Consider the following 57,671-nt stretch of genomic DNA (forward strand, 5'->3'; position numbering starts at 1 on the left):
GCGAGCGCCAGAAGGCCGCGTCCTGGAACGCCTGCGTGTAGTTCGCGACGCCCGCCAGGCTGACCTTGCCGAGCAGCGGCCAGTTCGAGAACGACATCCCGACGAGCAGCACCATCGGCACGACGAAGAACACGAGCGCGAGGACGAGGGCGGGGGCGACCAGCACCCACGCCAGCGTCTGTCGGCGACGGCTCCCGGCACGCGGCCGGGACCGCGTGGTCCCGGCCGCGGCCCCGGCGAGCGCCGTGGACGTGACGGCTGTCACTGTCCGACCTGGCTGTACGCCTGCTCGATGAGCGAGTTCGCCTGCTTCTCGGCGCTCGCCAGGGCGGTGGACGCGTCGGCCCCCTGGAAGATCACCTTCTGGGACTGCTGCGCCCATGGGCCGTTCGGGTCGTTGATGACCGCGTTGTACGCGATGCTCTTCGGCAGCTTGCCGATCGCCAGCGTGTCGACGATGTCCTTCGACCAGTCGTCCGTCGCCAGGGTCTTCGCCACGGTCAGGTCGGGTGCGATCCAGCCCTGCGACAGGTCGATCTGCGCCGCCTGCTTCGAGCTGACGAGCCACTTCATGAGCGCCCACGCACCGTCGGCGTTCTTCGCCCCCGCGGTCATGCCGATCTCGTCACCGCCGAGGAACGAGCCCGAGCCGCCGTCCACGCCGGGGATGCCGACCGCGCTGCCGAAGTCGGCCTTCTTCGCGGTGAGCGTGTTCGCCCCGCCGAACACGATGCCGACCTTGCCGTTCAGCGCGTTCTCCTGCCCGACGTTGCCCGGGTCCTGGTTCGGCTGGTCGGTCTTCTGCATCAGGCCGGACTTCCACATGTCCTGGTACCAGTCGACCATGCCGACGAGCGCGTCGCTCGTGAACTCCGCCTTCTGGTTCTTGCCCGCGGCGGTGAGCACGGTGCCGCTCTTCGCCCACGAGCTCGGGAACCCGGTCCACGCCTGCCCGACGCCGCCCAGGGTCGAGAACCCGGAGACCCCGCCGCCGAGCGCCTGGATCTTCTCGGCCGCGGCCTTGACCTCGGCGAGGGACGTCGGCGGCTTCGTCGGGTCGAGCCCCGCCTTGGTGAACAGCGACTTGTTCCAGAACATCTGCGACCCGGTGAGCGCGACCGGCAGGGCGTAGTTCTTGCCGTCGAGCGTGCCGATCTCGACACCGGCCGGGGCGAGGTCGTCCGTGTTCGACAGCTTCGCCACCCGGTCCGTGACGTCGGCGAGCAGGCCCTGGGTCGCGAGCAGCGGCGTGTTGACGATGTCGTAGCTGACCAGGTCGGGCACCGACCCGGCCCGGGCCGAGTTCGCCAGCTTCGTGAGGTACTGGTCGGCCTGGATCGTGGAGATCTTCACCGTGACGTCGGGGTGCGCCTTCTCGTACGCCTTGACCTGGTCGGACAGGTCGACGCCCCCGTCGCGCTGCCACAGCGTGACGGTGCCCTTCGCGGCACCACCGCCGTCGGCTGTGCCGCTCGAGGAACACCCTGCCAAGCCGAGTGCGGCGACCGTGAGGGCGGCCACCAGGGTCGCGCTCCGCCGGATCGTGGATGTCTTCATCGTCATCTCCAAGTCGCTCCTTGCCGCAGCGTTGCGGCAAGCTTTGCTGTGTTTGCCGACGCTAGAGCGCCGCGAAACGCGTGTCAATGCTTGACGACCGAATCGTGATGCGGCAAGGTTTGCCGAGTGCCGTCCGACCGGACGGAGCGCGGACCGCATCACGAGGAGGACAGCGTGGTCAACCGTCGAGAGGTGACCCTCGCCGACGTCGCCGCCCAGACCGGGGTCTCGGTCGGCACGGTGTCCAAGGTCCTGAACGGGCGGGGGCAGATCGCCGAGGCGACCCGTCAGCGTGTGGCAGCGGTGGCGACCGCCCTGGGACTGACCGTGCGCGCCGAGACGCGGGTCGATCCTCCCGGCCGGTCCTTCCTGGTCGGCGTGCTGTCGACGGACGCGTACGGACGGTTCACCATCCCGATCCTGACGGGCGCCGAGGACACCTTCGGGCCCGGCGAGGTCTCGATGCTGCTCGCCGAGAGTCGCGGCGACCCGATCCGCGAAGCCCACTACGTGCAGACGTTCCTCAAGCAACGCGTCGACGGGATCGTCGTGACCGGGCGCTCGAGCGACCCGCGCCCGTCGATCACCGAACTGCTGGGCGTGCCCGCCGTGTACGCACTCGCGCCGTCCCTCGACCCCCGGGACGTCTCGATCGTGCCGGATGACGAAGCCGGTGCCGCTCGGGCGATCGACCACATGCTCGGGTCCGGACGCCGCTCCATCGCGGTGGTCTCCGGTGCCCGGCGCCACACCGCCAGCTCGCACCGTGTCGACAGCGCCAAGCGGGCGATCGCCGCCGCGGGTGCCACGCTCGCCGGCGGGGACGCGCTCTACGGCGAGTGGAGCGAACGCTGGGGCTACGAGGCGGCGACACGGCTGCTCGCGACGGACTTCGACGGTGTGTTCTGCACGAGTGACCAGATCGCCCGCGGCGTGGTCGACTGCCTGCGTGACGCCGGCGTGTCCGTCCCCACCCAGGTCGGCGTCGTCGGCGTCGACAACTGGAGCGTCATCACCGACGCGGCACGGCCGAGCATCACGTCGGTGGACCTCAACCTGCGCGAGGTCGGGCGCCAGGCCGCGGCCCTGCTCATGCAGATGATCCAGGACCAGGCGGTCCCGGGCGGGGTCCGCACCGCCGAGTGCTTCCTGGTGCCGAGGCAGTCGACGTGAGCGAGCCGGACCGGGCTCCCGCCAGGAGCGAGCCGGACCGGATACTCGCCGCGGCCGGTCTTCCGTCGGACGGCCCCTGGGCGCGGAAGAGCGGATGGGTCAGCCGCGCCTGGATCGGAGACCGGGTCGTGGTCCGCGTCGGCGGCGCACAGGCGGCCGACGCCTACCGACACGAGGCCGCCGTGGTCCCCCTGCTGCCGCCGGACGTGCCACACGCGCCGTACCTGGGCAGCGGGGACGGACCAGACGGCGCCTGGTACGTCTCCGGTCGACTCCCCGGCCAGTTGCTGCACGATGCGTGGCCGTCGGCGTCCGTCGGCCAGCGTCGTGCGCTCGTGCACGACCTGGGCACGGCACTCCGGGCGCTCCACCGTGTGCCGGCACCGGCAGGACTCCAGCCGCCCTGGTTGGCCGACGCGCTCGACGGCCCGCACGACGTCTGGCCCGCCTACCACCCGCCCGTCGTGGCGGTGGCACCGACCCTCGTCGACGACGCGCGACGGGTGCCCGGTCACGACGCGCGGCTGCTCGACGCCGTCGGACGGTGGATCGGGGAACGCTTGCCCCTGTTCGCCGACGACGAGCTGGTCCTGGTGCACGGGGACCTGCACGGCTCGAACCTCGTCGTCGAGGACGACCCGGTGTCCGGGCCGGCCGTGTCGGGGCTGATCGACTTCGCCGAGACGATCGCCGCGCCCGCCGACGTCGAGCTCGACACGATCCTGCGCTGGTGCGCCCGTCCGTCGGAGTTCCCGCCGACGCCGGACGCGCAGGGCCTCGACCCGGCAACGCTCGCGGCGGTGCCGGAGTGGTTGCGCGAGGCCTACCCGGAGCTGTTCGCGCGGGCGGACCTCCGGGCGCGGCTCGAGTTCTGCGACATGTGGGTGGAGCTGGCGATCGCGGCGCACCACCCGGAGAGCGCGGTGCGGGACCTCGCCGCGGGACGGATGACCGGCCTGCTCGAGGGCCGGAGCCACCTCCATGCGTTCCCGGTGCTGGAGCGCGATCGACGGTGATCGAGATCCGCGCGCGTCGGGTCGCACCGTGCAGACCGAGCCGCGCGACTGGTTCCTCGCCCGCGACAAACGCGGGAACACCGCGACGGACGTCCGTGCCGGCAGGGACGACGGCCTGGCTTGACGCCTCCGTGGCACGACCACGTTCTGATCCGGCTCGCCTGCACCGGGAGGCCCGTTCTGCGGTCTGAGCGCACCCCGGCGCTGACCGCGGGGGTCCACGCAACGAGCACGCTCGGTGACGAATCCGGTCGGCAGATCCCGCGGTTCGCGCACCTCATTCGTCATCCCCCAGAACGAAGTCGTCCGCCCGGCCGCGGGGTTGTTGCGCGGGCCGCCGACATCGCCGCGTCGGGGCCGCAACCGCGCACGTTTCCGCCGGAAAGTGGGCGAATTGCGTCGCCGCTTGCTCATTAGGATTCCGTCAGGACCAGCCACCGGGCCCGGTCCTCCTGCTTCCGCAGCAGCCCAACGACGGGAGGTTCGACATGTCGCAGTTCGTCCACGCCCACACGCAGGACGCCATCGTCGGTGAACCCGAGGTCGTCGAGGACCGCGCGACGGAGCAGGACCGCACCGTCCGTCAGGTCGCCACGCATCCCGGCTGGCTCCGTCTGAAGGACGCCGTCGTGGCGTTCCGTGCGCTGCAGGCGCAGGACGGCTCAGTACCGGACCAGGCGGACCACCGGGCGGCCGCGGAACACGTGGCCACGATCCTCCCGGCGATCGCCGAACTGGCCCCGCACTTCCCGCACGACGCGGCGTACCTCGCCGCCCTGCAGCGCGACTTCGCGCGATGGGAACAGCAGGGGTTCGGTGTCCCGGACTTCCTCGACGCGCTGAACGCCTTCCAGCCGCAGCAGCACCGCGTCGACGGCCTCGGCCACCTGGTCGTCTTCCCGATGGTCACGCAGAACGGCAGCTCGAGTCGGCTGCTCGAGGCGGTCCTGGTGGAGACGATCTGGCCCGAGTTCATCGCCGAGCTCGAGGCCGGCGACCACGGCAACGCGCTGTTCGTCGCGCTGCGCTTCGTCGACTTCACCCCCGGCTACGACACCAACTCCGCGGTGCTGTTCCCCGAGACGGTCGCGATGCGCGAGGTCCCGGCGTTCACCTGGGGCGCGATCTTCCAGGACCGCGAGGCCGCCCGCTACCGCCGGGTGGTCCGTGCGGCAGCGGCGATCACCAAGCTCGACCTGCCCGACGACGCCGCCGCGATGCTCGACGACCAGGAGCTGACCGAGCGGGTGTTCATGATGTGGGACATCATCCACGACCGCTCGCACATGCGCGGTGACCTGCCGTTCGACCCGTTCATGATCAAGCAGCGGATGCCCTTCTTCCTGTACTCGCTCGAGGAGCTGCGCTGCGACCTGACGGCGTTCCGCGAGTCGGTGCGCCTGGACCGGACCCTGTCGGCGATGCCGGACAACGAGCTGTCGGCGGCGCAGCGGGAGATCCGCGACCACGCGCGGCTGGTGCAGTACGCGGTGGTCTTCGACCGCATCTTCCGCTTCGCGATCACCGGCAGCCGCGTCCGCAACTACGACGGGCTCGGCGGCCAGCTGCTGTTCGCGTGGATGCACCAGCACGGTGTCCTGCACTGGACGGACACGCAGCTCACGATCGACTGGGACGCGGTGCCGGACGTCATCATCGCGCTCAGCGACCAGATCAACGAGCTGTACTGGCGGTCGATCGACCGGCCGAAGTCGGCGCACTGGCTCGCCGCGTACGCGATGGTGAGCCAGACGCTCACGCCGCACCCGGCCTCCCGGTGGGCCGCCGGCCTGCCGAGCGAGACGCTCGCCGGACCGCCGAAGGGCTACACCGACGCGGTGCTGGACGACGAGTTCCCGCTGTCGATGTTCTACGAGGCGCTCAACAAGAAGATGGCCGCGGTGATCGCGTCGACGGCCGGGATCACCGGCGCGTCACCCGACGCCGCCGCTTCCGCTCGCGTCGCGGACGCCGCGTGAGCGGTCGTTCCGTCGCCGGTCGGCTGGTGCTGATCGCGGGAGCGACCAGTGCCAGCGGCGCGGCCGTCGCGCGGGCGCTCACCGCCGCCGGTGCGACGGTCGTCGCCGTCGGCACCCGACACGACGCCCTGGAGGCCCTGGCTGCGTCCGTCCCGGGCGTCACCACCCACGCGTGCGACCTCGCCGACCTCGGTGCGGTCACCGCGTTGGCGGCGACGGTCCACGACGCCCACGGCCCGGTCGACGGGCTGGTCCACCTGGTCGGTGGGTGGCGCGGTGGCGGTGGGCTCGCCGGACAGTCCGACGAGGACTGGGACTTCTTCGACCGCGGCTTCCGCACCCTGCGCAACACGACCCGGGTGTTCAACCCCGACCTCGTCGCTTCGCCAGCGGGACGACTCGTGACCGTGTCGTCCACGGCGGTCGACTCCCCCACCGTCGGGGGCGCGAACTACGCCGCCGCGAAGGCCGCTGCCGACACCTGGGTCCGTGCCGTGGCCCAGGGCTTCCGGAAGGACGCACCGGCCTCGGCAGCAGCCGCGATCGTCGTCGTCCGCGCGCTCGACGGACTCGAGGACCAGCTCGGCGACGAGGTCGTCCGGCTCTGGGACGCCCCACCAGACACGCTCAACGGCACCCGCATCCCCCTTCCCCACGTCTCCCGAGGATGATGAACCCGTGACTCTCCAACTCCACGACCTCGACCTGCGGGGCTTCGCCTCGGACAACTACGCCGGGGTCCACCCCGAGGTCCTCGAGGCGATCGCCGCCGCGAACCAGGGACACCAGATCGCCTACGGCGAGGACGTCTACACGGCACGCCTGCAGGACGTCATCACGGCGCACTTCGGGTCGCATGCCCAGGCCTTCCCGGTCTTCAACGGCACCGGCGCGAACGTCGTCGGCCTGCAGTCGATGCTGCCGCGATGGGGCGCGGTCGTGTGCACCTCGACCGCGCACATCCACACCGACGAGGCCGGAGCACCCGAGCGGGTCGCCGGCATCAAGCTGCTCACCGTCGACGCCCCGGACGGCAAGCTCACCCCGGACCTGATCGACAAAGAGGCGTGGGGCTGGGGCGACGAGCACCGCCCCCAGCCGCTCGTGGTGTCGATCACCCAGACCACCGAGCTCGGCACGGCCTACTCCGTCGACGAGATCCGGGCGATCGCGGACCACATCCACCCGCTCGGCATGACCCTGCACATGGACGGCGCCCGCATCTCGAACGCCGCCGCCAGCCTCGGACTGCCGCTCCGCGACTTCACCACGGACGCCGGCGTCGACGTGCTGAGCTTCGGTGGGACGAAGAACGGGATGCTCTACGGCGAGGCGATCGTCGTGCTGAACCCCGATGCATCCGAGGGACTGCACTACCTGCGGAAGATGAACATGCAGCTGTCGTCGAAGATGCGGTTCGTGTCGGCGCAGCTCATCGCCCTGCTGACCGACGACCTGTACCTGCGGTCGGCCTCGCACGCGAACGCCATGGCCGCCCGACTGCGCGGTGCGCTCGAGGCGGGGCTCGCCGACGGCAGCATCGAGGGCGTCGGCTTCAGCCAGGAGACCCAGGCGAACGGGGTGTTCGCGACGCTGCCCGCCGGCGTGGCCGATCGGCTGCGCGAGCACTTCCGGTTCTACGACTGGGACGCCTCGCGGAACGAGGTGCGGTGGATGTGCTCGTTCGACACCTCCGAACAGGACATCGACGCGTTCGTGGCGGCGTTGGCGCGGGAGGTCGCGGCGGTCTGACCAGCGTGTGATCTCGTGGAGAGGCCGGACCGGTCACCACGCGCTGGGCGCGTAGTCCTTCAGGAAGACGCCGAACAGGTCCTCGCCGGCCTCGCCCCGGACGATCGGGTCGTAGACCCGGGCGGCGCCGTCGACCAGGTCGAGCGGGGCGTGGAAGCCCTCCTCGGCGAGTCGGAGCTTGGTTGCGTGCGGCCGCTCGTCGGTGATCCAGCCCGTGTCGACACTGGTCATCAGGATGCCGTCGGTCTCGAACACCTCGTGCGCGCTCGTCCGCGTGAGCATGTTGACCGCGGCCTTCGCCATGTTCGTGTGCGGGTGTCCCGGGCCCTTGTACGCGCGGCCGAAGACCCCTTCCATGGCGCTGACGTTCACCACGTACGTCCGCCGCGCAGCACTCGCCGCCATCGCCCGTCGCAGCTTCGAGATCAGGATGAACGGCGCGGTCGTGTTCGCCAGCTGGACCTCGAGCATCTCGAGCGGATCGACCTCGTCCACGCGCTGGGTCCACGAGTTGTCGTCGTGCAGATCGGGCACCAGACCGCCGGCATCGATGGCGGTCCCGGCAGCGTGTCGTTCGAGCGAGCTCGACCCCGGGGCCAGCGCCTGCTCGGTGAGCTCGTCCGCTCGGGCCGCGGCCGCCGCCAGGATGGGGTGCGCGGAGACCGATCGCTCGAGCGCCAGGGGGTGCCGGTCGCTCGTGTGCCCGAACGTCACCAGCTCGGGCAGTGGTCCGTCCGGCAACGGCGCGAGCTCGGCGTCGACCAGAGGCTGGTACGCCCCGGTCGAGCGCCGGACGGTCTGTGTCGCGTTGTTGATCAGGATGTCGAGGGCACCGGCAGCCGCCACGTCCTCGGCGAGACCGATCACCTGGGCGGGGTCGCGGAGGTCGATGCCCACGACCTTGAGCCGCGGCATCCACTCCGCGGCGTCGGGCAGGCTCGCGAACCGGCGCACGGCGTCGCGCGGGAAGCGCGTCGTGATCGTCGTGTGTGCGCCGTCACGGAGCAGCCGGAGCGCGATGTACATGCCGATCTTCGCGCGGCCGCCGGTGAGCAGCGCCCGCTTGCCCGTCAGGTCCGTCCGGGCATCGCGCTTGGCGTGGCTCAGCGCAGCGCACCGGGGACACAGCTGGTGGTAGAACGCGTCGACCAGCGTGTAGTGCTGCTTGCACATGTAGCACGGGCGGGACTTCAGCAGCGTGCCCGCGGTGGCGCTCTGGGTCGATGCGCTGATCGGGACGCCGCGGGTCTCGTCGTCGATGCGATCGGCGGCGCCGGTCGCGGTGGCGGCGATCACGCGACGGTCTGCCTCGGCGATGACCGCCCGCTTCTCGAGCCGGTGCGCCCGCTTGACGGCCTTGAACATCTTCGCCGTCGCCTGCCGGATGCTGACGAAGTCCGGGTGCGTCTCGTCGATCGACGGCAGCTGCTCGAGGACCCGGAGCGCGACGCGGAGGTCGTCGGGGTCGATGCCGCTGGGATCAGAACGCTCGGAGGTCACACGGGATTCTACGCGCGGTCACCGGCGTGGACAGGACCTCGTCGAACCATGTCACCCCATCCTGCCGCACGGGCAACACCCGTCACCAGCGGTGGCTACCCGTCGTGCGCCGCCAGCGTCGACAGCACGAGCTTCGCGATCCGCTGCTGCCCCTTGTCGTTCGGGTGGATGCCGTCCGTCGAGTAGATCCCCTTGCCGGAGTACGTGGCCTTCGGGAGGGTGTCGTCCATGCTCACGTACACGGCCCCGGCCTTCGTGGCCGCCTGCTTCGTCGCAGCGAGGTAGCTCGACCAGGGACTCGACATGTTGCTCGTCATCGAGGACGCCGGCGTGAACTCCCCGATCACCAGCAAGGACGGCTTCGACGGCAGTGCGGCGAGCGCCTCCAGGAACGCCCGGTACTGCGTGCCGAGCTCGGCCGGCGTCACGTGCTGCGCGTCGTTGCCGCCCAGCGTGATCGTGACCAGGTCCGGTGCGGCCCGGCGCATGGCCGTCAGGAACCCGGCCTGGTCCCGGGTGAAGGTCGAGATCGTCGCACCGGACTGCGCGGAGTCGTACCGCTGGATGCCCTTGTCCCGGTCGCCGTCGTAGATCGTGAAGCCCTGCAACGAGAACGGCGCGACTGCGGTGACGGTGACGGTGTGCTTGCCGCGCCGCAGGTCGTCCACCTTGGTGACGGTCCCCGTGCTGGCCTTCCCCGTCGTGGACACCGTCCGCGGTGCGCCGCCGTCGATGCTGTAGGTGAAGTCGCCCGACCCCTCGTAGCGCGTCCACCAGATGTCGAGCCCGGTCCCCGTGAACGGGTACGTCCGTGACGCGCCCGCCTGCATGGCGACGGACCGGTAGCCCAGGTCGGGCACGGTCTTGTCGAACTGGCTCGATCCGGAGCGCGCGGTCGCCCAGTCGGCCCACGTCGAGTCCGGCTCGTAGACGGCGAACTGCGCGGGGAGGTACCCGGCACCGCCACGGGCGCCGGAGGTCGGGTGCTCCTTCCGGAGCTGGTCGAGCGTCAGGTCCATCCAGCGGGTGGAACGGGTCGAGGCGCCCTGCCCCTCGGTGATCGAGTCGCCCAGCGCGACCCACCGCGCGGGAGCATCGGACCGGTCCGCCACGGCGGTGTTCCACGCGGCGAGGGGTTCGTCTGTGCCTGACCCGGTCGAGGCGCACCCCGTCGCGAGTCCTGCGACGAGGGCGACGAGCAGCCCGGCGACCATGCGGGATGCCCTGCGGGATGCCATGCGGCCAGGGTAGATGCTGCCATCTGGCAGGAACCGGACGGGAGGCGCGTGGCGGGCCCGCCACGCGCCTCCCGTCTGGTGTGCGGTCCGCTCTCACCCCAGCGGCTCCACGCCGTAGCTGGTGACCACCGCCCGCAGCTCGTCCAGGTAGGTCTGCGCCTGCACCGTCAGGGGCACGGAGGAGTGTGCGATCCACCCGATCTCGATGCGCTCGTCGACGTCGAGGGGGATGGCGACGATCTCCGGGTCCAGGTCGTCGCTGATCAGCCCGGTCGAGATCGTGTACCCGCCGAGCCCGATCATCAGGTTGAAGATCGTCGCCCGGTCCGACACCCGGATCTCCCGCTTGCTGGACATCGTCGACAGGATCTCCTCGGCCAGGTAGAAGGAGTTGTTCGCGCCCTGGTCGAACGTCAGCCGAGGCAGGTCCGCCAGGTCGGCCAGGGTCGCGCGTTTCCGGGTCGCGATCGGGCTCCGCCGGGCCACGAAGATGTGCGGCTGGGCGACGAACAGCGGCGTGAACACGACCCCGGCGTCCCGCAGCAGCTTGCCGAGGACCTGCCGGTTGAAGTCGTTGCGGTACAGGATGCCGACTTCGCTGCGCAGGGTGCGGACGTCCTCGATGATGTCCCACGTCCGTGTCTCACGCAGGGAGAACTCGTACTCGTCCGCAGCCGCCGCCTCGACCATGCGGACGAAGGCCTCCACCGCGAACGAGTAGTGCTGGGCCGACACCCCGAGCAGCCGGCGTGACGGCTGCCCGCCGACGTACCGCTGCTCGAGCAGCGAGACCTGCTCGACGACCTGGCGGGCGTATCCGAGGAACTCGACCCCGTCCACGGTGAGGACGACACCACGCGCCGAACGCACGAAGAGCGCCCGGCCGATCCGGGCCTCCAGGTCCTTCATCGCGGCCGACAGCGTCGGCTGCGCGACGTAGAGCAGGTCGGCGGCTGCGCTGATCGAGCCCTCGGTCGCGACCTCGATGAAGTACCGGAGCTGCTGCAGGGTGATGTCGTTCTGGACACGGGCCATAGGCGGAGGCTATACGACCGCATAGCGACTCGGTATTACCTGATGACCCGCGCCTCCCGTCATGATCGAGGAATGGCGAATGACCTGACCTTCAGCATCACGCGGACGCGGTTCGACGAGGACTACTCCCCCGCCGACAGCTCCCGGCTGACCACGAACTTCGCCAACCTGGCGCGCGGCGAGCACCGGCAGCAGAACCTGCGCAACGCCCTCGCCATGATCGACCGCCGCTGCAACGACCTGGCTGCCGGGGGTCCGGCCGCCGACCGGTACCGGGTGGAGCTCGACATCGTCTCCGTCACGGCGCACTTCGTCGACGACGGCGCCGACGGTGCGTTCCCGCTGCTCGAGATGCTCGACGTCACGATCCTCGACCAGCACACCGGCGAGCGCCACCAGGGCATCCTCGGCAACAACTTCTCGTCGTACCTGCGGGACTACGACTTCGCGGTGCTGCTGCCGTCGGCTCCATCGCTGCCGGCCGACTTCGGACACCTGCACGGGCAGCTGTTCCAGCGCTTCCTGGAGTCCTCGGCGTTCCGCGCGGAGTTCGACCTCGAGCCGGTCGTCTGCATCAGCGTCTCGACCAGCCAGACCTACCGACAGAACGGCTTCGTGCACCCAGTCCTCGGCGCCGAGTACGAGCACGAGCACTCCTCGCTCACCGATGACTACTTCGGTCGGATGGGCATGCAGGTCCGGTACTTCATGCCCCCGGGCGGCAGGGCCCCGCTCGCGTTCTACTCCCGCGGCGACCTGCTCAGCGACTACTCGGACCTGCAGCTCATCGGCACGATCAGCACGATGGAGACGTTCCAACAGATCTACCGCCCGGAGATCTACAACGCGAACACCCCGGCGCCGAGCACCTACCGCCCGAGCCTCGCGCACGAGGACTACACGGTGCCGCCCGTCTCCTACGACCGCGAGGAGCGGAGCCGCCTCGCCATCACCCAGGGCCGGTACACCGAGGAGCACCTCGTCACGCCGCACCGGGCGCTCCTCGAGCAGTGGGCATCCCGTCCCACAGCCGTGGCCGTCTGACCCATTTCCCGCTTCCTCGACCGTCTGGATCTCCTCCGCCCATGAGCACCCTCCTGCCCACCGCCATCGTCGGCAGCCTGCCGAAACCGTCCTGGCTCGCCGAGCCCGAGCAGCTGTGGTCCCCCTGGCGGCTCGACGGCGCCGCCCTCGCCGAGGGCAAGCAGGACGCACTCCGCGCCGCCGTGCACGAGCAGGAGCGCGCCGGCCTCGACATCGTCAGCGACGGCGAGCAGACCCGCCAGCACTTCGTCACGACGTTCATCGAGCACCTGGATGGTGTCGACCTCGAGCGCAAGGAGACCGTCCGGATCCGCGACCGGTATGACGCGGCCGTCCCGACCGTCGTCGGTGCCGTCAGCCGCCGGGCGCCCGTGTTCGTGGACGACGCGCGCTTCCTGCGCGCCCAGACCGATCGCCCGATCAAGTGGGCACTGCCCGGCCCGATGACGATGATCGACACGCTCTCCGACCAGCACTACAAGAGCCGCGAGAAGCTGGCGTGGGAGTTCGCCACGATCCTCAACCAAGAGGCCCGCGAGCTCGAAGCCGCCGGCGTCGACATCATCCAGTTCGACGAGCCCGCCTTCACCGTCTTCCACGACGAGGTGCAGGACTGGGGCGTCGCCGCGCTCGAACGCGCCACCGAGGGCCTGCGCGCCGAGACGGTCGTGCACATCTGTTACGGCTACGGGATCGAGGCGAACAACCGGTGGAAGGAGACGCTCGGGGCCGAGTGGCGCCAGTACGAGCAGTCGTTCCCGCTCCTGCAGCAGTCGTCGATCGACATCGTCTCGCTCGAGTGCATCCACTCCCACGTGCCGCTGGAGCTCGTCGAGCTCATCCGCGGGAAGAAGGTCATGCTCGGCGCGATCGACGTCGCGACCGAGACTGTGGAGACGCCGGAAGAGGTCGCGGAGGTGCTCCGTCGGGCACTCCAGTTCGTCGATGCGGACAAGCTCATCCCGAGTTCGAACTGCGGGATGGCGCCGCTCGCGCGGGGCGCAGCGCTCGAGAAGCTCGGCGCGCTGTCCGCCGGCGCGGACGTCGTCCGAGCGGAGCTCGTCGGTGCTGCAGTGCCGGCAGCGAGCTAGCGGCTCGGCTCCGGCCAGCAGCTCACGTTGGCCGGGCGCTCCGTTCTCCGCGCCTGACTGTCGGTCAGCTCGAGGTCGTCACTCCTGACCCTCGAGGCTCATCGTGTCGAAGTCACCCGCAATGCACTGCGAGCTGCCGTCGATCGTGTACCCCCGAGGATCTGCGCGGAAGTCCGAAGAACTCACCGGACCGCCCCTGCCCCGCACCCCGAGGATGGGGTCCTCACCCCCGGTCTGGTACCGCTCGGTCGTGACGCCGAGGTCCTTCCAGTGGCGCTCCACTGCTACGACATCGGCCTTCGGATCGACGCTCGCAGAACGGACCATCGCGTAGACGTACTGAACGCCGCCTTGCTCCAGACCGAGACCGCACTTCCCGAGCCCGGGACCATCACTGACTCCCCACCCGTCGCCCACGATCGTGGTCGATTCCTCGACGAACGTGACGATGGACTGTTTCGCTTCTTTCGCGTTCATGCCAGATCCTTCGCTGCAACCAGTGAGAAGGGCGACGGTGAGCAGGCCTGCTCCTGTCGCCCAGAGGACGGTGACGACTCCTCGCCGAGGTGGTTTAATCTGGCGGTTCCTTCCAGATCGGCTCGCTTCAGCGAGATCGGCGTGATCACTTCGTCAACAGTTCTGGCTGGCCGGTCGTGGCGTACGCGACGTTCTGCAGCGACTGCGTGTTCTCGTCGAGGTACCCGCCGCCGTACCAGGTGTGCACCCCGTGGTAGCGGACGGGTTCGAGGCCTGGATCTCCATCGGCGCCGAAGCTCGTGGCACCGAATTCCGGCGCGGTCGGATCCTGGTGGTGATCAGTACTGAAGTCGCGTCCGACTGCCGCCCATTCGTCGCCGCTCCAGTGCTCGATGATCGGCTTCACCACTTCTGCCTGCCCCGCGTAGACCGCATCCGCATGGATCTCGTCCGCCCCGTGGATGCTGTCCGGGATGCCCGCTGATGCGATGGCGGTGAACGAATCGACGTGCACGCCCTCGGTCGTGAGCGCGTAGGACGCAGTCGTCGTGCCGTAGGAGTGCCCGAGGACATTGACCGTGGGCATGGTGACGGCCCTCGTCGCGTCCAGGCCCATGATCGACGCGGCCAGCTTCTCCCCACCGGCTTTCGCGAAGTCACTGCCGAACACGGCGGCACTCGCCGGCGGGACCGGCGGCGCCTCGTACCCCATCCACGCGACGGCAGCGTTCGTGGAGCCGCGACCCAGGGGGACCGCCTTGGCTTGCTCGCTATAGACGTTCTGAGCCGCATCCGTCCAATCGGTCATGCTGCACGTGTTCGCCCCCATCCCCGGCACCGCCCAGGTGACGTTGGTCGCTTCATCCAGATCTCCGATGGAGACGGCGGCCAGAGGGGGATGGTCTGCGCTGAGCACCGTGAGCGTGCGAGGGCCTTTGCGGCCGTTGGGATTGAGAGAAGCCTTGATCGATTCGAGTGCGGAAAGGTCCGCCGCGTCCTTGCGTGCTGCAGCGCTGTAGACGCGGTCCGGACGATCGAGGTCGTCCAGGAAGTGTTGCGCGGACGCGATCCGACGATCGAGCACGGCGACGTTCGCAGCGCTGCGCGCCCAGTACGGTGCCCCTTCGAGGTTGCCCAACACGGTCAACACCGAGGTCGGAAGCAGTGCGAGGTCCGGAGCGTCTTCCTTCGTGAGACCGAGGTCCGTCCACATCGCGGCGACCTCGGTCGGGGTCAGTCCCGTCGCGAAGAGCCGTTGGACGTCTCGGACGAGCTCGTCGTCGGTCACCCCGCCGATCGCGGCATTCGTCAGCGATCCGACGCCTCCTGCCTGCTCGAACGCGTCGGCGATGCGGTCGATCCACGCAGCATCGGCTCGGTTCTCCTCGAGGAACCGTTCGAACCCCGTCAGGAAGGTGCATCCGTCGATCGTCACCCAGGAGCACGACGCGGTGAAGGCTCTCCACGAGCTCGCGAGCATCGAGGCCTTCGCTGCAGCAGCAGCATCGTTCGCCCGGCTGACCGAGCTGAAGTCACGCAGTCGCGCCGGGTCCGCCGAGCTCCGACCGTGCCCCGCGCCACCCCCGGACCGCCGTCGTTCACGGGGCGTGAACGCTGCGTGGATCGACGGCGGTCGGATCGCGACCTCCGACGGTTTCGGCGCGCGGATCGAGACCGGAGGCAACGTGGTGGTCACGAGCAGCGACGTCGCCGCGGCGTGCTGGCGGTCGCGTTCGGCTGCGTTCCAGACATCAAGGGCGTCCAGCCGTTCCTCCTCGGCCTCGGCAGCGGTCTTGGCGTCGCGGACCTGACTGACGAGGTCGTTCAGGACGGTCGCCAGCTTGCCCCGATCAGTTGACTCGGCCGAGGCGGACTCGGTGAACCTGTCGGCGTAGGCGCCGGAGAAGTCCGCCGCTGCTTCCTCGACGGCGGACCGACGGACTCCCGACTGCGCACGGAGCTCGTCCTCAGCCGAGGTGGCCGCTCTGATGACGCCGTCTGCTGCCGTCGCGTCGAACGCGATCTTCCCCATGAAATCCCCCTCCGGCCCACCCCGGTCCGGGTTCCGACCCTAGCGGGAATCTCGACCGACATGCACGTATTCCACATTCCGGTTTTCAATCGGGCGGAGGTTCGAGCCGCGGGCCGCCACTGGCCCCACACGTCCACGGACATCCCGCGACGCGCTCGGGCCGGCCGCACGGGCAATGACACAAGCGGGTCAGGCCAGGGGCGTTGACTACACGCATGATCACCAAGAGCAAGATCCACGAGGTCGAGAACGCGCCAGTCCGAGACCGTGACGGCGCATCGGTCGGCAAGGTCGCGCAGGTCTTCCCCTCCGACGAGGACGGCAGCGCCGCGTTCGTCAGCGTCGCGACAGGACTCTTCGGAGGCCACACCGCGCTCGTCCCGGTCGGAGACGCCACCTTCGACGGGAAGGACCTGCACGTCGGGTACGCGAAGAGCGCGATCAAGGGTGCGCCGTCCCCCGGAGCCGGAAGCACCTTGTCCCTCGCCGAGGAGAACGCCGCCCGCAAGCACTTCGGGCTGTCCCCCGCCGGCAAGGCGACCGGCGACATGGGCGACCCGCACGAGAACCTCGACCAGGCCGGTACCGGTCCTGCGGGTGCAGACGACACCGAGGGCGCGGGGACGACCCCGCCGGCGTGAGCAGCGGCCTCCCCGCCCTGAGGGTCGGTGCTGTCGTGACGCGGCCGGCAGCGCACGGCTCCCGCGGTGGCGGCAGGCGCAGGATGGCGTGGTGACCACCCCCACCCGAGCCACCGGCCTCGACGCCCTGCACGAGTTCGTCCCGCACGCCGGCGCCGACTACCGGCGCGACCGCAACCACGACCTCGGCCCCGCGCGGACCAACGTCTCCGGCCTGTCGCCGTACCTGCGGCACCGCCTGGTCACCGAGCAGGAGGTCGTCGACGCCGTCCTGTCCCGACGCAGCCTGCAGTCGGCGGAGAAGTTCGTGCAGGAGGTCTTCTGGCGCACCTACTGGAAGGGCTGGCTCGAGCAGCGCCCGGCGGTCTGGCGCCGCTACCGCGCCGACGTCAGCGACCTGCTCGCGGGAGACCTCCCCTCCCACTACGAGGACGTGCTCGCCGGCCGCTCCGGCATCGACGCGATGGACGCCTGGGTCCGCGAGCTCATCGAGACGGGGTACCTGCACAACCACACGCGCATGTGGTTCGCGAGCATCTGGATCTTCACCCTCGAGCTGCCGTGGCAACTCGGCGCCGACTTCTTCTACCGCCACCTGCTCGACGGTGATGCCGCCTCGAACACGCTGTCCTGGCGATGGGTGGCCGGGCTCCAGACCCGCGGCAAGACGTACCTGGCGACGACGGAGAACATCGCCCGGTACACCGACGGGCGGTTCGCGCCCACCGGCCTGGCCACCGAGGCTCGTGGACTCGACGAGGAGCCCTTCCCCGCCTCCACACCGGTCCCGTCCGACGACGTCGACGGGCGCCCCGGGGACCGCGTCGGACTGCTCCTGCACGAGGAGGACCTCGAGGCCGAGAGCCTGCTGGCCGAGCACCCCTCACTCGCACGGTCGATCCGTGCGACAGCGGTGACCGCCGATCCCGAGCAGCGCTCCCCGGCGGCAGTGTCCGCACCCGTACTGGCGTTCACCGCCGGTGCGGTCGCCGACGCAGCATCACGGACAACGGACGCCAGCGGACGTCCCGCGACAGTGCTCGACTCGGCCGCACCCTCCGCCGTCGTCAAGTGGGCAGCGGCCGAAGGTCTCGACTCGGTCGTCGTCCCCTACGCACCGGTTGGCCCCGTCCACGAGCGACTCGAGGTCCTGCGCGCCCGACTCGACTCGGAGGGCATCGGTCTCGTCACCATCCGCCGGCGCTGGGACGGCCGAGCGTGGCCGTACGCGTCGCGCGGCTTCTTCCCGTTCCGCGAGCGCATTCCCGGCCTCATCGATCAGCGCTAGCCGACGCCGGCTCGAGGATCCGTCTGGCTGGCTCCGTCCCAGCCTGGAGGCTCGGGGCGGCTCCGCCCCGCAGCTTGCGTCGTGGGGCCGGTAGCCATCCGTCGTGGTGTCGCGAGGCTCACGCCCGGTTCGCCGCCGCCCTCGCGGCATACCCCCACGCGACGAGCGCCCCGACGACCAGCCCCGCCGAGAAGATCGCGATCGCGCCGTTCACCCCGAGCAGCGTGCCGACCACACCGAGCGTCACGCCACCGCCGGTCCGCAACCCCGACGCGAACATCCCGAACACCCCAAGGGTCCGCCCACGCTCGCCCGCCGGCGCCTCGAGCTGCACCAGGCTCTGCGCGATCGACATCGAGGCGATCTCCCCCATGCCCGCGATGACGAGCACCACGAGGGCGACCACGACGCTCGACGTCAGCGAGAACGCGAGCACCGCGCCACCGAACACCACGGTCGCCAGGACAGCGGCGCGAAGCGACGGCTTCAACAGCCCGGTCGCCTCCAGCAGGAAGCCACCGACCACTCCCCCGAGGCCCATCGCGAACAACAGCGCACCGTACGTGGCATCCGCGCCGGAACGGCCCGCCAGCCCGTTCGCGAACTCCGGCATCGCCGAGGGCAGCGCGTTGCCGACGGTGATCGCCACCAGACCACCGATCACGATCATCGCGACGATGACGTGGTTCGACCCGATACTGCGCAGCACGCGCACGACTTCGCGGAGCGTCATGCGCGGAGGCGCGTCCAGATCAGCAGCATCACGCACATGCCCGGTGAAGCGCGTCCGACCCATCTGGATCATCATCGGCAGGTAGAGCAGCACGTTGACGAAGATGCCGACCGTCGGTCCGAGCTGCAGCAGGAGCACCGATCCGACGACCGGACCCAGCAGGATGCCGAGGCTCTGGAACGTCGAGTTCATCCGCACCGCGCTGGGAAGGTCGCGCTTCTCGACGAAGTCGTGCAGGAGCATCTGCTCGGCCGGGGCCCACAACGCGCCCGCAGCACCGTGGCCGAGCAACAGGACGCAAGCCCATCCGACGCTGAGCGAATCGGTCAGGAACAGCACGCCCCACCCGATCGAGACCAGCATGAACAACGCCTGCGCGACCTGGATGATCCGCCGGCAGTCGTACTTCTCCGCGAGCGAGCCAGACCACACCGAGAGCAGCAGGAACGGCAACCAGTGGCTGATCACCTGGAACCCGACCAGGGTCGGCGAGTGGAACGTCTGCCAGAGGACCCAGTAGCTGATGACGTGCTCGGTGTTGTCCGCCATCATCGACAGCCCCGACGTGAACAGGTACGGCCGGGAGCTCCGGTTGCGGAGGGCTGCGAAGCGCCGCGGTCCCGTCGTCCGCACGTCGGGAACAGGTGGCTCGAACTCAGTCATGCAAGGCGCTCCGATGAAGGTCTGTTCCCGCAGTATCCCGCTTCCCGGTGCTTTTCTCCGACCGTCGTGGAGACGCACGAGCGCAGACGCCCGCGCCCCCGCGACGAAGCACCCTCACCCCTAGACTCGGCAGATGCTCGAGAGCCGTCGCCTTCCCCTGTGGGCGGGTCGCACGGCCGCGCTGCTGGGCATCGTGCTCGTGGCGTTCACCCTTCGCCAAGCGGTCGCTGCGGTCTCACCGATCATCGGTGACATCCGGACCGACTTCCCCGTCTCGAACCTCGACGTCGGCCTGCTCGGCACGCTGCCGCCGCTGCTCTTCGCGGCCTCGGGGTTCACGGCCCCACGCGTCGCACGGCGTCTCGGACTCGACGGCGGGATCGTCCTCGCACTGGTCCTGATCACCGTCGGCCATCTCGTCCGCGCGGTCGCACCGGGAGTCGCGATGCTGCTCGTCGGCAGCGTCGTGGCGTTCGCCGGGACCGGTGTCGGCAACGTGTTGCTGCCGTCCGTCGTCCGTCGCTACTTCCCCGACCGGGTCGCCCTGCTGACCGCGGTGTACGCGTGCATCGTGGGTGTCAGCACCGCGGTGCCGGCTGCCCTGGCCGCGCCGATCGCGCAGTATGCCGGGTGGCGGACCTCGCTCGCCGTCTGGGCAGTCACCTCAGCAGCAGCGCTCGTCCCCTGGCTCGTCGTCCTCGCACAGCAGCGCCGACTTCGCCGCGAGGACGCCGGTCTCGCCAGCCCGGCACCCACCGAGGTCGTCACCCGCCTGTGGCGTTCACGCGCCGCGCTGTCGATCACCGCGCTCTTCTCCTCGAGCGCGATCTGCACCTACGCGGCCTTCGCCTGGCTGCCGGAGATCCTGCAGGACGTTGCCGGCTCGACGCCGACCGAAGCGGGCGTGCTCCTCGCCGTCACCGGGGTGATCAGTGTCCCCGGCGCGCTGATCGCTCCCCTGCTCGTGCCCCAGCTCCGCAACGTCGGCTGGCTGATCGCCGCCGGAGTCCTGAGCTTCGCACTCGGGTACCTCGGCCTGCTGCTCGCACCAGTGCCGCTCACCCTGCTCTGGGTGCTCCTGATCGGCTGCGGCTCGATCCTGTTCCCCGTCTGCCTGGTGCTCATCAACGTCCGCACCCGGACACACGGCGGAACCGTCGCCTTGAGCGGCTTCGCCCAGGGCACCGCGTACGCACTCGGCGCCCTCGGCCCGCTGCTGGTCGGGCTGCTCCACGACGCCAGTGGTGGCTGGACGCTGCCGCTGCTCTTCCTTCTCGCCGTCACGCTCGCGGCAGCGATCCCGGCGGTCACCCTCGGCCGCCCAACGTTCGTCGAGGACGAGCTCAGCCGGTAACGGACGCTGCTCCATCTGGTCGGACTGGAGGCTCGGTGCCAGCTGGCACCGAGCCTCCAGTCCGGAACAGGGTCGCGGAAACGCGGCGGCGGCGCCGCCACTCCTCAGATGTCGGCGATGAGCCGGAGCGTGTAGCCGTCGGGGACCGTCTGGTGTTCGACTTAGTGCATGAACACTGGCGCTGCCTGGTCGGCGGTGAAGAGCTCTGACGGGTGCCGCGGCTCGTGCGCAGCCTGCACGTCGATGGTCTCCGTGAGCGGTTCCGCGAGGTCGTGGTCACGTCCGACGATGGAGAAGCGGTACTCGCCGTCGTCCTCACGGCGGCGGAGTTCGACGCTCATCTTCTCCGCGATTCCGCCGGCCTGGAGGTAGGAGCCGCCGTACTGCTCCTCAGCCTGTTCGGGGTTGAACATCCAGTAGCTGGGCACTCCACCGGTGCGTCCGTCGGCTAGATTGTCGGAAGCAGTGGCTAGCGTTCGACGAGTGGTCTGCGGCAGGCGCAGCATCGAACGCAGAGGGACGACGTGAGCACCGCGAAGATCCATCCCGAGGACTCGGCTAGGCTGCGGAAGGCGCGCGGGGCGTTCTTCACCCCGCCCGAGCTCGTCGACTACATCGCACGCTGGGCAATCCGAGACAAGTCCGACTCGGTGTTCGAGCCGTCCGCTGGCGATGCGGAATTCCTCGTCGGAGCTGTCGAACAGCTGGTCAAGCTGGGCGCCGCCACTCCAGAGGTGCATGGGGTCGAGATCCATGCCCACAGCGCAGAAGTGGGGCGTGGGCGCGTGCGCTCCGCCGGCGGAGCGCCGCGTATCGAGACGAGAGATTTCTTCGCAGTCGACCCCGAACCGATCCACTCGGCGGTGATCGGAAATCCTCCCTACGTCCGCTATCAGGATTGGTCGGGCGCCGCGCGGACGCAGTCGCGCGCTGCAGCGTTACGCGCTGGCGTCGCCCTGACCGGCCTTGCCTCCAGCTGGGCCGCGTTTGCGATCCAATCGACGTTGTTCCTTGCGCCCGGCGGCCGTCTCGGCCTCGTCCTCCCCGCCGAGCTGCTTTCCGTGAACTACGCCGCGCCCGTGCGCCGCTACCTATTCGACAGGTTCCGATCGGTTGAGCTCGTGCTGTTCGATCAGCAAGTGTTTCCCGAAGCCGAAGCTGACGTGGTTCTGCTACTTGCTGACGGATTCAACGAAGGTCCCGCTGGCCATGCGACGATCCGGCGGGCGCCAGATGCGGCTTCGCTTTCCGAGATGCTTCCGGCTCGCACCTGGACGCCGACGGATCCGTCTGAGAAGTGGACGGGCGCTGGGCTCATTTCCCCGCAGGCGCTGAAGCCTCTCGCCGACCTCACGGCGGCCGGATTGTTCGGTGTGCTCGAAGAGTGGGGCGATACGACGCTCGGCGCTGTCACCGGCAACAACAACTTCTTCGCACTCTCGCCCGAACGTGTGAAGGAGCTAAATCTATCCCGGGGCGATCTGCTGCGGCTGTCGCCACCGGGGAGCTCACATCTGCGCGGCCTCGTACTTTCGTCGGATATGCTTACCCGCCTGGGACAGCGGGGGCGCGAGACATATCTATTTCGGCCGCAGATTCCTCTGTCTCCGGAAGCGGCCGAGTACGTCGCCGCGGGCCACAAGGCAGGTGTGGACCAGGCGTACAAGTGCCGTGTTCGCAAGGTATGGCACCAGGTTCCGATCGTTCCACCGGCGGATTTACTGCTGACGTGCATGAACGCCGACACACCGAGACTGACAACGAACCTCGCGGGAGCCCACCACCTCAATTCCGTGCATGGTGTATACCTCGCTGAGCATCTGCGGGAGCTAGGCCGGGATCTGCTCCCGTTGGCGTCGCTCAACTCGATTACGCTGCTGAGCGCTGAGCGCGTCGGGCGGACCTACGGCGGCGGAATCTTGAAACTAGAGCCGCGCGAGGCGGACCGCTGGGCGATGCCAACTCCGACACTCGTGCACGCACGTGCAGCTGCACTCGCGGCCGTGCGACACACGGTGGCACACAAGCTGCAGGCGGGGCGTCTTCACGACGCCGTGCAACTCGTCGACGTCGCGCTGTTCGCCGGTGCTGCGTCGCTGCGACAAGAGAACCTCGACGCAGTGCGCGGAGCTCACAGGGAATTGACGCAACGGAGGACGAGGAGGTCGAAGCGTGGCTGAGCCGAGCACCAAGGACAAAGCCTGGATTATGTTCGACCGGATTCTCGCGGACGCCGCCCCTGACGGCGATCACACGAGCCCTTGGCACCTCGTCAACGAGAATCGAGAATACGGTGCCGACCTCGTCACCCTCGAACGACTACTCGGCGTGCCACTCGCGCTCAAGGCGACAGTGACCTCCGGCGTGCCCGCGCTTGCGCTCGACGTGTGGCTTTCCTACGAGCTGCGTCGCGCAGGCTTCGCCCCGGACGCGACGTGGCCTCGCGGGACCCACCCGCGCATCATCCCGAGGCCCGTGCTCAACCTGCTGGAGTCGCTGCCGAGAAGAGATCGTGCTGCCATTCAGGAGCGTCTCGAGAGAAAATCCTCAATTAAGGGCGTAACACAGGCCAGCGCTTCCATCCTCGGCAAGAACTACCTCAAGCAGGTCGATGTCATCATGACCGACTGGGCCACGGGCCCAGAGGTGCTCATCTCAACGAAGCGCATGGACTCGTCTTACGGCAAGAACGCGCCGAACCGCATCGAGGAGAGCTACGGAGACGCGAAGAACCTGCGTCAACGCCATCCGCTAGCCGCGCTTGGGTTTGTAATGGGTCTGCGCTCCGACATTCTCATCAAGGACCCCCTGACATTCGACTGGCTCGTAGACCTCGTCGGCAAGCTCGGCCAGGAGGACGACGCATACCACGCGACGTGCCTGCTGCTCATTGAGTACGGCGCCGAGATCGTGGTCGACGAGAACGACGTGGAAGCGCCCGCGGAGCTGATCACAACCCCTGGCGCTGACCCTGGCGAGGACGACGCGGTGGACGAGCTCGAGTCGATTCCCGAAGATGAGATCGCGGCTCGGCTCGCAACGCTCCCAACCGTGCGTGTCCTGACCGGCGGCGAAGTGCCGTCGCCCCTCGATCCCAGCAGCTTCCTAGCGACAATCGTGAACCGCACGCTCGACGGCACGCCTATCACGATGCATCGCCAGGCACGCGCGCGGCGCAAGAATCCCGTTCAGCCGACACAATAGAGCGAAACGCTGTCCAACGGCACGCCGAATGCTCAGGTGGTCCGCGACCACTGGGCAAGGGATGCCGCAGGTTTACGGGCTAATCAGGACGCGAGAGCCTCCCGCAGATCAGCTTCGAAGACTTTTACCAGGTCGGGATGCCGTTCCACCCAAAGTTCCGCCAGCGCCCCAAGGACCCGCTGACGACCGTACGCCTCCCCGAGGTCATTCACCCAGTCATGTTTGTCCTTCCCGCCCTCCTCCAGCTTCCAGCGAAGCTCACGAGCATCGACGTTCAGAGCCGCAGCGAGGACGTCGGGAGCGTCGCCAAGGTCCCTGAACAGCTCGTCCGGGTCGCGAGTAGAGGGGAGGAACACTACAGGCCACCATCCGGCTTTAGAAGGCTTGATCTCGGATCGCTTATCACCGTCAAAGAAGAATGAGAACTGCAACGGCGACCCGGGAAGCTTCGGTATCTTCCTGCGCAGTACGTCCATGTAACCCGATCCCTTGCCCCACACTACAAGTGCCGAGCGTGCTGCACGTCGGTCTAACGCCTCCAGGAGAGCTCGGACCAAATAGAGCGCAGACTCGTCTTCAACGTAAGCAACTTGCCGTATAGGTGGGTCCGCTAAAAGATCATCTGCCGCGGTCGCTATCTCGCGCACATGCGTCGCCTCAGAACCACCGCTCCCGCCCATTTCCAGGCGCACAAATGCACCGTTTTTCGCGGCATCTTCGATAACGGGCTGTGCATGTGAGGTGATGACGAGACGCCAGCGACGCTCCGCGCACAACGCAATCAACCTCCGCAATAGCGATTCCGCTGCCACAGGCGGAAGATACGCGTCTGGCTCATCAAGCAGCAGCACCTCGATATCGCTTCGACTTTCGCGCCACTGCTCTAGATACCAGAAAAGCAGATGCACACCAAGTTCACCAAGCCCCATGTCATTGGAGGCATACCGAACACCCCTGAACTTCATACGGAAGTACGGGAATACCTCGTCAGACAACCATTCCATATGAGGATCATCGACGGCGAGACCGGTGTCAATATCGAGGCCAAACCATTCGACATCGTCATAGTCGCGTCCGACAATCCTGCTTACGTCTGCTAGTCGAGCGTCAGCGAGTTCAACCGGGTCGTATTCGTCAAGCATCTCTTCGAGCGGATCATCCCGGCGCGAGGCTTGCAGCACGTACTGGGTCAGGTAGTGTAGATCGATATACATTGCACGAGGACCGAGCGCCGAAGCAAGTTCACGCAGCATCCGAGACTTGCCTGATCCGTTTCGACCGCCAAGCACAACGCAACGGTCCGTTAGCGCGATCGGTAGGTCCTTGGATCCGACGAGGTCTGGCCAATTTTTTTGCGCGTTGAGAGCCACCCATGCCTTCCCCTCCTCAGCACGCCTCACGAAGTTTCTCCCATAATCAGTTCCGCACCCCACGGCTCGGTCTTGAGATACTCGGCCATGAGATACGCGGCAGAATCACCCGGCTGGTTGCCAATGCCACGTAGGAGCCGCTCGCTTCCGAGACGCGGCGGGGTACCGAAAACACGCTCGCTGAAAAGTTGAATAGCCAGGTCGCGTATCTGCACCGAGGAGACGTCGGTTACGCGGTACGAGGCGCGATCGTCGTACTGTCGGGTGATGTCAAGCAACATCGGATCTGCCTCGACCGGAAAGCCTTCGCTTGGCCTGGAGGAACGGCGGGTTGCTTCAAACGCGAGGAGAAGCCTCTGTGGCAACGGTGCCAACGCGCGCGCCCAGTAACAATAGACGAGCCACGTCTGCAACGTGCCCTTGTTGAACTTGACCTTTCCCCCAGGCACGGCGTCAAGGAGGTCGAGCAGCGCGCGACCGGCGTCCGCCACGGCCCGGAGCGTCTCTTCGCGAAACGCCGTACTTCTGTAGAACTCTTCGACCGTGTTGTTATTAACATGCTCGCGGATCGTGTTCTTCTCCACGACAACGCATGTCCTGGCAATGATGTCATCGTAAGCGAGACGACCATTGCTGAATCCGATTCGATCGGACGCGAGAAGCCCTATCTCGACCAGGTCTCGTACTAAGTCTCGAATCTGACGCTGAGCGTCGCCATACAGCGCGTTGCGCTTTTCCGCTGGCGTGAGGTTGTACGACTGGTTAAGCCGGAAGAAGAGTTCGTTCGGCTCCGCCGGACGATATTCGGTGAGCTTGACAACCGTAACCGGGAACCGGTTGATACGGCGACGCACCTCGATGGGAAGCTCCGAGTAGCGCAGCCCATTCAGCTCGCGGATCCGGTCGTTGGATGGTTCAAGTGATCCATCGACTTTGATCTTGTCGTCGAAGAAATCGCGGATCGCTACGAGCCGCTGTTGCCCGTCCAGGACCAGCTCGAGATCGTCCCGCACGACAATGTGGACGGCGGGAACATACCACTCACGCAGGATAGTATCGATCAGCCTCTGCCGCCGAACGCGGTCCCACACTTCACCGCGCTGAAAATCGGGCTGGAGGTCCCACTCTTCGTCCTGGATCCGCCGCACAATCACAGCGAGATCGACCTGGGTCTGCTCAACCTTCATGAAGCTCCTCGCTCTGCCCCGCACATCGACCGACGTGTCTCCTGAGCACACTATCTATCTACTCGCCCGGTTACACATTCCGATCTTTCGGCGTGCCGCTCGGCCTCCGCCGCAACGGGCAGCGCGCTCTCCCACGCGAGGCCGCTTGCGTGCTGTCCCGCCCCGAGTCCGATGCCAGGCTTTCAAACCGTAGGAGCCTGCGAGCCATGGAAGCACGAAGGGAATACCCGGGGCGCTTCGCGAACGAGCGGTTCGACACGCGGCGCATACGCACCGCGACCCGAACAGCAGAGCCGGCGCCCTGCACCGGATCGGTGAGTAGCTAGGAGTCAATCCCGAGACGCTGCGGACCGGTGTCTCGCATCGCCGGGCCTCGTCCAGTCGGCCATGGGCGCTCTCCGGCCGCGAGCTCGGTCAGCTGGCGGATCGAGGTACGCCCCGCCGGCTGAAGCCCGCGGGGTGTTCCCATAGGTTAAACCAGACTCAGAAGTGTCAGTCCTCGTCCTATGTGTTCTCGGCCTTGCCGATGACGTACGACCACCCAGACCCCGAGAAGAAGTCGTGGTTTTCGTCCGCGTTAGGCGACAGCGCCGACAGGATCGCCGGTTCACGTCCGTGACGTTCTTCGAGATCATCGGCTCGTACCCCCGGTTACTGAGGCCTTGTTGGCGTTGTGGTGCAGGAACCTCTTGACGTCCTCGGTCACCCCGACCTGGTCATGAAGGAGGCGACCCGTCATTTTGTTGCGTTGGTCAGGTGCGTGGCTCTCGAACCAGCCCGGAGGCGCGGATGTAGTCGGAGATGATTGTCGCGCTAATGTTGCGGTCACGAACAAGCTCCGGAAATCCCCGTGGTCGGGTCGATTTCGGTTTTGCCCTCTCGATTTGGCTCACAGGGAGAACCCAGGCGAGCTGCACCGCCTTCCTATGGCTAAAGCGGTCCTGAGGAGGTGACGCCTCCGAGTAGGCGGCGGCAAGACGCTAGACCCCATGAGCGATTCACATCGGGTTGGCCCCCTGCCGACACGCGGTTGTCGAGAGCGCCGAAGACGCGAACGGTCGTCAACCGCGTAGGCCAGACGAGGTCACGGCGGATAGTCGTGGGGCGTTGGCGGGCACGCGACAGTTCAAATGTCCGAAGGCCGTCTTACCCCCGCACCTCGAAGACGCGCCGTTCTAGCTATCCGACCCCCACACTGGGGCTCTCCGTCAGCTACGCTACCCGCATGTGGGGAAAACTTCTGCGCCTATCTATCGGCACTTTAGCCGGATGCGTCGTTGCAGCAATCGCGGTCAACGCATTGCTGTATCTACCAAATTGGCTGGTTGATCTCAGCGCCGTCGGCCCGACAACTGCATATGAGCGCCTTCAGGCAATTTCTGCACAGAGACAGATCGTGCTCTGGATATTCGGCGGTATTATCGCGATTATCACCCTCAGCTATACGCATATACGCCACTCGCTGGACCGCGACTCGAACCGAACCGACAGATACTCCTCCGCCATTGATCAGCTCGGGTCGGAAAAACTGATGGTTCGCATCGGCGGGATTTTTGCACTAGAGCGGATCGCCATCGATTCAGCCAGGGAGCGAGGCCCCGTGATGAACGTTCTGAGCGCTTTCGTCACAAATGATCGCCCCCGAATCTTCGACACCGGTACCCCACCCGCCTACCCCATCCCCCTCGACGTCGTGGCAGCTCTTCAAGTTATCGGCCGACTGCCTCGGAGCAAGCCGGACGTACCTCCTAATCTGAATTCGGCGGACCTCAGCGGTGCTGACCTGCACGGCGCAAATCTTCGGAACGCCGTGCTGTCGTCGGCGGACATGATGTCCGCGAACTTGACCGGAGCGAATCTTCGGGACGCCGACCTGGGCCCGGCCGATTCACGGCTCGTCGGCGCTTCGCTATACGGAGCCACTCTGGATCGAGCTGACTTATCGAAGGCGAACCTCACCGACGCAGAATTCACAGACGCGAGCGTAAGGAAAACTAGGTTCCACCAAGCGACACTGACGCGAACGCGACTCGACAACATTCGACCGGAACAAGGGACGCAGGAAGGTCCGATCGGGCTAGAGAACTGAACAACAGATAGAAAGAAAGTAGTATCAAACTTTGAGACATGCGCTTCAACTCCGGCGGAGGTCGAAGAGGCCGAGGATTTCTGGCAAGAGCGTGATACTCCACTTGACGGGAGCATCTGAGACCAAATCGCGCCCGACCTCAAGGAAATAAGTCCCCCGATGACCGTGCCTACCGCGAGCCGCCATGCCCCAAGCACGACAAATGCAGCAGTAAGGGCGACGATGAGGGTCATGAGTACGGCACGGGCAGTTCTGCGCCGGGAGCTTGTGTTCCGCTATCCGTCGCACCATCTCTACACCATCGATCGCAACGGGCCGGGCACGTCCAGCGTCTGCTTTCGCCAGCTCTCCCGAAAAGACCTTGGGGATCTTGCTGATCGTTCTTGTGAATACTTCTATGAGACGCTCCGCCCACAGCAACGCTGACTCTGGCCTTGGTGAACCGAAGTCGTCTGCGACCCTCGCTTGCACCTGGTCAGAGAGACGTTTGAGGGCATCGCCGTACCACGAGGCGCTTAAGGACGCCTCCTCATGACCGGTTCGCGTGAAGCCCAAATAACGCCCATTGAGCGCGTCAACCTTGTCAGGATGCCCGCCGTAACCCCGTTATCAAGAGATTGCAACAAACGACGGGCCGTCACGCGGGCGCCAGGCCACACGCCGTTTACCTCTTCTGGAAGGGCGACCGTCGACGCTGGCCCGCCCACCAACGTCTCAATACAGGTGGAGATGAAAGTTCGTCCTCGTCCGCGACGCGCTCCGAACTCAGCAACGTGTAGGCCGCGCCGAACATCTCCAGGCCACGTTCGCTGGCGACGCCCTTCAATTCCCCAACCGACACGATGCTCCTCACTTTAGGGCCATTCTGATGGCAGGTTGGCTTTTGCTGCAGAGGCCGCGCGTCGGAAAAGCCTGCTCGTAGCGTGTTATTCTGATGCAAGAGGCAATTCCGCACCTTTGCGAACGCCACAGACGATAAACGCCCCGCTGGCCGAAGCCAGCGGGGCGTTCCCGTGCGTCAGACCAGGATCAGAAGTCCCAGTCCTCGTCCTCAGTGCTCTCCGCCTTGCCGATGACGTACGACGACCCAGACCCCGAGAAGAAGTCGTGGTTCTCGTCCGCGTTGGGCGACAGCGCCGACAGGATCGCCGGGTTCACGTCCGTCGTCTCCTTCGGGAACATCGGCTCATAGCCCAGGTTCATCAGCGCCTTGTTGGCGTTGTAGTGCAGGAACTTCTTGACGTCCTCGGTCAGCCCGACCTGGTCGTAGAGGTCCTGCGTGTACTGGATCTCGTTCTCGTACAGCTCGAACAGCAGGCTGAACGTGTAGTCCTTGATCTCCTGCTTGCGCTCCTCCGATGCGCCCTCGAGTCCCTTCTGGAACTTGTACCCGATGTAGTACCCGTGGACGGCTTCGTCGCGGATGATCAGGCGGATCAGGTCAGCGGTGTTGGTGAGCTTCGCGCGCGAAGACCAGTACATCGGCAGGTAGAAGCCGGAGTAGAACAGGAACGACTCGAGCAGCGTCGACGCGACCTTGCGCTTCAGGGGGTCGTCGCCGGTGTAGTAGTCGAGGACGATCTGCGCCTTCTTCTGCAGGTTCACGTTCTCGGTGGACCAGCGGAAGGCGTCGTCGATCTCCGGGGTTGACGCCAGGGTCGAGAAGATCGACGAGTAGCTCTTGGCGTGCACCGACTCCATGAACGCGATGTTCGTGTAGACGGACTCCTCGTGCGGGGTGATCGCGTCGGGGATCAGGCTGATCGCGCCGACGGTGCCCTGGATGGTGTCCAGGAGCGTCAGGCCGGTGAACACGCGCATCGTGAGCTGCTGCTCTTCCGGCGTGAGGGTGTTCCACGACTGCACGTCGTTCGACAGCGGCACCTTCTCGGGCAGCCAGAAGTTGTTGACGAGGCGGTTCCAGACCTCGACGTCCTTCTCGTCCTGGATGCGGTTCCAGTTGATCGCGCTGACCGAACGGATCAGCGGGACGGCTTTGCCGGTGGCGTGGACCGGGTCGGTGAGAGTCATTGCGTTCTTCCGGAAGTGGTGGATCGGAACAAGTACGGAACTGGAGGCGCGGAGCGGGGCCGCCCCGCGCCTCCAGTCAGGAGATCGCGACAGCGATCACAGCATGCAGCTGACGCAGCCTTCGACCTCGGTGCCCTCGAGGGCGAGCTGGCGCAGACGGATGTAGTAGATCGTCTTGATGCCCTTGCGCCATGCGTAGATCTGCGCCTTGTTGATGTCACGCGTGGTGGCGGTGTCCTTGAAGAACAGCGTCAGGGACAGGCCCTGGTCCACGTGCTGCGTTGCCGCGGCGTACGTGTCGATGATCTTCTCGGCACCGATCTCGTACGCGTCCTGGTAGTAGTCCAGGTTGTCGTTCGTCATGAACGGCGCCGGGTAGTAGACGCGGCCGAGCTTGCCTTCCTTGCGGATCTCGATCTTCGACGCGATCGGGTGGATCGACGACGTTGAGTGGTTGATGTACGAGATCGAACCGGTCGGCGGGACGGCCTGCAGGTTCTGGTTGTAGATGCCGTGCTGCTGGATGGACGCCTTCAGCGCCTTCCAGTCGTCCTGCGTCGGGATCGTGATGTTCGCGTTGTCGAACAGTGATGCCACGCGCTGGGTCGCCGGCGTCCAGGCCTGGTCGGTGTACTTGTCGAAGAACTCACCCGACGCGTACTTCGAGTCGCGGAAGCCGTCGAAGGTCTCCCCGGTCTCGATCGCGATGTTGTTCGAGGCACGCAGGGCGTGGAACAGCACCGTGTAGAAGTAGATGTTCGTGAAGTCGATGCCCTCTTCGGAGCCGTAGTACACGCGCTCACGAGCCAGGTAGCCGTGCAGGTTCATCTGGCCGAGGCCGATGGCGTGCGACTTGTCGTTGCCGTCTTCGACGGAGCGGACCGACGAGATGTGCGACATCTGCGAGACCGAGGTCAGGCCGCGGATGGCGGTCTCGATGGTCTTGCCGAAGTCCGGCGAGTCCATCGTCAGCGCGATGTTCAGCGATCCGAGGTTGCAGGAGATGTCCTTGCCGATCTCCTTGTAGGACAGGTCCTCGTTGAAGGTCGTCGGGGTGTTGACCTGCAGGATCTCCGAGCACAGGTTCGACATGTTGATCCGGCCCTTGATCGGGTTGGCCTTGTTCACCGTGTCCTCGAACACGATGTACGGGTAGCCCGACTCGAACTGGATCTCCGCGATGGTCTGGAAGAACTCGCGCGCCTTGATCTTCGTCTTCTTGATGCGCGAGTCGTCGACCATCGCGCGGTAGTTCTCGGAGATCGGGACGTCACCGAAGGGGACGCCGTAGACCTTCTCGACGTCGTACGGCGAGAACAGGTACATGTCCTCGTTGTTCTTCGCGAGCTCGAACGTGATGTCCGGCACGACGACACCCAGGGAGAGCGTCTTGATGCGGATCTTCTCGTCGGCGTTCTCGCGCTTGGTGTCGAGGAACTTCATGATGTCCGGGTGGTGGGCGCTGAGGTAGACCGCGCCGGCACCCTGACGCGCACCGAGCTGGTTCGCGTAGGAGAAGGAGTCTTCCAGCAGCTTCATCACGGGGATGATGCCCGAGGACTGGTTCTCGATCTGCTTGATCGGGGCGCCGGCCTCGCGGATGTTGGAGAGCAGCAGGGCCACGCCGCCGCCGCGCTTCGAGAGCTGCAGCGAGGAGTTGATCCCGCGGGAGATCGACTCCATGTTGTCTTCGATGCGCAGCAGGAAGCAGGAGACGAGCTCGCCGCGCTGGGCCTTCGCGGTGTTGAGGAACGTCGGGGTGGCAGGCTGGAAGCGGCCGGCGACGATCTCCTCGACGAGGTCGATCGCGAGCTGTTCGTTGCCCTGGGCCAGGCCGAGCGCTGTCATGACGACGCGGTCCTCGAAGCGCTCCAGGTACCGCTTGCCGTCGAACGTCTTGAGCGTGTAGCTCGTGTAGTACTTGAACGCACCGAGGAACGTCTGGAACCGGAACTTCTTCGAGTACGCCAGGTCGTTGAGCTGCTGGATGAACTCGAGCGAGTACTGGTCGATCGTCGCCTGCTCGTAGTACTCGTTCTCGACCAGGTAGTCCAGCCGCTCCTTCAGGTTGTGGAAGAAGACGGTGTTCTGGTTGACGTGCTGCAGGAAGAACTGCTTGGCAGCTTCGCGGTCCTTGTCGAACTGGATGTTGCCGTTCGCGTCGTAGAGGTTGAGCATCGCGTTGAGGGAGTGGTAGTCCATCCCCGTCGTCGGCGACGTCAGATCGACGTCTGCAACTGCTGCGTCCAAAATGCATCCAATCCTGAGTTGACCGCGGACACGTCGTCCGGCGTGCCGAAGAGTTCGAAGCGGTAGAGCACGGGCACGTGGCACTTGCGAGCGACCACGTCGCCCGCCAGCCCGTAGGCCTCACCGAAGTTCGTGTTCCCCCCGACGACGACGCCCCGGATCAGTGACCGGTTGTGTTCGTCGTTGAGGAACTTGATGACCTGCTTGGGGACCGCTCCCTCGCCGTTGCCGCCACCGTAGGTGGGGAGGACGAGGACGTACGGTTCGTCCACGTGCAGGAACGGTTCGCTCGGGTAGAGCGGGATCCGGTCCGCGTCGCGGCCGAGCTTCTCGATGAAGCGTGCGGTGTACCCGGACACGCTCGAGAAGTAGACGAGTCGGCTCATGCTGCGCTCCCCGTGGAGAAGGTGCGGACTGACGGACCGGAGGGTGTCCGGGGGTGGTGGGTCGAGCCTCCTGATCGAGTTCGGTCCACCACCCGCCCGACGGGTGACGCGTTACGCCAGTTCGGCGCTGAGCGTGGCGATCTTGTCGGGGCGGAAGCCCGACCAGTGGTCGTCGTCGGTGACGACGACGGGGGCCTGCAGGTAGCCGAGGCTCTTGACGTGCTCGAGCGCGGCTTCGTCCGTGGAGACGTCGTGCACCTCGTACTCGATGCCCTTGTTGTCGAGGGCCCGGTACGTCGCGGTGCACTGGACGCAGGACGGCTTGGTGTAGACGGTGACGGCCATGTTTACCCCTGGTTCTTGCTGGTGTGTTGCGTGGTCTGGAGGTGGTGCTGAGGTCTGTGCGCAGCCGCATCTGAGAAGAGCCGCTGCGATGACTTCACACTACATCTAGTGGCCTGCCGCGTGAACGACCACAAGAGGAAGTGTTACACCCCTGTAGTTCTCCACAACGCTCTGCACAGCCTGTGGATTCCCGAGTGCCCCGGTTTTCCGCCAGTCTGACGGGCACCTCCGACACTTCCCCACAGCGGTGGACAGCCCGATTCCACACGTGTGGAATCCAGACGTCGGCGTGTCGCGAACCGCCCCTCCCCCGGACGAGTGACACACCCCCGCACCCCCGCCCGTCCGGTCCGTACACTCCTCTTGTGAGTACGTACGGGCCCCTGCTGAAGACCCCCGGGGTGGGTCGTGTGATCGCTGCCCAGCTCACCGCGCGGTTCCCGTTCGGCATGCTCTCGCTGGCGTACCTGCTGCACGTCGAGCACATCTTCGGCTCGTACGGCTCCGCCGGCCTGGTGCTCGCGACCACCAGCGTCGGCCAGGCCATCGCCGGCCCGCTCACCAGCCGCTGGATGGGCAGCTGGGGCATGCGACCCGTGCTCATCCTGACCAGCCTGGTCGCGCTCGCGAGCATGGGCGTCATCGCCTTCGTGCTGATGCCGCTGTGGGCCTACGTCGTCATCGGGTTCATCGGCGGGCTCGCCGTCCCGCCAGTCCAGCCGGCCGTCCGCACCATCTACCCGAAGATGGTCACCTCGTCGCAGCTCACACCCCTGTTCTCGCTCGACGCCAGCGCGCAGGAGCTGATCTGGGTCGCCGGACCGGTCATCACCACGTTCGTCGCGACGCAGATCGGCACCGTCGAGGCGATCGTGGTCGCGATGGTCTTCCTGGTGATCGGCGGGATCTGGTTCATCGCCTCCCCCGAACTCGGCCGCGTCCGCATCCCCCGTTCCAAGCGCGCATTCGGTGTCGTGCTCCGGCGTCCGTCCGTCGTCGTCGCCACGCTGACCGGGCTGCTGCTGATCGGGGCGTGCGCCGCGGTCGAAGCAGGCGTGATCAGCGCGTTCGGCGAGGGCAGCCCGAATGCCGGCATCGTCCTGGCGATCTTCGCGATCGGCTCGCTCGTCGGCGGGCTGGCGTTCGGCCACCGCCCCATCGCGCCGAACTCCCTCTGGGCGCGCATGCTCATCGTGTTCATCGGCCTCGGGCTCGCCACGTTCGGCACCGGGTTCTGGTGGCTCGCGTTCGCGCTGCTCATCGCCGGCGGCGGCATCGCACCGGCGCTGACGGTCATGTTCGGATCGGTGTCCGCGACGGTGAAGTTCTCCGACACCGCCGAGGCCTACGGCTGGATGGGCACCGGCCAGCTCATCGGCGCCGCGGGTGGTTCGGCGGTCGCGGGGTTCCTCATCGACCTGCACGGTGCGACGGGCGGACTGGTCGTCGGTGCGGCGGCCGCGTTCGTGGGCGTGCTGCTGTCGCTGGTCGCGAAGCGGTGGCTCCCCGACCTGCGCGGGCGCGACGCCAGCCCCATCCCCGACACCGAGCCGGTGGTCCTGCCCACCTGAGCGCGGCCCCTTCCCCACAGGGGGTCGAATCGCGCATCGGCAGTCGGAACTCCCGACCACCAACGCACGAATCGACAACCCACGCACGATTCGACCGCCCCTGACCTGCAGGACCGGACGGGAGGCCCCACTCGCCCCCGCCGCGACCGGCAGGATGGACGCATGGTCACCTCCATCCCCCTCCGCGACGGTCGGAGCATCCCCGCCGTCGGCTTCGGCGTGTACAAGGTCGACGATGCCGGGGCCGAGACCGCAGTCGGCACCGCCCTCGCCGCCGGGTACCGGCACGTGGACACCGCCGAGATGTACGGCAACGAGCGCGGCGTCGGGGCAGCGGTCCGCGCCTCCGGTCTTGATCGCGACGACGTGTTCGTGACGACGAAGGTGTGGAACGACCACCAGGGGCGCGATGCGACACTGCGGGCGTTCGACGCCAGTCTCCAGCGCCTGGGGGTCGATGCCGTCGACCTCTACCTGATCCACTGGCCGGCAGCCGCGAACGACCGCTACGTCGAGACCTGGCGCACCCTGGTCGAACTCCACGAGTCCGGCCGAGCGCGCAGCATCGGGGTCTCGAACTTCCAGGTCCCGCACCTCGAGCGCCTCATCGACGAGACCGGCCAGGTCCCCGCGCTGAACCAGGTCGAGCGCCACCCGTGGCTCCCGCAGCGCGAGCTGCTCGAGTTCCACGCCCGGCACGGCATCGTGACCGGGGCCTGGTCGCCGCTCGGTCGCGGGCGGCTGGTCGACGAGCCCGTCCTCACCCGCATCGCCGAGCGCCACGGGGTCAGCGTCGCCCAGGTGCTGGTGCGGTGGAACGTGCAACAGGGGGTCGTGGTGCTGCCGAAGTCGGTGACCCCGTCGCGCATCCGGTCGAACCTCGACGTCGACGGCTTCGCGCTGACGCAGGAGGACCTCGACGCGATCGCGACGCTCGAGTCCGGGCAGCGGACAGGCTCCCACCCGGACTCGGTGGCGTAGCGGTCAGCCCTGGCGGTCCTCCTCGGACTGCCACGGCAGGTGCAAGTCACCCGGCTCGGGCTCGACGTCGCCCGCGTCGTCGGCTCCGCCGGTGCCCGGCGCCGCCACGATGCGGGACGGGTCGATGCCGTCCTCACGCAGGTCGTCGTCGTCACGCTGCAGGGTCTGCGAGGCCTCGGTCTCCCGCTCGCTGGACGGGCTGTACGAGGTGTCCGCGGCTCGCTGCTCGTCGCGTGATGCCGCATCGACGTCGTCGCCGTGCGCGGCGTTCTGCAGCGCCTCGGATCGTGCTCGGTCGTCGGACGCTTCGGGACCGCTGATGTCGCTGCTCATGGTGTTCCTCTCGTTGCCCACGACGCTAGGCGTGCGACGCCGCCCCGCTCCCAGCGCCGCTGTGCCCCGTTCCCAGTTCTGGGGCGGGCAGCCGTCCGTCGCGGCGCTCGACCGCGCGTCCTGAGAACGGTTCGGTCACGACGCTTGTCGCCCCTTCCAGGACGCAACTACCATCGTGCTCGGATCGAGGGGGAGAACATGGATCGACGACCGTTCCTGGTCGCAGCCGCAGGTGGGGTGGCCCTGGCGGTGGCACTGACCGGGTGCAGCGTGCTGCGCGGTGGCGATGACCCCGTGCCCCGTCCGAGCCGCGCGGCCCAGACCAGCGCTCCCGGTCCGACCGCCGACCCGACGGTGCAGGCCGTGTCGATGGACCCGCCGTCGATCGCCGTGGGCACAGTGCTCACCGAGACCGACGTCACCTCGCCGTCCGGTCGCACGTCCATCCACGTGTTCGTGGTCGTCGCCGACGATGGCTCCTTCCGCACCGAGCTCTCCGGGTACCGCTCGACCGAGGCCCAGGCGATGACGCTCGAGTTCCGCCGCACGGTGCCGAAGCCGACGGACGGCCCGGGGCACGACTACGGCCAGGTGCAGTGGCAGGCGGATGCGCAGCCGCCGGCGTCGTCGCCGCTCGACGACGTCGGGGCTCGCCCGGACTTCCTCGAGAGCGTCGTCCTCATCCCCACGGTCACGACCGACGCGAACGGCACGGTCGACGCGCCCGAGTGGGCAGGCCACGTCCTGGCGGTCGCGCCCCTCACCTGGCTCGTCCCGAACCCCTACCCCGACCTCACGGTCACCAGGGGTGCGGCACGGCCCGGTGCCTACGGGGTCGTGACCACCACGGACAGCCGCAAGGCCGACTACTTCGTCTCCCACGGCGACGACCAGGTCACGGTCGCCAAGCGCTTCGGCATCACCGTGCCCGAGCTCCGCTGGATGAACCCGGACATGCAGGTCGCCTCGAACGGATGGCTGACCGAGAACGACCACCTGAACCTGGACCCCTCGGCCCGCTGACCCGGACCTGGCGGACCACGGCGGTCCGCTACCGTTGTCGGGCACCCGCCACACCCCAGGAGGTCCCCGTGACGATCGTCGCAGCAGCAGACGGCTCAGCCCTCGGCAACCCCGGCCCGGCCGGGTGGGCCTGGTACGTCGACGACGACCGCTGGGCGGCGGGCGGGTGGCCCCGCGGCACGAACAACCAGGGCGAGCTCACCGCGGTGCTCCAGCTGCTGCACGCGACCGAGCACACCGGCGAACCGCTGCACATCCTCTGCGACAGCCAGTACGCCATCAAGGCCTGCACCGAGTGGCTCGCGGGCTGGAAGCGCAAGGGCTGGCGCAAGGCGGACGGCAAGCCCGTGCTCAACGTCGAGATCATCAAGGAGCTCGACGAGGCCCTGCAGGGCCGCAAGGTCACCTTCGAGTGGGTCCGCGGCCACATGGGCCACGAGATGAACGAGGCCGCCGACGTCCGCGCCCGCGGTGCCGCGACGGCCTACCAGAACCGCACCGACGTCCCGACCGGCCCGGGGTGGCCGGGGGTCGAGGTCACCGAGCCCGCCGCCCTGCCCGAGCCGACCCCGCCCGCCACGCTCTTCTGAGACGGCGTTCCGGAATCGCCGTGACGAATCCGGTTCGTCAGCCCCGGGCTTCGCCCACCGGATTCGTCAACGGCTGAAACGCAATCCGGTGCACCCTCCCCCTGGTGACGCAGTGACGGGCCCGAGCGCCGGAGTCAGTCGACGTCGACCTCGGCCCACCCGTCGAACCGCCCGATCTCGGTGACGGTCACGACGGCCTCGCCGACCTCGTCGGACGCGTCGAGGTCGATCGTCGCCGAGAACCCGAAGTCCTTGTCGCCAGCCGGGTCGGCGAAGATCTGCCGCGCCCGCCACGTGCGGCCCTGCTCCGACAGCACCAGGTACTGCATCGACCGCGCTTCGGCGTCGATGCCGATGGTGTCGTGCTCGTCGTAGTACTCCTCGAGCACGGCGTCCCACTCGTCCTGCCCGAAGCCCGCGGCCCCGTCGAGTGACGCGAGCGTCTCGACGTCGTCGCGGGCGGCCAGCAGCACCCGCTGAAACAGCGCGTTCCGCACGAGCACCCGGAAGGCCCGGACGTTGCCGGTGAGTCGCGCGGGCTGCGGCGGGGCGATCTCCTCGTGTTCCGCCGAGGCGAGCGCCACGTCGCCGTTGACCAGGGCCTCCCACTCGTCGACCAGGGACGAGTCGACCTGGCGGACCAGCTCGCCGAGCCACTCGATCAGGTCGTCGAGCTCCGGCGTGCGCTGGTCTTCCGCGATCGTCTGCCGCATCGTGCGGTACGCGTCGGACAGGTAGCGGAGCACGAGCCCCTCGGAGCGGGTGAGCTGGTAGAACCGCACGAAGTCGCCGAAGGTCATCGCCCGCTCGTACATGTCACGGACGACGGCCTTGGGCGACAGCGTGAAGTCGAGCACCCACGGCTGCTCGGCGGCGTAGGCCTCGTAGGCGGCGGTCAGCAGTTCGTCGAGCGGCTTCGGCCAGGTGACCTCCTCGAGCAGCTCCATGCGCTCCTCGTACTCGATGCCCTCCTGCTTCATCCGCGCGACCGCCTCGCCGCGCTCCTTGAACTGCTGCTGCGACAGGATCGCCCGCGGGTCGTCGAGTGTCGCCTCGACGATCGAGACCATGTCCAGCGGGTACGTCGGGGACTCCGGGTCGAGCAGTTCGAACGCGGCGAGCGCGAACGGCGACAGCGGCTGGTTCAGCGCGAAGTTCTGCTGCAGGTCGACCGCCAGCCGGTACGACACCGGAGGCCCCGGGACGCGTTCGACGACCTGCGCGGTGATGAGCGTGCGGGCGATGGTCAACGCGCGCCGGGCCATCGCGAGCTGTCGGGAGCGCGGCTCGTGGTTGTCGAACACGAGCGACCGGACGGCGCCGAAGGTGTCCCCTCCGCGTGCGATGACGGACAGCACCATCGCGTGCGTGATCCTCATGCGCGAGACCATCGGCTCCGGTTCGGCACCGATGAGCCGCTCGAACGAGGCCTGCCCCCACGAGACGAACCCGTCGGGGGCCTTCTTGCGCTTGATCTTGTTCTTCTTCTTCGGGTCGTCCCCGGCCTTGGCGACGGCGCGGGCGTTCTCGATGTCGTGCTCGGGGGCCTCGGCGATCACGTCACCCTCGGTGTCGTAGCCCGCGCGCCCGGCACGGCCGGCGATCTGGTGGAACTCACGGGCGGACAGCTGCCGCATCTTCGTGCCGTCGAACTTCGTCAGCCCGGTCAGCAGCACCGAGCGGATCGGGACGTTGATGCCGACGCCCAGGGTGTCCGTGCCGCAGATGACCGGCAGCAGTCCGCGCTGCGCCAGCTGTTCGACGAGTCGCCGGTACTTCGGCAGCATGCCCGCGTGGTGCACGCCGATGCCGGAGCGGATCAGGCGGGACAGGGTCTGCCCGAACCCGGAGCTGAAGCGGAAGCCCGCGATGGCCTCGGCGATCTCGTCCCGGCGCTCGCGCGAGGCCACCTTCGCCGACATCAGGGCCTGCGCACGTTCGAGTGCCGCGGCCTGGGCGAAGTGCACGATGTAGATCGGCGCCTTGCCCTCGTCCAGCAGCCGTTCGACGGTCTCCTGCACGGGCGTCGTCACGTACTCGTACTCGAGCGGCACGGGACGCGAGACCCCGGTCACGCGCGCCGTCGGTCGACCCGTGCGCCGAGACAGGTCGTCGGCGATCGTGGTGACGTCACCGAGCGTGGCGGACATCAGCAGGAACTGCGCACGCTCGAGCACCAGCAGCGGCACCTGCCACGCCCAGCCACGGTCGGCGTCGCCGTAGAAGTGGAACTCGTCCATGACGACCACGTCGACCTCGGCGTCCGGACCCTCGCGCAGCGCCAGGTTGGCCAGGATCTCGGCGGTGCAGCAGATGATCGGTGCGTCCCCGTTGACGCTCGAGTCACCGGTGACCATGCCGACGTTCTGCGCGCCGAACAGGTCGACGAGCTGGAAGAACTTCTCGGACACGAGCGCCTTGATCGGCGCGGTGTACCAGCTGCGCTTGCCCTCGGCCATCGCCGCGAAGTGCGCGCCGGCCGCCACGAGCGACTTGCCCGTGCCGGTCGGGGTGCTGAGCACGACGTTGGCCCCCGAGACCAGCTCGATGACCGCCTCGTCCTGCGCCGGGTACAGCGGCCGCCCGCCGGACTCCGCCCAGTCGGCGAACGCCTGGTACACGGCGTCCGGGTCGACGACACCGCCGGGCGCCGCCGGCATGGCGGCGACGAGTGGTGGCTGGGTGGTGACGTCGGTCATGCGACCATCCTCCCAGCAGGACGGGAGGCTCGTGGCGGGCCCCGCCACGACCCTCCCGTCCGCACCGTTGCGGACTGGAGGCGCTGCTCGATACGCGCGCATAGACTCGCGTCGTGCGCGAACTCGGCTTCCTCTCCTTCGTCCCGAACCACGGCGGGCCCGCTGGTGCCGCCGCCGCCCTCGAGGACGGCCTGCGGCTGTTCGAGACGGCAGAACGCCTGGGCTACGGCACCGGCTGGGTGCGCGGACGGCACTTCGAGCCGTTCCTGACCAGCCCGATGACCTTCTTCGCCGCCGCAGCGCAGCGCACCAGCACGATCGGCTTCGGCACCGCGGTCCTCGGCATGCGCTACGAGGACCCCGTCCGCCTGGCCGAGGACGCCAGCACGGTCGACCTGCTCAGCGGCGGCCGCGTGCAGCTCGGCATCAGCACGGGCATCGCCGGGTACGGCCCGATCCTCGACCCCGTGTTCGGCAGCGTCGAGCGGAGCTTCCGCGACGAGGCCGAGGCCCGTGCCGCCCGCCTGCTCGAGGTGCTCGACGGTGAGCCCCTCGGAACCTCGGGCAAGGGGTACGAGAGCATCCCGGCCGGTGCCGACCTGACGCTGCAGCCCCTCAGCCCCGACCTGCGCGGCCGGGTGTGGTGGGGCGGCGGCAGCATGGGCACCGCGGTGCGCACGGCCGAGAAGGGGCTGCTGCTGCACTGCTCGACCCTGAACACCGAGGACACCGGCGAGCCCTTCGCGGTGGCCCAGGCCGCACAGGTCGAGGCCTACCGCGAGCGCTTCGCCGCGCTGCAGGCCGCGGGCGAGCACGTCGGCCGGACGCCGAAGGTCGCGGTCGGCCGCATCGTGGTCCCCCTGCTCGACGAGCACGACCGACAGGTGCACGAGGAGTTCCTGACCGGGTACGCCTCGGGCATGGACGACGAGGGGCGGCCGCTGTCGGGGAACCCGCCGTTCCGGTTCAGCAAGGTCGTCGCGGGCGAACCGGCGGCGATCGTGGACGCGCTGCGGGCCGACCCCGCCGTCAGCGCGACGGACGAACTCGTGATCACCCTGCCGGCGAACGGGGACGCGGCCTCGCACGAGCGGATCCTGACCGTCATCGCCGAGGAGATCGCCCCGCACGTGCGCGACTGACGGCGCGATGGGGCATCCGGCGGAGGCCGACTCGGGATGGTGAGGTCCGGTGGCCTCACGCCGGATGACCATCTCGTCCCTGATCCGTCCGAGATGGTGCACTCATCGTTCCACTCTTCGCGTCGTTTGTCACCGCACAATCGACTGCTACTCAGCAAATCGGGATCATCGGACGCGGAACAACGATGCGCCCCCGCGAGAACGCGGGGGCGCATCTGACGCACCGGGACCACCGGGGCTCCGTCGGCCGGATCAGGAGGCCGTGTCGCTCGCTCGGCGATCCCATGGCGGTGCGCACGCCGACGGTAACCAGCCGCCTGACGCTGGAGACATGTTACCCACAGCACTCCGCCCAGCGCGGAAACCGGACGGACCTTCAGAACACGTCCACCGACGCGGTCCCTGCCTCGTCCGCGACGGAGGTCCCCACGTGCAGCCTGACCGCCCCCGGTTCGTAGACCCAGGCACCGTCCCAGTGCGCGAAGGCCCGCGCGGGCACCGTGACGGACACCTCGGCGGACTCCCCCGCGCCCAGGCGCACCGGGGCGAACCCGACGAGCCAGCGCACCGGACGGTCGACCGACGACGTCGCCCGCGAGGCGTAGACCTGCACGACCTGCTTGCCGGCCCGGTCCCCGGTGTTCGTGGCGACCGCGGTCACGACGACCTCGCCGCCCGCGCGCACCGACGGCGTCGCCGTGACGTCCTCGATCGTCCAGGTCGTGTAGCCGAGGCCGTGGCCGAACGGGTACGCGGGTGTGACGCCCGCGCGCAGCCATGCCCGGTAGCCGATGTGCACCCCCTCGTCGTAGGAGACCCTGCCGTCGACCGGGGTCACGTCGAGCACGGGGACGTCGGCCATCGCGACGGGCCAGGTCGTGGGCAGGCGCCCGCCGGGCTCGCGCGCGCCGGTCAGGACGTCGGCCAGGGCGTTGCCGTACTCCTGCCCGCCGAACCAGGTCAGCAGCACCGCGGCCACGTCGTCGCGCCAGGGCATCTCGACCGGGGACCCGGCGTTGACGACCACGACGGTGCGCGGGTTCGCGGCGACGACCGCCGCGACGAGCTCGTCCTGGTGCCCGGGCAGGGCGAGCGAGGTCCGGTCGTAGCCCTCGGACTCGACCTTCGAGTTCGTGCCGACGACGACGACGGCGACGTCGGCGGCCCGTGCGGCGGCCACGGCGGCGTCGACCAGCACGGCGGGGTCGTCGTCCGAGGGCTCGGTGCCGAACTGGTAGGCCAGCACCCCGCCGAGCGTCTCGTCCTGCACCACGTCGTGCTCGATGCGGATCGCCACCGGCTGGCCCTCGGTCACCCGGACGGGCACCGAGCGCGCCGGCGGGTTCAGGAACGCAGCACCGAGCTGGTCGCCCTCGTACGGCACGTCCTCGTCGAGCACGAGTTCGTCGTCGACCCACATCCGCGAGCGTCCGGCGGCGCCGATGCCGATCCGGACGGTCCCGGTGGACTGCGCGGTGTACGTGGTCGTGATGTCGAGCCGGTCCGCCTCGCGCGTCGGGGCGTCGCCGCCGAACCAGAACAGCGCGGTCGCCTGCCGGTCCTCGACGTACAGCTCCTGTCCGTCGCGGACGAACGCCACGCGGGCGCCGGGCTCCCCCGTGCCCGGGTTGGTGATCGTCGACAGCGGGAACTCGGCGATGCCCTCCTGCACGACGGCACCGATGGCGTACTCGACGGTCGCCGCCGGGTACGCCGCGCGGATGCCGTCGAGGGGCGAGACCACCGAGGACGGCACGACCGTCGCCGATCCCCCGCCCTGGGTGCGCGCCTGGTCGGCGTTGTGCCCGATGACCGCGATGCGGGTCGGGGCAGCGGCGTCGTCCGGGCCGGCGAGCGGCAGGAGGCCGGTGTTGCGGACGAGGACGGTGCCCTCGGCCTCGGCCTCGCGGACGAACGCGATGCCGTCCTCGACGTTCCCCGGGGTGGCGGCCACCGCGTCGAACCCCTCGAGTGCTCCCACCCGGGCGGCCAGGGTCAGGATGCGGTGCACCTTGCGGTCGACGGCTGCCATCGGCACGTCCCCGGACCGCACGGCCTCCAGCAGCGGCCCCTCGCTCCACCACGGGTTCGGTCCGGGCATGGCGACGTCCTGCGACGCCTTGGCCGCAGCCACCGAGCGCACCCCGGTCCAGTCGGACACGACGATGCCGTCGAAGCCCCACTCCGAGTTGAGCGGCGTCTCGAGCAGGTCGTTCTCGGACGCGGTCACGCCGTTGATGCCGTTGTACGAGGACATGAGCGCCCAGGCGTGTGCCTCGGTGACGGCCTTCTCGAACGCCAGCAGGTACAGCTCGCGGAGCGCCCGGTCGGACACCTCGGTCGACGCGGTGAAGCGGTCGGTCTCGTAGTCGTTCGCGACGTAGTGCTTGGGCGTCGCCGCGACGCCGTTCTCCTGCACGCCCGCCACGTAGGACGCGGCGAGGTCGCCGGTGAGCACCGGGTCCTCGCTGAACGCCTCGAAGTGCCGGCCGCCCAGCGGGGACCGGTGCAGGTTGATCGTCGGGCCGAGCACGACGTCGACGCCCTTGCGGCGGGCCTCGACGGCAGCGGCCGCTCCGTAGCGCTTCGCGATCGCGCGGTCCCAGCTCGCCGACAGTGCCGTTGCCGAGGGCAGGTTGAGGGACGGGTCACGCTCGTCCCAGACCTCCCCGCGCACGCCGGACGGACCGTCGGACATGAGCATCGGCCGCAGCCCGATCTCGTCGACCGGCCAGGTCGTCCAGAAGTCGCGGCCGGTGAGCAGCTGCACCTTCTGCTCGGTGCTCAGGCGCCCGACGAGCGCGTCGATGCGCTCGTCCAGGGGCTCCGGAGCGGAGGCGGAGCCCAGGTTCTCGACGGTCGTCACGGTGATCGGTCCTCTCGTTCCAGCGGGTGGGTCACGCCGTGGGACCAGTGCTCCCGGACCGTCGACGGCGACTCCGCTGAGGCTAGCAGCAAAACCGTACCAGGCTCGGTTTTCACGGCGGAGTCCTGGCGGTACAGTCCTGCCATGACACGACGGGGTTCGTACGCCAAGGGCATCGCCAAGCGGGAGGAGATCCTCACCGTGGCGCTCGAACTCGTCGCACGCCAGGGCTTCCGTCGGACCAGCATCAAGGACATCTCCGACGCGGTGGGCCTGACGCAGGCGGGTCTGCTGCACTACTTCGACTCGAAGGACGACCTCTGGGTCGAGATACTCCGGCGGCGCGACGAGATCGACAACGCGGCCGAGTGGCACGCGAACGACCCCGGCGAGCTGCTGTCGGCGATCGTCCGGCACAACGCCGAGGTCCCCGGGCTGGTGCAGATGTTCGTCAACCTGTCGGCAGCGGCAGCCACCGACCCGGAGCACCCCGCGCACGCCTACTTCCGCGAGCGCTACGCGAACTCCCGCCGCACCATGGCGGCCGACTTCCGCGCGATGCAGCAGGACGGACGGCTCCGCTCGGACATCGACCCGGAGCAGCTGACGAGTGTGCTGCTCGCCGTCTCCGACGGCATGCAGATCCAGTGGCTCTTCGACCCGTCGCGCGACATGGCGACCCACGTCGAGCTGGTCACGCGCCTGGCCGTCGCACAGGTCGCCGCGGCGACGTCCTAGCGCGTCGCGCCGTCAGCCCGTCCCACCGCTCGGGAGGCCCGGTGCGGTCCCGGCGAGCCAGGTACCGCCAGTGCCTGGTCGCGCCCAGGGCCCGCACGGCAGGATGGGACCGGCCAACAGGCACGGGCGAGAGCCCGACTCGACGATGAGCGGAGACGCGATGACACGCGTAGTGGTGACCGGCGGCAGTGGCAAGCTCGGACGAGCGGTGGTGCGCGACCTCGACGAGCACGGGTACGACGTGGTCCTGCTCGACCGCGTGCCGTTCCCCGACAAGCCGGAGCGGGTGCAGTTCGTCCGCATCGACCTGACGGACTACGGGCAGGTGCTCAACGCACTGCTCGGGGTCGACGACCGGTACGACTCGGTCGACGCCGTCGTGCACCTCGCCGCGGTGCCGGCGCCGGGTCAGGTGCCCGACGTCGCGCTCATCACGAACAACGTGACGGCGTCGATCAACGTCTTCCACGCTGCCCGGGCGGCGAAGATCACGAACGTGGTCTGGGCCTCGAGCGAGACGCTGCTCGGCATCCCGATGGGCGAGCACCACCCGCCCTACCTGCCCGTCGACGAGGACTTCCCGGTCCGGCCGCAGTCCTCGTACTCCCTCGGCAAGGCCGTGGAAGAGGAGATGGCCCGCCACTTCACCCGCTGGGACCCGACGCTCAAGATGATCGGGCTGCGGTTCTCGAACGTCATGGACGAGACCGACTACCCGTCGTACCCGTGGGACGCCACCCCCGAGGCCAAGACCTTCAACCTGTGGTCCTACATCGACAGCCGCGACGGCGCCCAGGCCGTGCGCAAGGCCCTCGAGAGCGAGCTCACCGGCTTCGAGGCCTTCGTGATCGCCAGCCCCGACACCGTGATGGACACCCCGACGATCGAACTCGTCGAGCGCTTCGTCCCGGACATCGAACGCCGCAGCGACATCGACGGCGTCAGTTCGCTGCTGTCGAGCGACAAGGCCCGCGAGCTCCTCGGCTACGACCCGCAGCACTCCTGGCGCGACCACCGCTCGTGATCAGCGGGACGGGCTGCTGACGTCGGCGCGAGTCGGGTTCACGCGGGCAGCAGCAGCCCGTCGAGCACCAGGTCGCGGGCGGCGGGCAGCAGGTCCGCCGCCAGCGCCTGCTCGTCGAGCCCGGTGATCTGCGCCAGTGCGCCGACGATGGCCGCGACGGACAGCTCGCCGTCGCACGCACCCACGAACGCCGCGAGCGCGGTGTCGGCGTCGACCCGACGACCGAAGCCACCGCCCTGCACCAGGGTCATGACCGTCGGGTCGTCGTTGCCCGGCCAGTAGTAGCGTTCCTCGGTCACGTCGCCCGCGACCCGAAGGTGTGCGGCCGCGAGTGCCGCGTCGTCGTGCGCGGCGAGCCAGGCCGCCGCGTCGAGGACCCGGGCGACCGTCGCGCCGAGCCCCGCGGGGTTGGAGCCGAGCGTCTCGGGGACGCGCTCGAAGCGGCGGAGCTGCACCGTGCCTCCCGTCGGGACCTTCCGGACCACGACGTAGCCGAAGCCGACCCCGGTGACCCTGCGCGCCTGGAAGTCGTCGAGCCAGGCCGCCACCAGGCGGTCGAACTCCGGGGTGCCGGGCTTCGTGCCGCCGTCGCGGATCCAGGTCTCGGCGTACGTCGCCGGGTCCTGGCGCTCCCGCTCGACGACCCAGGCGTCGAGGTCGGTGCCCGCGAACCAGGCGCGGACGCGGTCGAGCCCGTCGACGCCCCAGTGGTACTCCCAGTTGCCGAGGAGCTGCGCGGTGCCACCCGGTGTCAGGTGGTCCGCGAGCCCGGTGAGCACGGTCTCGACGAGCGCGTCGCCGACCATCCCGCCGTCGCGGTACTCGTAGGACGGCACGCCCTCGGTGCGGGGCGTGATGACGAACGGCGGGTTCGACACGATCCGGTCGAAGCGCTCGCCCGCCACGGGCTCGAACAGCGAGCCCAGGCGGAAGTCGATGCCGTCGATGCCGTTCAGCTGGGCGTTGAAGCGCGCGATGTCGAGGGCACGGCGGGAGATGTCCGTCGCGACGACCTCGTCCGCGAAGCGTCGGGCGTGCATCGCCTGGATGCCGCAGCCGGTGCCGAGGTCGAGCACCCGGTGGACGGGCACGGGGACCTGCAGACCGCTCAGCGTGGTGGTGGCGCCGCCGATGCCGAGCACGTGCTCTTCGTCGAGGGCTGCGCCGAGGGCGAGCTCCCCGAGGTCCGACATGATCCACCAGCTGCCGGCACCCGCGTCGTCGACGAAGGCGTACGGGCGCAGGTCGACCGTCGGCACCACGTTCGGTTCGGTCAGGTGGGCGATCCGCTCCGGGTCGCTCTGGTCGACCAACGCCTCGGGACGGACCAGCGCGGGCTCCAGCCGGAGGAGTCCGGCACCCACGAGCGCGTCGACGCCGACGGTCGGCAGGGCACGGTCCGCGTGGCTCCGGGGCACGCGCACGCCGAGCACGAAGAGCTCGGCGAGCGTGTACCGCGGCAGGAGCGCCTCGGTCAGCCGCTCGCGCGCGCCGCGGACGGCGGCGATCCGGTTGCCGCGGTGCAGGGCCGCGGCCGCGTCGGCACCCCAGAGCGCGTCGACGCCCTCGACGGTGAACCCGGCGGCGGTCAGGTCGGCGCGCAGGGCATCGGTCATGGCGACGTCGGCGACGACGTCGGGCAGCACGTGGCTCATGCGCCGAGGTCCTCGCGCAGCAGTGCTGCGGGCACCTGCCACGCGAACACCAGGTCCAGCAGACCCGGGAAGCGCTGCTCGACCTCGTCGGCGCGGACCCGGCTGACGCGGGTGAGTCCCTCGAGGTGCTGTTCGAGGAGCCCGGCCTCACGCAGCACGCGGAAGTGGTGGGTCAGCGTGGACTTCGGGCGGTCGATCCCGACCCACCCGCACGAGCGCTCGCCACCGGCGGCGTCGACCAGGTACCGGTGCAGGATCGCCAGACGGATCGGGTCGGACAGGGCGTCCATCACGACCGGGAGGTCCATCTCGGCCGCCGTCGGCTGCGGGAGACGTTCCGGTGCGGCCAGCTCCACGGGTTCGGGCATGCACGGGACGCTACCACCGTTCACCTCACAGTACGACTTGCGTCGTACAGGGCGGGTGCGGTACCAATGCGGTACCGGTGCCGTACGACTCCCGTCGTACACAGCCACTCACGGAAGGTGCGCTCATGCAGTCAGCCCGCTCGGTCGCCGGCTTCTGGATCATCGCGGCGATGCTCTTCGTGGCACTCGCGTCCTCGGCTGTCCCGTCGCCGATCTACCCCGTCTACGCGGCGGAGTGGCACCTGACGCCGCTCATGTTGACCGGCGTCTTCGCGATCTACGTCGCCGGGCTGCTGGGGAGCCTGCTCGTCGCCGGGCGGCTGTCCGACCACGTCGGCCGCAAGCCCGTGCTCGTCGTGGGCGGCCTCGCCCTCACCCTGTCGCTCGGACTGTTCTCCGGCGCCGACGGCCTCGGCGCACTCATCGTCGACCGCATCCTGCAGGGCGTCTCGGTGGGTCTGCTCATCGGTGCCCTCGGGGCCGCGCTCATCGACAACTCCCTGCAGCGGCACCCGACGCTGGCCGGCGTGCTCAACGGCGCCGTCCCGCCGTTCGCGCTGGCCGCCGGCGCGATGTCGAGCGGCGCCCTGGTCGAGTGGGGCCCCGCTCCCGAGCAGTTTGTCTACGTCCTGTTCGGGGCGCTGCTGCTCCTCATGGTGCTCGCGCTGTTCATCGTCCCCGAACAGGTGCAGCGCCGCCCGGGCGCCCTGCGCTCCCTCCGCCCGACCATCTCCGTGCCGCGGTCGTCCCGTGCGCTGTTCCGTGGCGTCGCCGGGGCACTCATCGCGAGCTGGGCGCTCGGCGGCCTGTTCCTGTCGCTCGTCCCCTCGGCGCTCGGGCAGGTGTTCGGCATCGAGAACCACTTCGCCGCCGGTGCGCTCATCGCGGTCGTCACGGGCATCGGCGCGCTGACGGGGCTCGCGATCCAACGGGTCGACGCTCGCATCGGCGTGCTCATCGGCCTGGTCGCCCTGATCCTGGGTCCGATCGTCACCGTGGCGTTCGTGTTCGCGCACTCGCTGCCCGGGCTGGTCGTCGGCAGCGCCGTCGCGGGGGTCGGGTTCGGCGCCGGGTTCCAGGCGCCGCTGCGGATGCTGCTCGCCACCGCGGCACCCACGCACCGTGCGGGGCTGCTCTCCACGATCTACGTCGTCAGCTACCTGGCGTTCGGGGTCCCGGCCGTGATCGGCGGGCTGCTCGAGCCGGCCGTGGGCCTCGTGCCCGTGATCGCCGGGTACGGGGCGTTCATCGTGCTGGCCGCGGCGGTGGCCCTCGTGCTGCAGCTCGTGTCGCGCTCGTCCGCCAGCGTCGAGCAGCAGGCGTCCGAGGTCCTCGAGCGCACCGCGACCGGGTCGATCCGCACGGCTGAGTAGCCGCCGCTGACGCCCCGTGGTCTCCCCTCGGCGCACGGTGCTCGCGCGCCGCCAACCTCGCACCGTGCTCGGCACGCGATGCGCACCGTGCGAGGTTCGCGCGCCGTGCGAGGTTGACCGCCCCGTGCCCGGCAACAACCCTGCACCGAGCAAGGAGCGCCGCACCCGCCACCAGCCTCGCACCGTGCTCCCCCGCCCGAAGCAACGTACGAGGTCTGCGCACCGTGCGAGGTCCACGCCCCGTGCGAGCTTGAAGGCCCCGTGCCCGGCAACAACCCCGCACCGAGCAACCAACGCCGCACCGGCCACCAACCTCGCACCGTGCCGACTCGGGCGACCCTGCCGCCCCGACCGCCGCGCGACCCGCCTAGTGCGTCGGCCGCGGCGGGCGCCGCATGCTGCGACCGGCCTCGGCGTGCGCGGAGTCGACGTCCGCCTTGCCCCGGTCGGCCGCGCGACGCAGCCACGCAGGCCCGTGCGACTTCGCCCAGTCCCAGAAACGGTGCAGTTGGGCGCGGAGCCACGTGATGATCCGGTGGAAGAAGTGGAACTCGCTCGCCAGGATCGTCAGGCCGATGAACACGACCAGCCACCCGGGGCCGGGCAGCGGAACGAGGATGAGTCCGATCACGACGACGAGCCCGCCGACGATGCCGATCAACACCTTCCAGAACAGGTGCACGTGCGGCCGCGCGTGGATCCAGGCGCGCATGTCGTGGAACCACTGGAAGCGGTGCCGACGCACGCCGTCCACTGCACCCGCAGTGCGGTCGTCCTGCTCGCCGTCCATGCTCGAACGCTAGGGCCCGCGGCTGGGAATCCGCGGCGCAGCAGGTGCCGATCGGCCGGGTGAGCAGAACCGGTCAGCGACGTCCGGACGGGAGGCCCGTCAAGCGTGCGCGACGCACGTCGCGGCCCACGGGACGGCCGCCAGCCGGGCCTCCGGGATCGGTTCGCCGCCGACGACGCACATCCCGTAGGTGCCCTCGTCGAGCCGCGCGAGCGCGGCGTCGACCTGCTCCACGCGACGACGCGCATCGTCCCGGACCGCCCCGAGCGAGCCCCGCTCCCACGCCAGCGTCGCCCCCTCGGGGTCGTGCTCGTCGTCCGTGTTCGCCCCGTCGCGGGCGTCACTGACGTCGCGCATGCTCCGCTCGACGTCCGCGAGCAGCTTCACGGACCGGCTGCGTTCGTCGAGCAGTGCCGCACGGGGGTCGTCCATGGCGACGACCGTAGTCCGACGGAATGGACGCCTGCTCGGATGCGTTCGCATCGACATGACCAAGATCGGGTTCCTGTCGTTCGGACACTGGCGCGACGTGCCGGGGTCCCGTGTCCGCAGCGGCCGCGAGGCACTGCTGCAGGGCATCGACCTCGCCGTCGCCGCCGAGGAAGCGGGCGTCGACGGCGCCTACTTCCGCGTGCACCACTTCGCGCAGCAGCAGGCGGCACCCTTCCCGCTCCTGTCGGCGATCGCGGCGAAGACGAGCCGGATCGAGATCGGGACCGGCGTGATCGACATGCGCTACGAGAACCCGCTCTACATGGCCGAGGAGGCCGCCGCCACCGACCTCATCTCGGGCGGCAGGCTGCAGCTCGGCGTGAGCCGGGGGTCACCCGAGACCGCCCAGGCCGGCTACCAGTCCTTCGGGTACGTCCCCGAGCAGTCCGACCCGAACGGCGCCGACCTGGCTCGGTCGCACACCAACGTCTTCCGTCGCGCGATCGCCGGGGAACCCATGGCGGCCGCGAACCCGCAGATGACCGGCGCCGAGGGATCGCTGCCGATCCTGCCGCTCTCCGACGGCCTCGGCGACCGCATCTGGTGGGGCGCCGGCACCCGCGCCACCGCGGAGTGGACCGCCGAGCAGGGCATGAACCTGATGTCGTCGACGCTCCTGACCGAGGACACCGGAGTGCCGTTCGACCAGCTGCAGGCGGAGCAGATCGAGCGCTTCCGCCGCGTCTGGGCCGAGTCTGGCTGGGAGCGCACGCCGCGTGTCAGTGTGAGCCGCAGCATCATCCCGATCACGGACGACGAGTCGCGGCACTACTTCGGTGTCCGGGCGCAGGTCGAGGGTTCCGACCAGGTCGGGTACCTCGACGGCGGGCTGGCACGGTTCGGCCGCTCGTACATCGGTGAGCCGGAGGAGCTCGTGGCTGAGCTCGCCGCCGATGCCGCGGTCCGCGCTGCCGACACCGTGCTCGTCACCGTGCCGAACCAGCTCGGCGTGGACTTCAACGCCCGGATGCTCGCGGCGGTCGCGAGTGTGATGCGCGAGGTGGACGCAGCGCCTGCCCTGGCCTGACGTCCCCCTTCCTGCCGACACCCGGGTTGGGACTGGGGTGGGTGGCTCGCTCCCCGTAGCGTCGGGGCGCACCGTCCCCTCGTCCTCAGGAGCGCTCCGTGACACTGCCGGCCGCCGGGTGGTTCCCGGACCCCCGGGACGCATCGCGTCTCCGCTGGTGGGACGGGCGCGCCTGGGGTGACGGCACGCGGCCCCTCCCGGCGCGACATCCCGTCGCGGCACCGGTCGTGGCCACGCCGACGGGACCGTCGTTCTCGGTGATGACCCCGCCGACTGAGCGGCACACCTGGGCCTACGGCGCCGCGACCTCCCGCCGGCTCTGCGCGTTCGCGGTCTCTGCCGCGGTCCTCGCGATCGCGTCCCTCGTGCTCAACCCGTGGGGAGCGTTCAGCGTCCTCGCCGTCCTCGCCGGGGCGGTCGGCATCGTCCGCCCGGGCGCGACGGGACGCTGGCGGGTCCTGGCGCGGAGCGTCGCGGCGTCCGCGATCGTGGTCGCCCTCGGCACGGGCCTCGTCGCCCTGAGCGCCGCCACCGCGCTGTTCTGACCAACGCCAGCCCGGCGCTACCGCCGCGCCCGCGGGTGTGACGTCTGGTACACGTCCCGCAGCATGTCCGCCGTCACCATCGTGTAGATCTGCGTGGTCGCGACGCTCGCGTGGCCGAGCAGCTCCTGCACGACCCGCACGTCCGCGCCGCCCTCGAGCAGGTGCGTCGCGAACGAGTGCCGGAACGTGTGCGGCGACACGTGGTCGGTCAGGTCAGCCCGCGACGCCGCCGCCTGGATCACGAGCCACGCACTCTGCCGCGACAACCGAGCACCCCGTGCCCCGAGGAACAGCGCCGGCGTCGACGGACCCCGCACCGCGAACACCGGTCGCGCCCGCACCAGGTACGCGTCGACCGCGGCCTGCGCGTAGCTGCCGAGCGGCACGATCCGCTGCTTGTTGCCCTTGCCCGTGACCCGCACGACCGACACGTCGGTGTCGAGGTCGGCGGACTCGTCCTCCACGGACAGCGTCGTCACGTCGTCCACCGACAGCCCGACGGCCTCGGAGATGCGCGCACCGGTGGCGTAGAGCAGCTCGAGCAGTGCCCGGTCCCGCAGCTGCACGGGGTCGTCGCCCTCGACCGCGCCGAGCAGCCGCTCCATGTCGTGCACCGAGATCGCCTTGGGCAGCCGCATCGGTGCCTTCGGCGGGCGGACGGAAGCACCCGGGTCCAGCGGCAGCCAGCCCTCACTCGCGGCGAACGTGGCGAAGGACCGCACGGAGCTGAGCATCCGTGCGACGGACCGCGGCGCGAGCGGCCCCTGGGGCCGAGTCGCCAGGTACGAGACGAACCCGGCCAGGTCCGCGCGTGCGAGTCGCCCGACGTCGGCCACCACCGCTGCCCCGCCGGCACGGTCGGCACCCGCGGAGTCGACGACCGGCTGCGTGGCGATCCACTCCCCGAACGCGGACAGGTCGCGCCGGTAGGCCGCCAGGGTGTGCTGCGACAGCCCCCGCTCGATGGCGACGTGCCGCAGGTAGGTCTCCGTGGCACGGTCGAGCGGGATCACCTCAGCAGGCTAGCCGCGTTCGATCGCGTCCACGGCGAGCGCTGCCACGATGAGCGCGGAGTTCTGCAACCGACCGTCGAGGACACCGGCGACGACCTCGGAGCGGGGCACCCACCGGGCGACGATGTCGGCCTCCTCTGCCTCGCGCTCGAAGGCCGTCGGGGTCGCCCGGACGTCCCGCGCGCGGTAGATCTGGATGAACTCGTTGCTGCCACCCGACGAGGTGTTGTACCGCACCAGCGGCTCCCACGTGTCCGCCTCGATGTCGGCCTCTTCCGCCAGCTCGCGCTTGGCGGCGGTCAGGTGGTCCTCGCCCGCCATGTCGAGCAGTCCCGCCGGCAGCTCCCAGTCCCGCAGGTGCACCGGGTGCCGGTACTGCTGGATGACGAGCACGCGCCCCTCGGCGTCCTCGGCCCAGACCGCGACGGCGCCGGTGTGGTCGACGTACTCCCGCACCATGCTGCCGCCGCCGTAAGCGACGGTGTCCCGGCGGATGTCCCACACGGCGCCCTCGTACACGAGCGCCGATTCGGTCACGGCGGAGGAGGCGGGTTCGTCAGCGATGGGTGCGTCGGTCACGACCCCATCCAACCAGTGCCTTCTGTCCCACAACACACGCGATGGGAAGTCGGATCGCGCACGGCCGGTGGGACCTTCCGACCCACCACGCGCGATTCGACCTCCTGCGCGCGGTGGGCGCGACCACAGACGGACAGGAGGCTCCCCACCGGTCCGGTGGGGAGCCTCCCGTCCGTCACGTGGTGACGTCGACTACGCGACCTCCACCGACTCCGTCTCCGGGTCGAAGAGACGGGACGACTCGTTGCGCACGATCGCAGCACCGACCAGTCCGGCGAACAGCGGGTGCGCGTTGTTCGGCCGCGAGCGCAGCTCGGGGTGCGCCTGCGTGCCGATGTAGAACGGGTGCTCGGCGCGGTCGAGCTCGACGTACTCCACCAGGGAACCGTCGGGCGACGTGCCCGAGAACACCAGGCCGGCGTCCGCGATCTGCTGGCGGTACCGGTTGTTGACCTCGTAGCGGTGACGGTGCCGCTCCGACGCCTCCGGTGCGCCGTACAGGTCGGCGGCCAGCGAGCCCTCGGTGAAGTGCGCCGGGTAGAGCCCCAGTCGCATCGTGCCGCCCAGGTCGCCGCCGGCGATGATGTCCACCTGCTCGGCCATGGTCGCGACCACCGGGGTCGGGGTCTGCGGGTCGAACTCGGAGCTCGACGCGTCGACCAGACCGGCCTCGTGGCGGGCGTACTCGATGACCATGCACTGCAGGCCGAGGCACAGTCCCAGCGTGGGGATGTGGTTCTCGCGCGCGAACTTGAGCGCCCCGAGCTTGCCCTCGATCCCGCGCACGCCGAACCCGCCGGGGACGCAGATGCCGTCGACGTCGCCCAGCTGCTTGGCGGCGCCCTCGGGGGTGGTGCAGTCGTCGGAGACAACCCATTTCAGCGTGACCTTCGCGTTGTGGGCGAACCCGCCGGCGCGCAGTGCCTCGGTCACGGACAGGTAGGCGTCGGGCAGGTCGATGTACTTGCCGACCAGCGCGATCGTGACGTCCTTCTTGGGCTCGTGCACGGCCTGCAGGACGGGGTTCCACGAGGTCCAGTCGACCGGACCCGCGTCGAGGTGCAGCGCGTCCACGATGACCTGGTCGAGGCCCTGGCTGTTGAGCAGCGTCGGCAGGTCGTAGATCGACGGGACGTCGACGGCGTTGACCACGGCGTCCTCGTCGACGTCGCACATCAGCGCGATCTTGCGCTTGTTCGACTCCGACACCGGGCGGTCACTGCGGAGCACCAGGGCGTCGGGCTGGATGCCGATCGAGCGGAGCGCGGCGACCGAGTGCTGCGTCGGCTTGGTCTTCTGCTCACCCGAGGCGTTCATGAACGGCACGAGCGAAACGTGCACGAAGAAGACGTTGCTCCGGCCGAGCTCGTGACGGACCTGCCGCGCGGACTCGATGAAGGGCTGGGACTCGATGTCGCCGACCGTGCCACCGACCTCGGTGATGATGACGTCGGGCTGCGGGTCGTTCTCGGCCTGCTCGCGCATCCGGCGCTTGATCTCGTCGGTGATGTGCGGGATGACCTGCACGGTGTCGCCGAGGTACTCGCCGCGGCGCTCCTTGGCGATGACCGTCGAGTAGACCTGCCCGGTCGTGACGTTGGCCGCCTGCGACAGGTTGATGTCGAGGAAACGCTCGTAGTGCCCGATGTCCAGGTCGGTCTCGGCGCCGTCGTCGGTCACGAAGACCTCACCGTGCTGGAACGGGTTCATCGTGCCCGGGTCCACGTTGAGGTACGGGTCGAGCTTCTGCATGACGACCCGCAGACCGCGAGCCGTGAGGAGGTTGCCGAGGCTGGCTGCCGTCAGGCCCTTGCCGAGCGACGAGACGACCCCGCCGGTCACGAAGATCTGCTTCGTCACCTTCGGGGTGGTGTTCTGCGTGTTTGCCTGGGTACCGCTGGAAGAGTCCGCCACGGGATTCCATCGTACGTCAGAACTGCCGGGAGGCGCGACCCACCTCCCCCGCGCGCGTGTCCGCCCGGCGGGTGGTCGGGCGTCGGGCGCCGCTCGCGGCCGTCAGGCAGCTCAGGCGCTGCTCATGGCCGTCAGGCGGCTCAGGCGCTGCTCATGGCCGTCAGGCGGCTCANNGTGCCGGTCAGGCGGACTGCGCCGCGACGGCGAGGAGCTCGCGCGCGTGTTCCATGCCGCTCGCGCTGTCACCCAGGCCGGAGAGCAGCCGAGCCATCTCCTGCAACCGGTCGTCGCCCTCGAGGCGCCGCACGCTCGACGAGGTCACGGCACCACTGGCGTCCTTCACGACGTTGAGGTGGTTCGTCGCGAACGCCGCGACCTGCGCCAGGTGTGTGACGACGATGACCTGGGTGCGCTCGGCGAGCTTCGCCAGCCGTCGTCCGATCTCGATCGCCGCCGCACCGCCGACGCCCGCGTCGACCTCGTCGAACACGAACGTGGGGACCGTCGTGCTGCCGGCCATCACCACCTCGATCGCGAGCATCACCCGCGAGAGCTCACCGCCGGAGGCACCCTTGCTGATCGAGCGGGGGTCGGTGCCCGAGTGCGGCTGCAGCAGGATGGCGACCTGGTCGCGGCCGTGCCGGCGGTACTCGCCCGCGTCGGTGACCTCGACCACCAGGGTCGCACCGGCCATCGCGAGCGTCCGCAACTCGGCGGTGACGCGCTTCGCCAGGTCGTTCGCCGCCTTGGTCCGCGCTGCGGTCAAGGTCGTGCCCGCTGCCTCGAGCGTCGCCTCGTCCTGCTCGACGGCCTGCTGCAGGGCGACGATGCGGTCGTCGTCGCCGTCGAGCTCGAGCAGCCGGTCGCTGGCGCGCTGTCCGTAGGCGATGACGTCGTCGACCGTCCCGCCGTACTTGCGGATCAGCGAGGACAGCTCGGCGCGACGTTCGTTGATGCGCTCGAGGTCGTGTCCGGCCTCGGGTTCGAGGGAGCCGAGGTAGCTCGACAGGCTGGCCGAGGCCTCGCTCGCCTGGATGCCGAGCTCGGTCAGCTGCTCGAGCACGGGCTGCAGGGTGCTGTCGGCGCCGGTGACCCGCTCGATGGCCCGTCGTGCGGCCTCGACGAGACCGATGACGTCGGTGGCCCCGTCGAGCGACTCGGACGAGATCGCCTCGTGCGCCAGCCCTGCGGACAACCGGAGCTCCTCGAGGTTCCCGAGACGCTCGGCGCGTTCGGCGAGCTCGTCGTCTTCGCCCGGCTGGGGCGCAGCGGCCTCGATCTCGTCGGAGGCGTCGCGCAACCGGGCGGCCTCGGCGAGCCGTTCTTCGCGGTCGCGGGTCAGCGTCTCGAGGTCGGCCGCGTGCTGCTGCCAGGCGTCGTACGCGGTGACGTACGCCGCGAGGGCCTTCTCGACGGCGGCCCCGCCGAAGCCGTCGAGCGCCGCGCGCTGCGCCGTCGACGAGGTCAGGCGGATCTGGTCGGACTGCCCGTGGACGGTGACGAGCTGGTCGGC

The 57,671-nt window shown here is 68.9% G+C and carries 49 protein-coding genes and 1 pseudogene (2 of these 50 only partly in view); 23 read left to right on the plus strand and 27 right to left on the minus strand.

Annotated elements, in window-relative coordinates; genetic code table 11:
• Window positions 1-265: the start of a carbohydrate ABC transporter permease gene (locus ASG04_RS02980; RefSeq protein ID WP_056119923.1), read on the minus strand. Its footprint begins 686 nt before the window's first position; only the first 265 of its 951 coding nucleotides appear in the window; it begins with the start codon at window positions 263-265; the stop codon falls past the left edge of the window.
• A complete protein-coding gene (locus ASG04_RS02985) occupies window positions 262-1,563 on the minus strand; it encodes an ABC transporter substrate-binding protein (RefSeq protein ID WP_056119926.1) in 1,302 nt (433 codons plus the stop codon). Before ASG04_RS02985 ends, ASG04_RS02980 begins: the two co-directional genes overlap by 4 nt.
• A 168-nt stretch (window positions 1,564-1,731) precedes the next feature.
• Here ASG04_RS02985 and ASG04_RS02990 point away from each other — a divergent pair, with 168 nt between their 5' ends.
• The 5 genes from ASG04_RS02990 (at window position 1,732) to ASG04_RS03010 (ending at window position 7,477) form a co-directional block, all read left to right on the plus strand.
• Window positions 1,732-2,730, plus strand: coding sequence for a LacI family DNA-binding transcriptional regulator (locus ASG04_RS02990; protein WP_162241682.1), 999 nt, complete (start codon window positions 1,732-1,734; stop codon window positions 2,728-2,730).
• Complete coding sequence (locus tag ASG04_RS02995) at window positions 2,727-3,746, plus strand: phosphotransferase family protein (protein ID WP_056119931.1); 1,020 nt, start codon at window positions 2,727-2,729, stop codon at window positions 3,744-3,746. The genes ASG04_RS02990 and ASG04_RS02995 overlap by 4 nt, the downstream gene beginning before the upstream one ends.
• 488 nt (window positions 3,747-4,234) lie before the next feature.
• Entirely contained in the window at window positions 4,235-5,725 is a 1,491-nt protein-coding gene (locus ASG04_RS03000; RefSeq protein ID WP_056119932.1) for a DUF6421 family protein, read from the plus strand.
• Entirely contained in the window at window positions 5,722-6,396 is a 675-nt protein-coding gene (locus tag ASG04_RS03005) for an SDR family NAD(P)-dependent oxidoreductase (protein ID WP_056119934.1), read from the plus strand. The genes ASG04_RS03000 and ASG04_RS03005 overlap by 4 nt, the downstream gene beginning before the upstream one ends.
• Window positions 6,397-6,403: 7 nt before the next feature.
• Window positions 6,404-7,477, plus strand: a complete 1,074-nt coding sequence (locus ASG04_RS03010; RefSeq protein WP_056119936.1) for a threonine aldolase family protein — start codon at window positions 6,404-6,406, stop codon at window positions 7,475-7,477.
• A gap of 33 nt (window positions 7,478-7,510) precedes the next feature.
• Here the strand turns inward: ASG04_RS03010 and ASG04_RS03015 are convergent, their stop codons facing one another.
• The 3 genes from ASG04_RS03015 to ASG04_RS03025 form a co-directional block, all read right to left on the minus strand.
• Window positions 7,511-8,977, minus strand: coding sequence for an SDR family NAD(P)-dependent oxidoreductase (locus tag ASG04_RS03015; protein ID WP_056119938.1), 1,467 nt, complete (start codon window positions 8,975-8,977; stop codon window positions 7,511-7,513).
• Between the two features lie 95 nt (window positions 8,978-9,072).
• Window positions 9,073-10,215, minus strand: coding sequence for a GDSL-type esterase/lipase family protein (locus ASG04_RS03020; RefSeq protein ID WP_056119941.1), 1,143 nt, complete (start codon window positions 10,213-10,215; stop codon window positions 9,073-9,075).
• A gap of 93 nt (window positions 10,216-10,308) precedes the next feature.
• Window positions 10,309-11,250: a LysR family transcriptional regulator gene (locus ASG04_RS03025; RefSeq protein ID WP_056119944.1), complete on the minus strand. Its 942-nt coding sequence runs from the start codon at window positions 11,248-11,250 to the stop codon at window positions 10,309-10,311.
• A 72-nt stretch (window positions 11,251-11,322) separates the two neighbouring features.
• Here ASG04_RS03025 and ASG04_RS03030 point away from each other — a divergent pair, with 72 nt between their 5' ends.
• Window positions 11,323-12,294: a putative oxygenase MesX gene (locus ASG04_RS03030; RefSeq protein WP_056119947.1), complete on the plus strand. Its 972-nt coding sequence runs from the start codon at window positions 11,323-11,325 to the stop codon at window positions 12,292-12,294.
• A gap of 41 nt (window positions 12,295-12,335) precedes the next feature.
• On the plus strand, window positions 12,336-13,385 hold the full coding sequence (locus tag ASG04_RS03035; protein WP_056119948.1) for a methionine synthase: 1,050 nt from the start codon (window positions 12,336-12,338) through the stop codon (window positions 13,383-13,385).
• Between the two features lie 78 nt (window positions 13,386-13,463).
• Here the strand turns inward: ASG04_RS03035 and ASG04_RS03040 are convergent, their stop codons facing one another.
• Window positions 13,464-13,862, minus strand: coding sequence for a hypothetical protein (locus ASG04_RS03040; protein WP_056119951.1), 399 nt, complete (start codon window positions 13,860-13,862; stop codon window positions 13,464-13,466).
• A 145-nt stretch (window positions 13,863-14,007) separates the two neighbouring features.
• Window positions 14,008-15,297: an alpha/beta hydrolase gene (locus ASG04_RS03045; RefSeq protein WP_162241683.1), complete on the minus strand. Its 1,290-nt coding sequence runs from the start codon at window positions 15,295-15,297 to the stop codon at window positions 14,008-14,010.
• Window positions 15,298-16,109: 812 nt separating this feature from the next.
• Here ASG04_RS03045 and ASG04_RS03050 point away from each other — a divergent pair.
• Window positions 16,110-16,535 (plus strand): PRC-barrel domain-containing protein, encoded by a 426-nt coding sequence (locus ASG04_RS03050; protein ID WP_056119956.1) that lies wholly within the window; start codon window positions 16,110-16,112, stop codon window positions 16,533-16,535.
• Between the two features lie 91 nt (window positions 16,536-16,626).
• Window positions 16,627-17,823, plus strand: coding sequence for an FAD-binding domain-containing protein (locus ASG04_RS03055; RefSeq protein ID WP_056119960.1), 1,197 nt, complete (start codon window positions 16,627-16,629; stop codon window positions 17,821-17,823).
• Window positions 17,824-17,941: 118 nt separating this feature from the next.
• On the opposite strand, the gene ASG04_RS03060 is transcribed toward ASG04_RS03055, so the two are convergent.
• Complete coding sequence (locus tag ASG04_RS03060; RefSeq protein WP_056119963.1) at window positions 17,942-19,219, minus strand: MFS transporter; 1,278 nt, start codon at window positions 19,217-19,219, stop codon at window positions 17,942-17,944.
• Between the two features lie 133 nt (window positions 19,220-19,352).
• On the opposite strand from ASG04_RS03060, the gene ASG04_RS03065 reads away from it, so the two are divergent.
• Window positions 19,353-20,573, plus strand: a complete 1,221-nt coding sequence (locus tag ASG04_RS03065) for an MFS transporter (protein ID WP_056119968.1) — start codon at window positions 19,353-19,355, stop codon at window positions 20,571-20,573.
• Window positions 20,574-20,734: 161 nt separating this feature from the next.
• Here the strand turns inward: ASG04_RS03065 and ASG04_RS03070 are convergent, their stop codons facing one another.
• Complete coding sequence (locus tag ASG04_RS03070) at window positions 20,735-21,001, minus strand: hypothetical protein (RefSeq protein WP_156463492.1); 267 nt, start codon at window positions 20,999-21,001, stop codon at window positions 20,735-20,737.
• Window positions 21,002-21,097: 96 nt separating this feature from the next.
• Between ASG04_RS03070 and ASG04_RS03075 the strand changes: the two genes are divergently transcribed.
• Together ASG04_RS03075 and ASG04_RS03080 are read left to right on the plus strand one after the other, a co-directional pair.
• Entirely contained in the window at window positions 21,098-22,753 is a 1,656-nt protein-coding gene (locus ASG04_RS03075) for an N-6 DNA methylase (RefSeq protein ID WP_056119972.1), read from the plus strand.
• On the plus strand, window positions 22,746-23,777 hold the full coding sequence (locus tag ASG04_RS03080; RefSeq protein ID WP_235515411.1) for a hypothetical protein: 1,032 nt from the start codon (window positions 22,746-22,748) through the stop codon (window positions 23,775-23,777). Before ASG04_RS03075 ends, ASG04_RS03080 begins: the two co-directional genes overlap by 8 nt.
• Before the next feature lie 83 nt (window positions 23,778-23,860).
• On the opposite strand, the gene ASG04_RS17260 is transcribed toward ASG04_RS03080, so the two are convergent.
• The 3 genes and pseudogenes from ASG04_RS17260 to ASG04_RS16965 all read right to left on the minus strand — a co-directional run.
• Window positions 23,861-25,030: an ATP-binding protein gene (locus tag ASG04_RS17260; protein ID WP_156463493.1), complete on the minus strand. Its 1,170-nt coding sequence runs from the start codon at window positions 25,028-25,030 to the stop codon at window positions 23,861-23,863.
• Between the two features lie 143 nt (window positions 25,031-25,173).
• The gene (locus ASG04_RS03090) at window positions 25,174-26,334 is read right to left on the minus strand and encodes a DUF262 domain-containing protein (protein ID WP_056119978.1); all 1,161 of its coding nucleotides are present in this window, start codon (window positions 26,332-26,334) and stop codon (window positions 25,174-25,176) included.
• A gap of 504 nt (window positions 26,335-26,838) precedes the next feature.
• Window positions 26,839-27,058 (minus strand): annotated as a pseudogene (locus ASG04_RS16965) (ribonucleotide-diphosphate reductase subunit beta); the annotation flags it as partial.
• A gap of 501 nt (window positions 27,059-27,559) precedes the next feature.
• Here ASG04_RS16965 and ASG04_RS16970 point away from each other — a divergent pair.
• A complete protein-coding gene (locus tag ASG04_RS16970; RefSeq protein WP_082517755.1) occupies window positions 27,560-28,423 on the plus strand; it encodes a pentapeptide repeat-containing protein in 864 nt (287 codons plus the stop codon).
• Window positions 28,424-29,452: 1,029 nt separating this feature from the next.
• Here ASG04_RS16970 and nrdF read toward each other — a convergent pair.
• From nrdF to nrdH, 4 genes are all read right to left on the minus strand, one after another.
• Entirely contained in the window at window positions 29,453-30,454 is a 1,002-nt protein-coding gene (gene nrdF, locus ASG04_RS03095) for a class 1b ribonucleoside-diphosphate reductase subunit beta (protein WP_056119980.1), read from the minus strand.
• Window positions 30,455-30,550: 96 nt separating this feature from the next.
• Complete coding sequence (gene nrdE / locus ASG04_RS03100; RefSeq protein WP_111107544.1) at window positions 30,551-32,656, minus strand: class 1b ribonucleoside-diphosphate reductase subunit alpha; 2,106 nt, start codon at window positions 32,654-32,656, stop codon at window positions 30,551-30,553.
• A gap of 17 nt (window positions 32,657-32,673) precedes the next feature.
• Window positions 32,674-33,090, minus strand: coding sequence for a class Ib ribonucleoside-diphosphate reductase assembly flavoprotein NrdI (nrdI, locus tag ASG04_RS03105; protein ID WP_056119983.1), 417 nt, complete (start codon window positions 33,088-33,090; stop codon window positions 32,674-32,676).
• A gap of 111 nt (window positions 33,091-33,201) precedes the next feature.
• The gene (gene nrdH / locus ASG04_RS03110) at window positions 33,202-33,435 is read right to left on the minus strand and encodes a glutaredoxin-like protein NrdH (protein ID WP_056119985.1); all 234 of its coding nucleotides are present in this window, start codon (window positions 33,433-33,435) and stop codon (window positions 33,202-33,204) included.
• A 365-nt stretch (window positions 33,436-33,800) separates the two neighbouring features.
• On the opposite strand from nrdH, the gene ASG04_RS03115 reads away from it, so the two are divergent.
• A complete protein-coding gene (locus ASG04_RS03115; protein WP_056119989.1) occupies window positions 33,801-35,006 on the plus strand; it encodes an MFS transporter in 1,206 nt (401 codons plus the stop codon).
• A gap of 162 nt (window positions 35,007-35,168) precedes the next feature.
• Window positions 35,169-35,987 (plus strand): aldo/keto reductase, encoded by an 819-nt coding sequence (locus ASG04_RS03120; RefSeq protein ID WP_056119992.1) that lies wholly within the window; start codon window positions 35,169-35,171, stop codon window positions 35,985-35,987.
• Between the two features lie 3 nt (window positions 35,988-35,990).
• Here the strand turns inward: ASG04_RS03120 and ASG04_RS03125 are convergent, their stop codons facing one another.
• The gene (locus ASG04_RS03125; RefSeq protein ID WP_056119996.1) at window positions 35,991-36,320 is read right to left on the minus strand and encodes a hypothetical protein; all 330 of its coding nucleotides are present in this window, start codon (window positions 36,318-36,320) and stop codon (window positions 35,991-35,993) included.
• 198 nt (window positions 36,321-36,518) lie between these two features.
• Between ASG04_RS03125 and ASG04_RS03130 the strand changes: the two genes are divergently transcribed.
• Both ASG04_RS03130 and ASG04_RS03135 read left to right on the plus strand, forming a co-directional pair.
• On the plus strand, window positions 36,519-37,343 hold the full coding sequence (locus tag ASG04_RS03130) for a hypothetical protein (protein ID WP_156463494.1): 825 nt from the start codon (window positions 36,519-36,521) through the stop codon (window positions 37,341-37,343).
• A gap of 68 nt (window positions 37,344-37,411) precedes the next feature.
• Window positions 37,412-37,933 carry a ribonuclease H family protein gene (locus tag ASG04_RS03135; RefSeq protein WP_056120005.1) on the plus strand — a complete coding sequence of 174 codons (522 nt, stop codon included), beginning with the start codon at window positions 37,412-37,414 and terminating at the stop codon, window positions 37,931-37,933.
• Between the two features lie 134 nt (window positions 37,934-38,067).
• On the opposite strand, the gene ASG04_RS03140 is transcribed toward ASG04_RS03135, so the two are convergent.
• On the minus strand, window positions 38,068-40,632 hold the full coding sequence (locus ASG04_RS03140) for a DEAD/DEAH box helicase (protein ID WP_056120008.1): 2,565 nt from the start codon (window positions 40,630-40,632) through the stop codon (window positions 38,068-38,070).
• A 113-nt stretch (window positions 40,633-40,745) separates the two neighbouring features.
• Between ASG04_RS03140 and ASG04_RS03145 the strand changes: the two genes are divergently transcribed.
• Entirely contained in the window at window positions 40,746-41,774 is a 1,029-nt protein-coding gene (locus ASG04_RS03145) for an LLM class flavin-dependent oxidoreductase (protein WP_056120010.1), read from the plus strand.
• 376 nt (window positions 41,775-42,150) lie between these two features.
• On the opposite strand, the gene ASG04_RS03150 is transcribed toward ASG04_RS03145, so the two are convergent.
• Window positions 42,151-44,478, minus strand: coding sequence for a glycoside hydrolase family 3 protein (locus ASG04_RS03150; RefSeq protein WP_414835817.1), 2,328 nt, complete (start codon window positions 44,476-44,478; stop codon window positions 42,151-42,153).
• Window positions 44,479-44,784: 306 nt separating this feature from the next.
• Between ASG04_RS03150 and ASG04_RS03155 the strand changes: the two genes are divergently transcribed.
• Together ASG04_RS03155 and ASG04_RS03160 are read left to right on the plus strand one after the other, a co-directional pair.
• The gene (locus ASG04_RS03155; protein ID WP_056120016.1) at window positions 44,785-45,378 is read left to right on the plus strand and encodes a TetR/AcrR family transcriptional regulator; all 594 of its coding nucleotides are present in this window, start codon (window positions 44,785-44,787) and stop codon (window positions 45,376-45,378) included.
• Between the two features lie 160 nt (window positions 45,379-45,538).
• Window positions 45,539-46,402, plus strand: coding sequence for an NAD-dependent epimerase/dehydratase family protein (locus tag ASG04_RS03160; protein WP_056120019.1), 864 nt, complete (start codon window positions 45,539-45,541; stop codon window positions 46,400-46,402).
• A gap of 38 nt (window positions 46,403-46,440) precedes the next feature.
• On the opposite strand, the gene ASG04_RS03165 is transcribed toward ASG04_RS03160, so the two are convergent.
• Window positions 46,441-48,057 carry a methyltransferase gene (locus tag ASG04_RS03165; RefSeq protein ID WP_056120023.1) on the minus strand — a complete coding sequence of 539 codons (1,617 nt, stop codon included), beginning with the start codon at window positions 48,055-48,057 and terminating at the stop codon, window positions 46,441-46,443.
• Window positions 48,054-48,425, minus strand: a complete 372-nt coding sequence (locus ASG04_RS03170; protein WP_056120027.1) for an ArsR/SmtB family transcription factor — start codon at window positions 48,423-48,425, stop codon at window positions 48,054-48,056. Before ASG04_RS03170 ends, ASG04_RS03165 begins: the two co-directional genes overlap by 4 nt.
• Before the next feature lie 125 nt (window positions 48,426-48,550).
• Between ASG04_RS03170 and ASG04_RS03175 the strand changes: the two genes are divergently transcribed.
• Window positions 48,551-49,798, plus strand: a complete 1,248-nt coding sequence (locus ASG04_RS03175; RefSeq protein WP_056120030.1) for an MFS transporter — start codon at window positions 48,551-48,553, stop codon at window positions 49,796-49,798.
• A gap of 367 nt (window positions 49,799-50,165) precedes the next feature.
• Here ASG04_RS03175 and ASG04_RS16975 read toward each other — a convergent pair whose 3' ends face one another.
• Both ASG04_RS16975 and ASG04_RS03185 read right to left on the minus strand, forming a co-directional pair.
• On the minus strand, window positions 50,166-50,588 hold the full coding sequence (locus tag ASG04_RS16975) for a TIGR02611 family protein (protein WP_235515412.1): 423 nt from the start codon (window positions 50,586-50,588) through the stop codon (window positions 50,166-50,168).
• Between the two features lie 99 nt (window positions 50,589-50,687).
• Window positions 50,688-51,020 (minus strand): TraR/DksA family transcriptional regulator, encoded by a 333-nt coding sequence (locus ASG04_RS03185; protein WP_056120033.1) that lies wholly within the window; start codon window positions 51,018-51,020, stop codon window positions 50,688-50,690.
• Between the two features lie 55 nt (window positions 51,021-51,075).
• Between ASG04_RS03185 and ASG04_RS03190 the strand changes: the two genes are divergently transcribed.
• Window positions 51,076-52,107, plus strand: coding sequence for an LLM class flavin-dependent oxidoreductase (locus ASG04_RS03190; RefSeq protein ID WP_056120036.1), 1,032 nt, complete (start codon window positions 51,076-51,078; stop codon window positions 52,105-52,107).
• A 98-nt stretch (window positions 52,108-52,205) separates the two neighbouring features.
• Entirely contained in the window at window positions 52,206-52,652 is a 447-nt protein-coding gene (locus ASG04_RS03195; RefSeq protein ID WP_056120039.1) for a DUF2510 domain-containing protein, read from the plus strand.
• Window positions 52,653-52,669: 17 nt separating this feature from the next.
• On the opposite strand, the gene ASG04_RS03200 is transcribed toward ASG04_RS03195, so the two are convergent.
• From ASG04_RS03200 to recN, 4 genes are all read right to left on the minus strand, one after another.
• Window positions 52,670-53,662: a site-specific tyrosine recombinase XerD gene (locus ASG04_RS03200; protein ID WP_056120301.1), complete on the minus strand. Its 993-nt coding sequence runs from the start codon at window positions 53,660-53,662 to the stop codon at window positions 52,670-52,672.
• Between the two features lie 12 nt (window positions 53,663-53,674).
• A complete protein-coding gene (locus ASG04_RS03205; RefSeq protein WP_056120042.1) occupies window positions 53,675-54,244 on the minus strand; it encodes an NUDIX domain-containing protein in 570 nt (189 codons plus the stop codon).
• Window positions 54,245-54,436: 192 nt separating this feature from the next.
• Window positions 54,437-56,158: a CTP synthase gene (locus ASG04_RS03210; protein WP_082517756.1), complete on the minus strand. Its 1,722-nt coding sequence runs from the start codon at window positions 56,156-56,158 to the stop codon at window positions 54,437-54,439.
• A gap of 181 nt (window positions 56,159-56,339) precedes the next feature.
• Window positions 56,340-57,671, minus strand: the 3' portion of a protein-coding gene (recN, locus tag ASG04_RS03215; RefSeq protein WP_056120048.1) for a DNA repair protein RecN. Its footprint extends 363 nt past the window's final position; 1,332 of the gene's 1,695 nt are visible here — the last part of the coding sequence; its start codon lies beyond the right edge, outside the window — the gene reads right to left on this strand; the stop codon is at window positions 56,340-56,342.

Origin of the sequence: Curtobacterium sp. Leaf183 (assembly GCF_001424385.1) — a bacterium.
In the GTDB taxonomy this organism is placed as follows: Bacteria; Actinomycetota; Actinomycetes; order Actinomycetales; family Microbacteriaceae; genus Curtobacterium.

Bases quoted from the DNA above. Each gene is read 5' to 3' on its own strand.
- ASG04_RS03065 (WP_056119968.1), top strand. From the start codon at position 19,353: ATGCTCGAGAGCCGTCGCCTTCCCCTGTGGGCGGGTCGCACGGCCGCG.
- ASG04_RS03165 (WP_056120023.1), bottom strand. From the start codon at position 48,057: ATGAGCCACGTGCTGCCCGACGTCGTCGCCGACGTCGCCATGACCGAT.
- ASG04_RS03185 (WP_056120033.1), bottom strand. From the start codon at position 51,020: ATGGACGACCCCCGTGCGGCACTGCTCGACGAACGCAGCCGGTCCGTG.
- ASG04_RS03190 (WP_056120036.1), top strand. From the start codon at position 51,076: ATGACCAAGATCGGGTTCCTGTCGTTCGGACACTGGCGCGACGTGCCG.
- ASG04_RS03155 (WP_056120016.1), top strand. From the start codon at position 44,785: ATGACACGACGGGGTTCGTACGCCAAGGGCATCGCCAAGCGGGAGGAG.
- ASG04_RS03060 (WP_056119963.1), bottom strand. From the start codon at position 19,219: ATGACTGAGTTCGAGCCACCTGTTCCCGACGTGCGGACGACGGGACCG.
- ASG04_RS16970 (WP_082517755.1), top strand. From the start codon at position 27,560: ATGTGGGGAAAACTTCTGCGCCTATCTATCGGCACTTTAGCCGGATGC.
- ASG04_RS16975 (WP_235515412.1), bottom strand. From the start codon at position 50,588: ATGGACGGCGAGCAGGACGACCGCACTGCGGGTGCAGTGGACGGCGTG.
- ASG04_RS03050 (WP_056119956.1), top strand. From the start codon at position 16,110: ATGATCACCAAGAGCAAGATCCACGAGGTCGAGAACGCGCCAGTCCGA.
- ASG04_RS03090 (WP_056119978.1), bottom strand. From the start codon at position 26,334: ATGAAGGTTGAGCAGACCCAGGTCGATCTCGCTGTGATTGTGCGGCGG.
- ASG04_RS17260 (WP_156463493.1), bottom strand. From the start codon at position 25,030: ATGCTGCGTGAACTTGCTTCGGCGCTCGGTCCTCGTGCAATGTATATC.
- ASG04_RS03025 (WP_056119944.1), bottom strand. From the start codon at position 11,250: ATGGCCCGTGTCCAGAACGACATCACCCTGCAGCAGCTCCGGTACTTC.
- ASG04_RS03125 (WP_056119996.1), bottom strand. From the start codon at position 36,320: ATGAGCAGCGACATCAGCGGTCCCGAAGCGTCCGACGACCGAGCACGA.
- ASG04_RS03140 (WP_056120008.1), bottom strand. From the start codon at position 40,632: ATGACCGACGTCACCACCCAGCCACCACTCGTCGCCGCCATGCCGGCG.
- nrdF (WP_056119980.1), bottom strand. From the start codon at position 30,454: ATGACTCTCACCGACCCGGTCCACGCCACCGGCAAAGCCGTCCCGCTG.
- ASG04_RS02985 (WP_056119926.1), bottom strand. From the start codon at position 1,563: ATGACGATGAAGACATCCACGATCCGGCGGAGCGCGACCCTGGTGGCC.
- ASG04_RS03130 (WP_156463494.1), top strand. From the start codon at position 36,519: ATGGATCGACGACCGTTCCTGGTCGCAGCCGCAGGTGGGGTGGCCCTG.
- nrdE (WP_111107544.1), bottom strand. From the start codon at position 32,656: ATGGACTACCACTCCCTCAACGCGATGCTCAACCTCTACGACGCGAAC.
- ASG04_RS03035 (WP_056119948.1), top strand. From the start codon at position 12,336: ATGAGCACCCTCCTGCCCACCGCCATCGTCGGCAGCCTGCCGAAACCG.
- ASG04_RS03030 (WP_056119947.1), top strand. From the start codon at position 11,323: ATGGCGAATGACCTGACCTTCAGCATCACGCGGACGCGGTTCGACGAG.
- nrdI (WP_056119983.1), bottom strand. From the start codon at position 33,090: ATGAGCCGACTCGTCTACTTCTCGAGCGTGTCCGGGTACACCGCACGC.
- nrdH (WP_056119985.1), bottom strand. From the start codon at position 33,435: ATGGCCGTCACCGTCTACACCAAGCCGTCCTGCGTCCAGTGCACCGCG.
- ASG04_RS03120 (WP_056119992.1), top strand. From the start codon at position 35,169: ATGGTCACCTCCATCCCCCTCCGCGACGGTCGGAGCATCCCCGCCGTC.
- ASG04_RS03175 (WP_056120030.1), top strand. From the start codon at position 48,551: ATGCAGTCAGCCCGCTCGGTCGCCGGCTTCTGGATCATCGCGGCGATG.
- ASG04_RS03160 (WP_056120019.1), top strand. From the start codon at position 45,539: ATGACACGCGTAGTGGTGACCGGCGGCAGTGGCAAGCTCGGACGAGCG.
- ASG04_RS03040 (WP_056119951.1), bottom strand. From the start codon at position 13,862: ATGAACGCGAAAGAAGCGAAACAGTCCATCGTCACGTTCGTCGAGGAA.
- ASG04_RS03150 (WP_414835817.1), bottom strand. From the start codon at position 44,478: ATGCTCATGTCCGACGGTCCGTCCGGCGTGCGCGGGGAGGTCTGGGAC.
- ASG04_RS03020 (WP_056119941.1), bottom strand. From the start codon at position 10,215: ATGGCATCCCGCAGGGCATCCCGCATGGTCGCCGGGCTGCTCGTCGCC.
- ASG04_RS03170 (WP_056120027.1), bottom strand. From the start codon at position 48,425: ATGCCCGAACCCGTGGAGCTGGCCGCACCGGAACGTCTCCCGCAGCCG.
- ASG04_RS03000 (WP_056119932.1), top strand. From the start codon at position 4,235: ATGTCGCAGTTCGTCCACGCCCACACGCAGGACGCCATCGTCGGTGAA.